The organism is Pseudomonas orientalis (genome assembly GCF_022807995.1).
Taxonomy (GTDB): domain Bacteria; phylum Pseudomonadota; class Gammaproteobacteria; order Pseudomonadales; family Pseudomonadaceae; genus Aquipseudomonas; species Aquipseudomonas orientalis_B.
The window spans coordinates 3071132-3124491 of record NZ_CP094351.1 but is presented as its reverse complement, the minus strand read 5'-3'; the positions used below and the strand labels follow the sequence as shown (position 1 = coordinate 3124491).

Annotated in this window: 68 protein-coding genes (2 of these 68 running past the window's edge); 25 read left to right on the top strand and 43 right to left on the bottom strand. The window is 59.5% G+C overall.

The window, feature by feature from the left end; all coding sequences use genetic code 11:
- Together MRY17_RS13970 and MRY17_RS13965 are read right to left on the bottom strand one after the other, a co-directional pair.
- Positions 1-636, bottom strand: partial view of a GAF domain-containing protein gene (locus MRY17_RS13970; RefSeq protein WP_191956363.1) — the 5' portion only. 1575 nt of this gene lie to the left of the window's left edge; 636 of the gene's 2211 nt are visible here — the first part of the coding sequence; it begins with the start codon at positions 634-636; the stop codon falls past the left edge of the window.
- 161 nt (positions 637-797) lie between these two features.
- Entirely contained in the window at positions 798-1649 is an 852-nt protein-coding gene (locus MRY17_RS13965) for a CAP domain-containing protein (protein WP_181285907.1), read from the bottom strand.
- Positions 1650-1825: 176 nt separating this feature from the next.
- Between MRY17_RS13965 and MRY17_RS13960 the strand changes: the two genes are divergently transcribed.
- Positions 1826-2497, top strand: coding sequence for a GNAT family N-acetyltransferase (locus MRY17_RS13960; RefSeq protein WP_243352327.1), 672 nt, complete (start codon positions 1826-1828; stop codon positions 2495-2497).
- 185 nt (positions 2498-2682) lie between these two features.
- On the opposite strand, the gene MRY17_RS13955 is transcribed toward MRY17_RS13960, so the two are convergent.
- Positions 2683-3324 (bottom strand): TetR/AcrR family transcriptional regulator, encoded by a 642-nt coding sequence (locus MRY17_RS13955; RefSeq protein ID WP_181285905.1) that lies wholly within the window; start codon positions 3322-3324, stop codon positions 2683-2685.
- A 72-nt stretch (positions 3325-3396) separates the two neighbouring features.
- Here MRY17_RS13955 and MRY17_RS13950 point away from each other — a divergent pair, with 72 nt between their 5' ends.
- Complete coding sequence (locus MRY17_RS13950) at positions 3397-3996, top strand: NAD(P)H-dependent oxidoreductase (protein WP_243352326.1); 600 nt, start codon at positions 3397-3399, stop codon at positions 3994-3996.
- Position 3997: 1 nt separating this feature from the next.
- On the opposite strand, the gene MRY17_RS13945 is transcribed toward MRY17_RS13950, so the two are convergent.
- The 3 genes from MRY17_RS13945 to MRY17_RS13935 form a co-directional block, all read right to left on the bottom strand.
- Positions 3998-4387, bottom strand: a complete 390-nt coding sequence (locus MRY17_RS13945; RefSeq protein ID WP_243352325.1) for a hypothetical protein — start codon at positions 4385-4387, stop codon at positions 3998-4000.
- Between the two features lie 32 nt (positions 4388-4419).
- Complete coding sequence (gene aroA, locus MRY17_RS13940; RefSeq protein WP_243352324.1) at positions 4420-5676, bottom strand: 3-phosphoshikimate 1-carboxyvinyltransferase; 1257 nt, start codon at positions 5674-5676, stop codon at positions 4420-4422.
- A gap of 91 nt (positions 5677-5767) precedes the next feature.
- Positions 5768-6322, bottom strand: coding sequence for a UPF0149 family protein (locus MRY17_RS13935; protein ID WP_243352323.1), 555 nt, complete (start codon positions 6320-6322; stop codon positions 5768-5770).
- A gap of 161 nt (positions 6323-6483) precedes the next feature.
- On the opposite strand from MRY17_RS13935, the gene MRY17_RS13930 reads away from it, so the two are divergent.
- Together MRY17_RS13930 and nudC are read left to right on the top strand one after the other, a co-directional pair.
- Positions 6484-7296, top strand: coding sequence for a crotonase/enoyl-CoA hydratase family protein (locus tag MRY17_RS13930; protein ID WP_243352322.1), 813 nt, complete (start codon positions 6484-6486; stop codon positions 7294-7296).
- A gap of 5 nt (positions 7297-7301) precedes the next feature.
- Positions 7302-8135: an NAD(+) diphosphatase gene (nudC, locus tag MRY17_RS13925; RefSeq protein WP_191956360.1), complete on the top strand. Its 834-nt coding sequence runs from the start codon at positions 7302-7304 to the stop codon at positions 8133-8135.
- On the opposite strand, the gene MRY17_RS13920 is transcribed toward nudC, so the two are convergent.
- The 5 genes from MRY17_RS13920 to MRY17_RS13900 form a co-directional block, all read right to left on the bottom strand.
- Positions 8103-8882: a TSUP family transporter gene (locus tag MRY17_RS13920; protein WP_124423488.1), complete on the bottom strand. Its 780-nt coding sequence runs from the start codon at positions 8880-8882 to the stop codon at positions 8103-8105. The two genes, nudC and MRY17_RS13920, sit on opposite strands and share 33 nt — an antisense overlap.
- A gap of 528 nt (positions 8883-9410) precedes the next feature.
- On the bottom strand, positions 9411-10127 hold the full coding sequence (pcsA, locus tag MRY17_RS13915; RefSeq protein WP_065884474.1) for a phosphatidylcholine synthase: 717 nt from the start codon (positions 10125-10127) through the stop codon (positions 9411-9413).
- Positions 10128-10275: 148 nt separating this feature from the next.
- Complete coding sequence (locus MRY17_RS13910; protein ID WP_181285899.1) at positions 10276-11196, bottom strand: class I SAM-dependent methyltransferase; 921 nt, start codon at positions 11194-11196, stop codon at positions 10276-10278.
- A gap of 49 nt (positions 11197-11245) precedes the next feature.
- A complete protein-coding gene (locus MRY17_RS13905; protein ID WP_181285898.1) occupies positions 11246-11734 on the bottom strand; it encodes a DUF1289 domain-containing protein in 489 nt (162 codons plus the stop codon).
- 87 nt (positions 11735-11821) lie between these two features.
- Positions 11822-13072, bottom strand: a complete 1251-nt coding sequence (locus tag MRY17_RS13900) for a ribonucleotide-diphosphate reductase subunit beta (protein ID WP_191956964.1) — start codon at positions 13070-13072, stop codon at positions 11822-11824.
- 302 nt (positions 13073-13374) lie between these two features.
- Between MRY17_RS13900 and MRY17_RS13895 the strand changes: the two genes are divergently transcribed.
- The 3 genes from MRY17_RS13895 (at position 13375) to MRY17_RS13885 (ending at position 15155) form a co-directional block, all read left to right on the top strand.
- On the top strand, positions 13375-13893 hold the full coding sequence (locus tag MRY17_RS13895; RefSeq protein WP_181285006.1) for a sigma-70 family RNA polymerase sigma factor: 519 nt from the start codon (positions 13375-13377) through the stop codon (positions 13891-13893).
- Positions 13890-14798 carry a FecR domain-containing protein gene (locus tag MRY17_RS13890; protein ID WP_243352321.1) on the top strand — a complete coding sequence of 303 codons (909 nt, stop codon included), beginning with the start codon at positions 13890-13892 and terminating at the stop codon, positions 14796-14798. The genes MRY17_RS13895 and MRY17_RS13890 overlap by 4 nt, the downstream gene beginning before the upstream one ends.
- A gap of 141 nt (positions 14799-14939) precedes the next feature.
- Positions 14940-15155, top strand: coding sequence for a TOBE domain-containing protein (locus MRY17_RS13885; protein WP_057725249.1), 216 nt, complete (start codon positions 14940-14942; stop codon positions 15153-15155).
- Positions 15156-15175: 20 nt separating this feature from the next.
- Here MRY17_RS13885 and MRY17_RS13880 read toward each other — a convergent pair whose 3' ends face one another.
- Positions 15176-15649: a hypothetical protein gene (locus MRY17_RS13880; RefSeq protein ID WP_243352320.1), complete on the bottom strand. Its 474-nt coding sequence runs from the start codon at positions 15647-15649 to the stop codon at positions 15176-15178.
- Between the two features lie 298 nt (positions 15650-15947).
- Positions 15948-17093 (bottom strand): MalY/PatB family protein, encoded by a 1146-nt coding sequence (locus MRY17_RS13875; protein ID WP_181285009.1) that lies wholly within the window; start codon positions 17091-17093, stop codon positions 15948-15950.
- Positions 17094-17282: 189 nt separating this feature from the next.
- Here MRY17_RS13875 and ggt point away from each other — a divergent pair, with 189 nt between their 5' ends.
- Positions 17283-19007: a gamma-glutamyltransferase gene (ggt, locus tag MRY17_RS13870; RefSeq protein WP_243352319.1), complete on the top strand. Its 1725-nt coding sequence runs from the start codon at positions 17283-17285 to the stop codon at positions 19005-19007.
- A gap of 77 nt (positions 19008-19084) precedes the next feature.
- A complete protein-coding gene (gene xth / locus MRY17_RS13865) occupies positions 19085-19879 on the top strand; it encodes an exodeoxyribonuclease III (RefSeq protein WP_243352318.1) in 795 nt (264 codons plus the stop codon).
- Here the strand turns inward: xth and MRY17_RS13860 are convergent.
- From MRY17_RS13860 to MRY17_RS13850, 3 genes are all read right to left on the bottom strand, one after another.
- Positions 19876-20412 (bottom strand): AAA family ATPase, encoded by a 537-nt coding sequence (locus tag MRY17_RS13860; RefSeq protein WP_191953729.1) that lies wholly within the window; start codon positions 20410-20412, stop codon positions 19876-19878. The genes xth and MRY17_RS13860 overlap by 4 nt on opposite strands.
- On the bottom strand, positions 20409-20972 hold the full coding sequence (gene pnuC / locus MRY17_RS13855; protein ID WP_181285013.1) for a nicotinamide riboside transporter PnuC: 564 nt from the start codon (positions 20970-20972) through the stop codon (positions 20409-20411). Before pnuC ends, MRY17_RS13860 begins: the two co-directional genes overlap by 4 nt.
- A gap of 785 nt (positions 20973-21757) precedes the next feature.
- Positions 21758-23392, bottom strand: coding sequence for a methyl-accepting chemotaxis protein (locus tag MRY17_RS13850; RefSeq protein ID WP_181283612.1), 1635 nt, complete (start codon positions 23390-23392; stop codon positions 21758-21760).
- A 228-nt stretch (positions 23393-23620) separates the two neighbouring features.
- On the opposite strand from MRY17_RS13850, the gene MRY17_RS13845 reads away from it, so the two are divergent.
- Together MRY17_RS13845 and MRY17_RS13840 are read left to right on the top strand one after the other, a co-directional pair.
- Positions 23621-24451, top strand: a complete 831-nt coding sequence (locus tag MRY17_RS13845) for an undecaprenyl-diphosphate phosphatase (RefSeq protein ID WP_057725257.1) — start codon at positions 23621-23623, stop codon at positions 24449-24451.
- A complete protein-coding gene (locus MRY17_RS13840) occupies positions 24448-24831 on the top strand; it encodes a DUF1294 domain-containing protein (protein WP_181283613.1) in 384 nt (127 codons plus the stop codon). Before MRY17_RS13845 ends, MRY17_RS13840 begins: the two co-directional genes overlap by 4 nt.
- On the opposite strand, the gene MRY17_RS13835 is transcribed toward MRY17_RS13840, so the two are convergent.
- Both MRY17_RS13835 and MRY17_RS13830 read right to left on the bottom strand, forming a co-directional pair.
- On the bottom strand, positions 24814-25176 hold the full coding sequence (locus tag MRY17_RS13835; RefSeq protein ID WP_191952311.1) for an MmcQ/YjbR family DNA-binding protein: 363 nt from the start codon (positions 25174-25176) through the stop codon (positions 24814-24816). The genes MRY17_RS13840 and MRY17_RS13835 overlap by 18 nt on opposite strands.
- The gene (locus MRY17_RS13830) at positions 25173-26081 is read right to left on the bottom strand and encodes a LysR substrate-binding domain-containing protein (RefSeq protein WP_181283615.1); all 909 of its coding nucleotides are present in this window, start codon (positions 26079-26081) and stop codon (positions 25173-25175) included. Before MRY17_RS13830 ends, MRY17_RS13835 begins: the two co-directional genes overlap by 4 nt.
- A gap of 125 nt (positions 26082-26206) precedes the next feature.
- Here MRY17_RS13830 and MRY17_RS13825 point away from each other — a divergent pair, with 125 nt between their 5' ends.
- Positions 26207-26818, top strand: a complete 612-nt coding sequence (locus MRY17_RS13825) for an FMN-dependent NADH-azoreductase (RefSeq protein WP_181283616.1) — start codon at positions 26207-26209, stop codon at positions 26816-26818.
- 192 nt (positions 26819-27010) lie between these two features.
- Positions 27011-28048, top strand: a complete 1038-nt coding sequence (locus tag MRY17_RS13820) for an alpha/beta hydrolase family protein (RefSeq protein WP_181283617.1) — start codon at positions 27011-27013, stop codon at positions 28046-28048.
- Here the strand turns inward: MRY17_RS13820 and MRY17_RS13815 are convergent.
- The 6 genes from MRY17_RS13815 to MRY17_RS13790 form a co-directional block, all read right to left on the bottom strand.
- Complete coding sequence (locus MRY17_RS13815) at positions 28042-29214, bottom strand: MFS transporter (RefSeq protein WP_191956353.1); 1173 nt, start codon at positions 29212-29214, stop codon at positions 28042-28044. The two genes, MRY17_RS13820 and MRY17_RS13815, sit on opposite strands and share 7 nt — an antisense overlap.
- Positions 29215-29395: 181 nt before the next feature.
- Positions 29396-30982 carry an ABC-F family ATPase gene (locus tag MRY17_RS13810; RefSeq protein ID WP_082632055.1) on the bottom strand — a complete coding sequence of 529 codons (1587 nt, stop codon included), beginning with the start codon at positions 30980-30982 and terminating at the stop codon, positions 29396-29398.
- A gap of 20 nt (positions 30983-31002) precedes the next feature.
- Entirely contained in the window at positions 31003-32127 is a 1125-nt protein-coding gene (locus tag MRY17_RS13805) for a tyrosine-type recombinase/integrase (protein WP_243352317.1), read from the bottom strand.
- A complete protein-coding gene (locus MRY17_RS13800) occupies positions 32037-32381 on the bottom strand; it encodes a hypothetical protein (RefSeq protein WP_241150004.1) in 345 nt (114 codons plus the stop codon). The genes MRY17_RS13805 and MRY17_RS13800 overlap by 91 nt, the downstream gene beginning before the upstream one ends.
- A 2-nt stretch (positions 32382-32383) precedes the next feature.
- Positions 32384-32605 carry a hypothetical protein gene (locus MRY17_RS13795; protein ID WP_243352316.1) on the bottom strand — a complete coding sequence of 74 codons (222 nt, stop codon included), beginning with the start codon at positions 32603-32605 and terminating at the stop codon, positions 32384-32386.
- Positions 32606-32650: 45 nt separating this feature from the next.
- Positions 32651-33187, bottom strand: coding sequence for a hypothetical protein (locus MRY17_RS13790; RefSeq protein ID WP_243352315.1), 537 nt, complete (start codon positions 33185-33187; stop codon positions 32651-32653).
- Positions 33188-33294: 107 nt separating this feature from the next.
- Here MRY17_RS13790 and MRY17_RS13785 point away from each other — a divergent pair, with 107 nt between their 5' ends.
- Positions 33295-33570 carry a hypothetical protein gene (locus tag MRY17_RS13785; protein WP_243352314.1) on the top strand — a complete coding sequence of 92 codons (276 nt, stop codon included), beginning with the start codon at positions 33295-33297 and terminating at the stop codon, positions 33568-33570.
- 84 nt (positions 33571-33654) lie between these two features.
- On the opposite strand, the gene MRY17_RS13780 is transcribed toward MRY17_RS13785, so the two are convergent.
- Complete coding sequence (locus MRY17_RS13780) at positions 33655-34314, bottom strand: hypothetical protein (protein WP_243352313.1); 660 nt, start codon at positions 34312-34314, stop codon at positions 33655-33657.
- Positions 34311-34640: a hypothetical protein gene (locus tag MRY17_RS13775; protein ID WP_243352312.1), complete on the bottom strand. Its 330-nt coding sequence runs from the start codon at positions 34638-34640 to the stop codon at positions 34311-34313. The genes MRY17_RS13780 and MRY17_RS13775 overlap by 4 nt, the downstream gene beginning before the upstream one ends.
- 295 nt (positions 34641-34935) lie before the next feature.
- On the opposite strand from MRY17_RS13775, the gene MRY17_RS13770 reads away from it, so the two are divergent.
- Both MRY17_RS13770 and MRY17_RS13765 read left to right on the top strand, forming a co-directional pair.
- On the top strand, positions 34936-35280 hold the full coding sequence (locus tag MRY17_RS13770) for a DUF6864 domain-containing function (RefSeq protein WP_243352311.1): 345 nt from the start codon (positions 34936-34938) through the stop codon (positions 35278-35280).
- Positions 35281-35282: 2 nt separating this feature from the next.
- Complete coding sequence (locus tag MRY17_RS13765) at positions 35283-35648, top strand: hypothetical protein (RefSeq protein WP_243352310.1); 366 nt, start codon at positions 35283-35285, stop codon at positions 35646-35648.
- 320 nt (positions 35649-35968) lie between these two features.
- On the opposite strand, the gene MRY17_RS13760 is transcribed toward MRY17_RS13765, so the two are convergent.
- Positions 35969-38014: a DNA cytosine methyltransferase gene (locus MRY17_RS13760; protein WP_243352309.1), complete on the bottom strand. Its 2046-nt coding sequence runs from the start codon at positions 38012-38014 to the stop codon at positions 35969-35971.
- Between the two features lie 70 nt (positions 38015-38084).
- Here MRY17_RS13760 and MRY17_RS13755 point away from each other — a divergent pair, with 70 nt between their 5' ends.
- Both MRY17_RS13755 and MRY17_RS13750 read left to right on the top strand, forming a co-directional pair.
- Entirely contained in the window at positions 38085-38318 is a 234-nt protein-coding gene (locus tag MRY17_RS13755) for a hypothetical protein (protein WP_243352308.1), read from the top strand.
- 160 nt (positions 38319-38478) lie between these two features.
- A complete protein-coding gene (locus MRY17_RS13750; RefSeq protein WP_243352307.1) occupies positions 38479-39195 on the top strand; it encodes a DUF6602 domain-containing protein in 717 nt (238 codons plus the stop codon).
- A gap of 99 nt (positions 39196-39294) precedes the next feature.
- Here MRY17_RS13750 and MRY17_RS13745 read toward each other — a convergent pair whose 3' ends face one another.
- On the bottom strand, positions 39295-40059 hold the full coding sequence (locus tag MRY17_RS13745; RefSeq protein WP_243352306.1) for a hypothetical protein: 765 nt from the start codon (positions 40057-40059) through the stop codon (positions 39295-39297).
- A 68-nt stretch (positions 40060-40127) separates the two neighbouring features.
- A complete protein-coding gene (locus MRY17_RS13740) occupies positions 40128-40688 on the bottom strand; it encodes a hypothetical protein (protein ID WP_243352305.1) in 561 nt (186 codons plus the stop codon).
- 110 nt (positions 40689-40798) lie between these two features.
- Here MRY17_RS13740 and MRY17_RS13735 point away from each other — a divergent pair, with 110 nt between their 5' ends.
- Positions 40799-41638 (top strand): putative phage abortive infection protein, encoded by an 840-nt coding sequence (locus MRY17_RS13735; protein ID WP_243352304.1) that lies wholly within the window; start codon positions 40799-40801, stop codon positions 41636-41638.
- Between the two features lie 15 nt (positions 41639-41653).
- On the opposite strand, the gene MRY17_RS13730 is transcribed toward MRY17_RS13735, so the two are convergent.
- The 14 genes from MRY17_RS13730 to MRY17_RS13665 form a co-directional block, all read right to left on the bottom strand.
- Positions 41654-41962, bottom strand: coding sequence for a hypothetical protein (locus MRY17_RS13730; protein ID WP_243352303.1), 309 nt, complete (start codon positions 41960-41962; stop codon positions 41654-41656).
- 69 nt (positions 41963-42031) lie between these two features.
- The gene (locus MRY17_RS13725) at positions 42032-42502 is read right to left on the bottom strand and encodes a hypothetical protein (protein WP_243352302.1); all 471 of its coding nucleotides are present in this window, start codon (positions 42500-42502) and stop codon (positions 42032-42034) included.
- On the bottom strand, positions 42499-42741 hold the full coding sequence (locus tag MRY17_RS13720) for a hypothetical protein (RefSeq protein ID WP_243352301.1): 243 nt from the start codon (positions 42739-42741) through the stop codon (positions 42499-42501). Before MRY17_RS13720 ends, MRY17_RS13725 begins: the two co-directional genes overlap by 4 nt.
- Before the next feature lie 2 nt (positions 42742-42743).
- Positions 42744-43406 (bottom strand): lambda exonuclease family protein, encoded by a 663-nt coding sequence (locus MRY17_RS13715; RefSeq protein WP_243352300.1) that lies wholly within the window; start codon positions 43404-43406, stop codon positions 42744-42746.
- Entirely contained in the window at positions 43406-44395 is a 990-nt protein-coding gene (locus MRY17_RS13710; RefSeq protein ID WP_243352299.1) for a RecT family recombinase, read from the bottom strand. Before MRY17_RS13710 ends, MRY17_RS13715 begins: the two co-directional genes overlap by 1 nt.
- Positions 44396-44448: 53 nt before the next feature.
- Positions 44449-45531, bottom strand: coding sequence for a hypothetical protein (locus MRY17_RS13705; protein WP_243352298.1), 1083 nt, complete (start codon positions 45529-45531; stop codon positions 44449-44451).
- 102 nt (positions 45532-45633) lie between these two features.
- A complete protein-coding gene (locus tag MRY17_RS13700) occupies positions 45634-45861 on the bottom strand; it encodes a hypothetical protein (RefSeq protein ID WP_243352297.1) in 228 nt (75 codons plus the stop codon).
- Positions 45858-46088, bottom strand: a complete 231-nt coding sequence (locus MRY17_RS13695) for a hypothetical protein (protein ID WP_243352296.1) — start codon at positions 46086-46088, stop codon at positions 45858-45860. The genes MRY17_RS13700 and MRY17_RS13695 overlap by 4 nt, the downstream gene beginning before the upstream one ends.
- Positions 46066-46377: a hypothetical protein gene (locus tag MRY17_RS13690; RefSeq protein WP_243352295.1), complete on the bottom strand. Its 312-nt coding sequence runs from the start codon at positions 46375-46377 to the stop codon at positions 46066-46068. Before MRY17_RS13690 ends, MRY17_RS13695 begins: the two co-directional genes overlap by 23 nt.
- Before the next feature lie 704 nt (positions 46378-47081).
- Positions 47082-47333: a DUF1654 domain-containing protein gene (locus MRY17_RS13685; protein WP_076954170.1), complete on the bottom strand. Its 252-nt coding sequence runs from the start codon at positions 47331-47333 to the stop codon at positions 47082-47084.
- A gap of 164 nt (positions 47334-47497) precedes the next feature.
- Complete coding sequence (locus tag MRY17_RS13680; RefSeq protein ID WP_243352294.1) at positions 47498-48073, bottom strand: hypothetical protein; 576 nt, start codon at positions 48071-48073, stop codon at positions 47498-47500.
- A 114-nt stretch (positions 48074-48187) separates the two neighbouring features.
- Positions 48188-48832: a hypothetical protein gene (locus MRY17_RS13675; protein WP_243352293.1), complete on the bottom strand. Its 645-nt coding sequence runs from the start codon at positions 48830-48832 to the stop codon at positions 48188-48190.
- Positions 48825-49103, bottom strand: coding sequence for a hypothetical protein (locus tag MRY17_RS13670; protein WP_243352291.1), 279 nt, complete (start codon positions 49101-49103; stop codon positions 48825-48827). Before MRY17_RS13670 ends, MRY17_RS13675 begins: the two co-directional genes overlap by 8 nt.
- A 104-nt stretch (positions 49104-49207) precedes the next feature.
- On the bottom strand, positions 49208-49876 hold the full coding sequence (locus tag MRY17_RS13665) for a LexA family protein (protein ID WP_243353939.1): 669 nt from the start codon (positions 49874-49876) through the stop codon (positions 49208-49210).
- Positions 49877-49958: 82 nt separating this feature from the next.
- Here MRY17_RS13665 and MRY17_RS13660 point away from each other — a divergent pair, with 82 nt between their 5' ends.
- From MRY17_RS13660 to MRY17_RS13635, 6 genes are all read left to right on the top strand, one after another.
- Positions 49959-50171, top strand: coding sequence for a transcriptional regulator (locus MRY17_RS13660; RefSeq protein WP_076954178.1), 213 nt, complete (start codon positions 49959-49961; stop codon positions 50169-50171).
- A gap of 82 nt (positions 50172-50253) precedes the next feature.
- Positions 50254-50676, top strand: a complete 423-nt coding sequence (locus tag MRY17_RS13655; protein ID WP_076954179.1) for a phage regulatory CII family protein — start codon at positions 50254-50256, stop codon at positions 50674-50676.
- A 69-nt stretch (positions 50677-50745) separates the two neighbouring features.
- Positions 50746-51570 carry a Rha family transcriptional regulator gene (locus tag MRY17_RS13650; protein WP_243352290.1) on the top strand — a complete coding sequence of 275 codons (825 nt, stop codon included), beginning with the start codon at positions 50746-50748 and terminating at the stop codon, positions 51568-51570.
- 1 nt (position 51571) lies between these two features.
- Positions 51572-52561 (top strand): phage replication protein, encoded by a 990-nt coding sequence (locus tag MRY17_RS13645; protein WP_243352288.1) that lies wholly within the window; start codon positions 51572-51574, stop codon positions 52559-52561.
- A complete protein-coding gene (locus MRY17_RS13640; RefSeq protein WP_243352286.1) occupies positions 52548-53345 on the top strand; it encodes a hypothetical protein in 798 nt (265 codons plus the stop codon). Before MRY17_RS13645 ends, MRY17_RS13640 begins: the two co-directional genes overlap by 14 nt.
- Positions 53342-53360, top strand: the beginning of a protein-coding gene (locus tag MRY17_RS13635) for a hypothetical protein (RefSeq protein ID WP_243352284.1). It continues 452 nt past the right edge of the window; only the first 19 of its 471 coding nucleotides appear in the window; the start codon lies at positions 53342-53344; its stop codon lies off the right edge, out of view. Before MRY17_RS13640 ends, MRY17_RS13635 begins: the two co-directional genes overlap by 4 nt.

Below are 53360 nucleotides of genomic sequence, written 5' to 3'. Positions count from 1 at the left end.
CCAGTCACCGCGAATGGTAAAGCCGTCCTGATCGTCTTCCATGTCGGCGTAGGCGCAAATCGACACGTGCAGGTGTTCGGCCAGCAAACGCGTGGTCGAGGTCATGATGGCTTCGGCGTCGGTGGCGGTGGCGACACTGTTGCCGATGGCGTCCAGCACTTCCAGGCGCCGCGTAAGAAACACCGTGTCGGTGGTTTCGGTCACGGTATCGAGCAACCCGACCACCGCACCTTGCGCGTCACGGATCGGGCTGTAGCAAAAGGTGAAATAGGCTTGTTCAGGCGCCTCGTTGCGCTGGATCACCAGCGGAAAGTTTTCGATGTAAGTGGCTTGTCCGGCGAACGCGGTGTCGGCGATAGGGCGGATCTCATCCCATGCCTCGTGCCATACCTCGCTGAACGGGCGGCCCAGGGCATCGGGCTTGTTACCCAGGATCGGTACGAAGGCGTCGTTGTAGAGGGTGATCAGCTGAGGCCCCCAGACAATCGCCTGGGGGAAGCTGGAGGCGAAGCACAGCGCCACGGTTGTCTTCAACACGTCCGGCCAGTGTTCAAGGGGCCCCAGGGGCGAATTGGCCCAATCATGCCGACGAACCCGCTCTGCCATTTCGCTGCTGCCTTGCAGCCAATTCATCATTGGGTTCACACCTTGTTCGCTACGCGTGGTTAAGCCTTGAGGAGGTCATACTGCCTAGCTAAAGACCGGTATGACCGCAATCAGTTCAGCACGCCCATCTCCTGGATAGCACTTTGATTTCATTGCCCATTTGGCGGGCGGGTTCTGGGCGCGCAGCGGCTTTATTGTGCGCCGAACAGTCCTGTCCAATAGATGCCCGCATCGCTTTTCGGGTCCATCGCATAGGCTGCACCCAGATCACGGAATTGCGGGTTCATCAGGTTGGCGCAATGGCCGGGGCTGGCGAGCCAGCCGTCGAGGACCTTGCGCGGGGTATCGAGGCCGGCGGCGATGTTTTCGCCGATGTTCTTCGCGGCATAGCCGGCCAGCTCGGCGCGGTCGCCGGGGGTACGGCCGTCGTGGTCGAGGTGATCGAAAAAGTTGCCGTTGGCCATGTTGCGCGTATGGCTGTTGGCGGCGGCGGCCAGGTTGTCGTTCCACGACAGCGGCGTGGTGGCGGCAAACGGCTGGGTGCCGCATTGGCGCGGCTGGGTGCGGGCGGCGTTGATCAGGTCGAGCAGCTTGCGGCCTTCGGTCTGCCAGTCGCCCAGGCCACTGGTGAGCAACGGGCGCGCCAGTACGATGCGCCAGTCCTGGCCGCTGTTGCTCACGCCGATATCGACGAACTGCGGGTCTAGCACCACGCGACAGAAACTTTCGCGTACCGCTTTCATGGCGGCCTCGGCGTCCTTGGGCCCGGACAGGCTGATGGCCTGTACGTTGACCATGGGGTAGGCGGCCCGCGCCAGCGCCTGCTGCAAATCGCCGACATTATTGGCCGGCAGCACCAGCCGTGTGTCACTGGCCAGCGGCGGCAATTCCTGGGAACCCTGGTCGCCGCAGCGCTGCACCTGGCTGCGGTACTGGTTGATCTGTTGCACCAACTGACTTTCTTCATTCGCCATCGCGCTGGCGCAGAACACCGTACTGGCGGCCAGCGTCGTAAGACCCATCATCAATGACAGAACGCGCATGGACGTTACCCTTGAACTTGAAAGTGCCCATGATGCGCGATCCAGGGGCATGCATGCACCCGTTGGTCCGAACTTTTTTCACTCATTTGTTGAACGTCGGGTGCCACAGACCCCGGCCACCTCACACGTAACAGGTACAATCGCGACTGCCTTGACGCGAAACCCCAGGAATTTGCATGTTCAGCCTTACCCGCTACACCACGCCGTGTCCCGAACCGGTCAACAGCCAGATCCTGCAGATGGTGGTCGACAACCTCACCGACATCAGCAGCGTGGCCCTGGCGCCCAGCAATCTGCTCTACAACATCTACCAGTACGCCATCGGTTTTGAGGTGCACCTGTACCTGGAGGCGCTGGACGGCTCGAAGGGCATCGACGTCGAGCTGGTGGTGGCGATGCAGGACGAGACCGTCGTCGGCTTTTGCCTGTACCTGCCGGTGAAGGACGACCCTCAAGCCTGTGGCGTGGCCTTCATGGCCGTGCACGCCGGCTCCAGGCGCCAGGGTGTGGCCCGGGCCATGCTGGACGATGTGCTTGCGCGCTATCCCCATGCCGAACTGGCGTGTTCGGTCGAGAAGGTCCCGACATTCGAAGCCATGGGCTTCATGGTGCGCGGCGCGCGCGGTACGCAAGTGCTGATGAATACGCGGGATTACGGCACCGATGGGTTGATGGGTGTGCTGGACGTGGCCGCTATCTACAGCTCGCTGGAAGTGCGGCAGATTCATACCTATCTTCTGCAGAAGCATGGCAAGCGCGCGATGGCGGATGCAGAAAAGCAGCGTGATCGGCATTTGGATCAACTGACGCGCAAGGTGCAGCGGTTTGTAGACGAACGCTTGGGTTGAGCACCCACAGTGACTGCACCACTGCAATCGGGGGCAAGCCCCCTCCCACATTGGTGTTGTGGTGTTGCAGATGTCGCATGCGACCGCCAGCCAAGTAAAACGTTAAGTTTGACGCAGTCTTGAAGGCTGCCCAGATCAAAATGTGGGAGGGGGCTTGCCCCCGATAGCGGTGTATCAGTTCAATATTAATTGACTGAACCACTGCTATCGGGAGCAAGCCCCCTCCCACATGCGCCGCGCTTGACCATCGCCAGGATGGTCGCCAGCAATTCCTGCTGCGCTTCTTCGCGGCTGATCTCTGCGCTGGCCGCCGCGTGAGACAAGGCTTCGGCAGCACCCAGCATGGCACGCAGGCCGGCTTGGGAGAGCCTGCCACCCGGCGCGAACGGCGCAAGGGCATCGCGGCATTTGTCCAGAAAGATCGCCTCATACTTGCACTTGAGCGCCTCCAACTCCGGTGAGCCACTCAGTGCCGCCGTCACCCCCGGAATCTCGCGACCCTGCAGCAGCACGCAATCCACATAGGACGAGGCGATCACCCATGCGCGGTCTTCAAGCGTCGCGCTGCTGGCCTCGATGGCGTCGACAAACACCTGATTCTGGCGCCCATCGAAGTCTTCATACAGCGCGGCCAACAAGCCCGACCGCGTGGCGAAGTGATCGTAGACCACCGGTTTGGTCACCCCGGCCAGCTCGGCCAGGCGGCCCAGGGTCAGGGCGTCGGTGCCTTCTTCGCGCACCAGTTGCCAGGCGGTTTCCAATAATTGATGCAGACGTTCTTCACGGGAAAGGCGCCGACGGGGGGCAGGGGATTGCTCGCTTGACATGCTTATATACCAAAAGTAACTTACAGACGTTAACTTACTAAAAGTAGCTTAAGCCCAAAAGGACACATTGTCATGCACGCACTCATCGTTGTTGCTCATCACGACCCGCAATCCCTTACCCGCAGCGTGGCCGAGCACGTCGCCGCCGGTTTGAGCGCATCGGGCCACACCTTTGAAATCGCCGACCTCGCGGCCGAGGGTTTCGACCCTCGCTACACAGCCGCCGACCACCTGGTACACCGCAGCCGCGCAACGCCGCCGGCGGATGTGCTTGCCGAGCAGGCACGCATTGAACGCGCCGACGCGTTGGTGGTGGTGTTTCCGATCTACTGGTGGTCCATGCCGGCGTTGCTCAAGGGCTGGATCGATCGTGTCTTCGTCAACGGCTGGGCGATCGATTACGGCCCTGATCTTCCGGTGACCAAGAAGCTGCGGCACCTGAAGGTGCATCTGCTGGCCTTGGGCGCTGCGGATGAGAGCGCCTTCGACCGGCACGGTTATGCCAAGGCCATGCGCACGCAGATCGATAACGGGATTTTTGATTATTGCGGCGCCCAGGTGCTGATCTCGCAGCTGCTGCTGGAATCGGAAAGCGACAGTGCCCGAGCGCATTTGCACAGGGCCAGGACGGTCGGCCAAGGTCTGTTTGAGCGCGAGACAGCCGCCGGGTGATTCAAGCGTCGCGGAACAGGTCGTGGGCGTCCAGCAAACGGTAGGCAATCTCCGGCTGCTTCTCCATGCCCCGACGAATCGCCGCCGGGATCGATTGCCGGGTCTTGCGACACAGGCCGGGCAGTTCGTCGATGACGATCTGGATGCCGCGCATGCTCTTGACCTCGGTGTGGCCCGGCGCGATATGCAGGCGAATGCCCAACTGCTCGTACATGCGCTGCTGCATATGCTCCAGGTCCTGCAGGCTCTTGAGGTTTTCCAGGCGCTCGAGCAGGCGCTTTTCTTCCTGGCGTGTCAGGCTGAGGATGCGCAGGTCCGCGCCGGGCGCTTCCAGCAGGCGTTCGCGCTCGCAGACGCAGGCGCCGGGTGGGCAGGGTTGGCGAATGGTCATGTGCATGCCCTCCCGTAACCTGCGCCGTGGCCTTAGTAGCTGAGCGTGACGCCCAGGCTGCCCAGGGCTTTCCAATACCCGGGGTAGGTCTTGGCCACGCAGTCCGGGTCCTGGATCCGAATGCCTGAGACTTTCAGCCCGGCCAGGGCAAAGCACATGGCGATGCGGTGGTCGGCATGGGTGTCGATCGATGCGTTGCACGCCGTGCCGGCCAGCGCCGGGTCAGCCGCCACCAGCAGGTCGTCGCCCTCGATGGTCGCCAGGCCCGGGCGGATTGCGTTGAGGCCGTCGTGCAGTGCCTGCACGCGGTCACATTCCTTGACGCGCAGGTTGGCCAGTTCAGTGAAACGCACCGGGGTGTTGTTGAAGGCGGCCAGCACCGCCAGGGTCGGGATGGCGTCCTGCATCTGCGAGCCCACCACGGTGGCCTGCATGTGCGGGAACTGGGCGATCACCGCCTGGGCCTTGGCGTCCGGCTGGGTGAAGTCGCCGGCGGCGACGCCGATGTCGATACGGCCGCCGGTCAACACTTCGGCGGCCCACAGGTAGGTGGCGGCGGAAGCGTCGGGTTCGATCAGGTAATCGTGGGCGGTGTACCCGGTCGGGGCCACGCGCCAGGTGGTGTCATTGACCATTTCAACCTGGGCGCCGAAGGCACGCATGCAATCGAGGGTCAGGTCCACATAGCCACGGGCGCCGATGTCCTTGCCGGTCAATGCGACTTCGATCGGCGCTTCGCCGCAGGCTGCGAGCATCAGCAGCGCCGACACATACTGGCTGGACAGCCCGCCATCGATCTCGAAGCGCTTGGCCTGGACCTTGCCCACGCCGTGCACGGTCACCGGTGGGCAGCCGGTCGGGCTGTCGACCCGGATGCCGTTCTGGCCGAGGGTGGCGAGCAGTGGCCCGATCGGGCGCTTTTGCATGTAGTGGTCGCCGTCCAGCACCACAGTGCCGTCCACGGTGGCGACGGCGGCGGTGAGAAAGCGCATGGCGGTGCCGGCGTTGCCGAGGAACAGCGGCTGCGCCGGCCATTGCAGCTTGCCGTGGCCGGTGACCACGAAGGTGGTGTCGTCCGGCTCGTCGATGGTCACGCCCATCTGCCGAAGGGCTACCGACATGTGGCGGGTGTCGTCGCTCTTCAGGGCGCCGCTCAAGCGGCTGGTGCCGTTGGCCAGGGCCGCCAGCAACAGGGCGCGGTTGGTAATGGATTTGGAGCCGGGGGGCGCGACCTTGCCGTTGAGAGGAAAGTTGGGCGGTGTAACGGTCACGGTTTTCTGCGAACTCAAGGGACAAGGCTCCTGATCAAGGCGAGGTGGCATGGAGTGGCCGACGGGGCGGACCCGAATAATCGGCCAAAGGTGCGGTGCTTGTCGAGATTTAGCGCTGGCTCAGCCAGTAATCGTGCAGCGCCCGGGCTGCCGGTTCGATTTGGCTGACCTGTTGCTGGTGGGCCCGCACATCCAGGTCCGCCGGCAACTCGAAATTATCCTGCTCGGCGCACCAGGAGATCTTTTCGAACTGAACGGCCAGTTCGGCGGGCAACGCCGGCCAGTTGCCGATGGCGGCGCCACGGATATAGCCAAAGCACCATTCTTCGGCGAGGGTCACGGTTTGGCCGTGGTGCTCTTTTTCATCGAACAGGGCCTTGAACTCACTGGAATCGCCGGCCAGTTGCGTCGCCAGCGTATTGAAGTGGCGTACACACAGGTCCAGGAACTGCCCGGCCTCTTCGGAGCTTTCCCACTTCGGGTTCTGCCCGCCCCAGATCGCCGGAAACCACTCGGCGATCTCCACCTGCGTCGGGCTGGAGACCAATGCCGTGAGATAGCCGTCGAGTTCAGCCAAGTTCAGCACCGAATGGTCGTCGCCGTACTTGAGCAGGGTTTCTTCGATCAGGTCGAAATCGGCGGGGGTGAGGGGCTGGGCGTGCATGGGGCATATCCTTCAAACGTCGAACGCCGCAGTGGGGCGGCTTAAAGCGCCAAGGATGGCGCCTGGCAAGGTTTTTTGCCAGTCCCGCTTTTGGCCGATGCGCCGTTGCCTGCCCTTGTTATAGTTCAGGCCTTATCACTCGCCAGTCAGGGATCACTGCCATGTCCGAATACCAAGCTTTCGTCGTCGAACTCAACGGCAACGTTGCCCATGTGCAGATCAACCGCCCGGAAAAGATCAACGCGATGAACGCGGCGTTCTGGAGCGAAATCATCGATATCTTCCAATGGATCGAAGACACCGACGCCGTGCGCGCGGTGGTGCTCAGCGGTGCCGGCAAGCACTTTTCCTCCGGCATCGACCTGATGATGCTGGCCTCGGTGGCCAATGAACTGGGCAAGGACGTGGGCCGCAACGCGCGCGTGCTGCGGCGCAAGATCCTCGAACTGCAAGCCTCGTTCAATGCGGTCGACACCTGCCGCAAGCCGGTGCTGGCAGCGATCCACGGCTATTGCATCGGCGGTGCCATTGACCTGATCAGCGCCTGCGACATGCGCTACGCCGCCGAGGACGCGCAGTTCTCGATCAAGGAAGTCGACATGGGCATGGCCGCCGACGTCGGCACCTTGCAGCGCCTGCCGCGCATCGTCGGCGACGGCATGTTGCGCGAGCTGGCCTACACCGGTCGTCAGTTTGGCGCAGAAGAAGCGCGCAGCATCGGCCTGGTCAATCGTGTGTACGCCGACCCGGCCAGCCTGTTGGCGGGCGTCATGGCCATCGCCCGTGAAATCGCCGCCAAGTCGCCGATTGCCGTCACCGGCACCAAGGCGATGATCAGCTATATGCGCGACCACAGCATCAATGATGGCCTGGAATACGTTGCCACCTGGAACGCGGCTATGTTGCAATCCAACGACTTGCGCGTGGCCATCGCGGCCCATATGAGCAAACAGACACCCGAATTCGTGGATTGATTGATATGACCCCAGGCTGGATTACCACAACGCTGCTGGACAACGACGCCGCCGGCGGCTGGGCCGTGGCCCGCAGCCGCGACGGCTTTCTGCAGGATGCCAACGGGCCGCTGTTCCCTCGCGAGTGGCTCAAGCGGCAGGACCTCTCGGTATTTGCCGAACACGGCATCGGGCATCTCGATGGCGAGCCGGTGTACCTGCTGGAAGTCAACGGTGCTGCCCAGGTGCCGGGTTGCAGCTGGCAGGGCCTGCGCAGTTTCATGCTGCAAGGCGATCACACCCTGTACAAACTGCTGGGCTATGCCGCGCAGATCGGTACCTGGGCGCGCGAGCACCGCTTCTGCGGCAGTTGCGGCCAGGCCATGGTCCAGGTGCCACGGGAGCGGGCGATGTACTGCCAACCCTGCGACCTGCGCAGCTATCCAAGGATTTCGCCGAGCATGATCGTGCTGGTGACCCGTGGTGACGAGATTCTGCTGGCACGCTCGCCACGCTTTGTCACCGGGGTCTACAGCACCCTGGCCGGCTTTGCCGAGCCGGGCGAGTCGGCCGAAGACTGCCTGATCCGCGAAGTACGTGAGGAAGTGCAGGTGGAGGTCAAGAATCTGCAGTACATGGGCAGCCAGTGCTGGCCGTTCCCGCATTCGATGATGCTGGGTTTCCATGCCGAGTATGCCGGTGGCGACATCGTGCCCCAGGCCGACGAGATCGAAGACGCGCAGTGGTTCAGCATCCACCACCTGCCGCCGCTGCCGGCGTCACGCTCGATTGCGCGTTACCTGATCGACCTCTATGTGGCCCGTCGCCTAGGCCACGCTGAACCAGTGCTGCCAGGCTAGACGCACGGTCAGGCCGAGCACCACGGTGATGAACACCGGGCGAATGAACTTGGCGCCGCCGCTGATGGCGCTGCGTGCGCCAAAGAATGCGCCCCCCATTACCGAGATGCCCATCGCCAGGCCGACGATCCAGTCCACCGAGCCGTTGATGATGAAAACGCTCAGCGCCGCCGCGTTGCTGACGAAGTTCATGCTGCGCGCCACGCCGCTGGCCTTCACCAGATCGATCGGGTGCAGCAGCATCGTGCTCACGGTCCAGAACGCGCCGGTGCCGGGCCCGGCCACGCCGTCGTAGAAACCCAGGCCGAAGCCCTGGGTGGCCTGCCATTTCTTCTTGATGGGTGCCTCGGCATCCAGCGGCGCCTTGGGCGTGCCGCCGAACAGCAGGTACACCCCACAGGCGAACACGATCACCGGCAGCATCTTGTTCAGGGTTTCGGCGGGCAAATAGTGCGCGACCACGGCGCCGGCCAGCGCGCCAATCAATGTACCGACGATGGCGTGCACCCATTGGCGCGGGTGGAACAGCTTGCGGCGGTAGAAGGTAAAGCTGGCGGTCGCCGAGCCAAAGGTGGAGCTGAGCTTGTTGGTGCCCAGCACCAGGTGCGGTGGCATGCCGGCGGTGAGCAGGGCAGGGGTGGTGAGCAGGCCGCCGCCGCCGGCGATGGCGTCGATGAAACCGGCAACAAAGGCCACGGCGGCGAGAATGGCGAGGGTAGTCAGGTCAACGCTGAGTTCGAAGGGCATGGGCAGGGCTTATTGTTGGCGGGGCTGCTGGGAAGGCCGCCATCTTACCCCCCTGATGTACGCAAAACCAAATGTGGGAGGGGGCTTGCCCCCGATGGCGGCCTCTGGGCCGACCAGGATGTTGGATCAGATCGAGTACATATCCATTATTTAGGTAACGGCCAATTAGGGTTCCGCCCTGACGGCGGCTCACTTTTGAAAAGCGCAAAAGTAAGCAAAACGCTCTTGCCCCACCACTCGGCACCTCGCTTAGGCTCGGTGTGCCCTCTCTCCGGCTTGAATCCGTGGGCCGCCGCAATGGGCCATCCATGGCCCAGTGCGGCTAACCCGGCGTCCTGCCGGGTTACCCACGGATTCAAGCCTGCGTTCGGCCAGCGTGGTTTAACGGGGCGCCTGAGATCAAAAGCAGATCAAGATCAAGAGCGGCTCGCTTCGCATCGTGGTTACGGTTGAGCGCTACAGAGTTGTGTAGATACCTATGGCCATCGGGGGCAAGCCCCCTCCCACATTTTGATCCTGGGTGCTGGGTTATTTATGGGTGCCCAACCATTCCAGCGCCGTGCGCCAGATGCAGATGCCCAGAAAGTAAGCCGACATCAACGACCACAGCCCGAACGTCCACGGGTTGGTGTTCGGATAGTCCACCACCATCAGGAAGCTGCACAGCAACCAGATCGTGGTCACCGCGATATTGATCGGCATGAAGCGCTTGACCCGGAACGGGTGCAGGAACTTCATCGGCGTCACGGTCAGCAGCGCCAGGCCGATCACGGTCAGCAGGGTGACCCAGGCGTCCGGCTGGATGATGTACACGCACAAGGCCACCACGTTCCAGGCCGCCGGGAAACCGACGAAATAGTTGTCCTTGCTCTTCATGTTCACGTTGCAGAAGCAGAACAGCGACGACACCAGGATCACCGACACGGCAAACAGGTGGGTAAATTCCGGCAGGTCGATATAGCGGTAGATAAACAGTGCCGGGATGAACACGTAGGTGAGGTAATCGATCACCAGGTCCAATACCGAGCCGTCAAAGCTGGGCAAGACCGTACTGACGTTGACACGTCGCGCCAGGGAGCCGTCGACGCCATCGACCACCAGTGCCAGGCCCAGCCACAGCAGGCAGGCCTTTGGCGAGTTTTCCAGCAATGCCAGGGTGGCCAGGAATGCCAATACCACACCGGTGGCGGTGAAGCCGTGGGCGCCCCAGGCTTTGATTCTGGCTACATGCAGGGTCGATATCACGGGCGGTTCTCCAAAGGGTCAAACGGGGCAGCCGACAGCGTAACGCCGTCGAGTCTGGCCGGGGAATGCAGGTATCGACCGGGAAGGCGGGGATAAGGTTCACCACCCGGCGTATGGCTTAGCGTAGCAAGCGTAGGAAGTTTCGGCATCAGCCCTGGCCAAACACGAGGGCCTTCAAGCCACTTTGCGGGTCGATATCCGGAAATTCCGGCGGGTTTTCCAAGCGTTCGATAAAGCGCAGGCCCGGTGCCTCGCGGGTGACGCCGTCGATCAGGAAGTCTTCGCCGAAGGCCGGATCGTTCATGCATGCCAGCACCGTGCCCTGGGCTGTGAGCAGATCCGGCAGACGACGCAACACGCGCTGATAGTCCTTGGTCAGCAGGAAGCTGCCTTTCTGGAAGGAGGGCGGGTCGATGATCACCAGGTCATAGGGACCGCCATTAGTGACCTTGGCCCAGGACTTGAACAGGTCGTGGCCCAGAAAGCTCACCTTGCTCAAGTCGTGACCGTTGAGGCGATGGTTGTCGCGGCCACGGCTCAGGGCGCCACGGGCCATGTCCAGGTTCACTACATGCTCGGCGCCGCCTTCGATAGCGGCGACGGAAAACCCGCAGGTGTAGGCAAACAGGTTAAGCACACGCTGGCCCCTGGCCTGCTCGCGCACCCAGTTGCGGCCGTAGCGCATGTCGAGAAACAGGCCGCTGTTCTGCTTTTTACCCAGGTCGATCAGGTAACGCAGGCCGCCTTCGGTGATGGTCAGCTCGTCGACGGCGTCACCGAGCAGCCACTCGGTGGTGCTTTGCGGCAGGTAGCGGTGTTGCAGCGCTACGGTATGGGCGCCGAAGCGGACCCAGTCGATCTGCAATAACTGCTGCTTCAAGGCCTGCAGATGCTCGGTTTCCTTGAACAGCGCTACCAGCACCACGCCTTGCAGCCAGTCCACCGTCAGTTGCTCCAGGCCCGGCCAGCAGCGGCCACGGCCGTGGAACAAACGCCGGGTTTCAGTGGGCGGGCTGGCCAGGGCGGTGAGCAGGTGGGCGTGGAGGGTAGCGAGTGCGTCTGGGGTCATCGTTGAACGTCAGTCGTTGAGCGGGCGGCATTTTAACCACAATTGTGCGTCAGAGCGTGGCGATCAGGGCTGGGCCGAAGGCTTCTCGCAGAAAAACCGGGGCGATGTAGCGCTCGTAATGGGCCTCGGACAGCAGGAAAAACTCGCGGTCAATCGCATCGCGCAGGTCCGTGAGCGGGCGCTCACGGAATTCCGGCAGCAACGCAAGCCCATAGGCGTCCAGTTTCGACATCACTCGAGCGCCCCGCGCAATCAGCTGGTACGCCCAGCAGTACGGTGACTGTTGCGGCATGAAGCGAATCTTGCGGTCTTCCAGTTGCTGGCGCAGGCGTTGCGGGTCGAAGACTTCAAGCTTGCTGCTCATGACCTGCACCAGCAACTGCTCCAGGCGCAGCCATACCGCGTGCTTTTCCTCAGCGCTGTAGCCGTTCCACTGGATCACTTCATGGTGATAACGCTTGCAGCCCCGGCAGACCAGGTCACCGTAGACGGTGGAGCACAGGCCTATGCAGGGCGTTTTGATGGTTTGATTGGGCATAAAAGGCAATTTGCAAAGTTATGGAACACCGCGTTCCCAATGTGGGAGGGAGCAAGCCCCTCCCACATTTTGGAGCTGTGCTGTTAATCAATCCCAGCTCAGCGCACCACCAGTCTGGTACTCGATCACACGGGTTTCGAAGAAATTCTTCTCTTTCTTCAAATCCATAATCTCGCTCATCCACGGGAACGGGTTGGTCGTCCCTGGATACTCTTCCTTCAACCCAATCTGCGACAGACGACGGTTAGCAATAAACTTCAGGTAATCCTCCATCATCGCCGCATTCATCCCTAGCACCCCACGCGGCATGGTGTCGCGAGCATATTCAATCTCCAGTTGCGTCCCCTGCAGAATCATCTGGGTCGCTTCCTCCTTCATCCCGGCATCCCACAAGTGCGGGTTTTCGATCTTGATCTGGTTGATCACATCGATCCCGAAGTTCAGGTGCATCGACTCATCGCGCAGGATGTACTGGAACTGCTCGGCCACGCCGGTCATTTTGTTGCGGCGGCCCATGGACAATATCTGGGTGAAGCCGCAGTAGAAGAAGATGCCTTCCAGCACGCAGTAGTAGGCGACCAGGTTGCGCAGCAGCTCTTTGTCGGTGTCGACGGTGCCGGTTTCGAACTTCGGATCGGAGATCGAGCGGGTGTACTTCAAACCCCAGGCGGCTTTTTTAGCCACCGACGGAATCTCGTGGTACATGTTGAAGATCTCGCCTTCATCCATGGCCAACGATTCGATGCAGTACTGGTAGGCGTGGGTGTGGATCGCTTCTTCGAAGGCCTGGCGCAGGATGTACTGGCGGCATTCGGGGTTGGTGATCAGGCGGTACACGGCCAGCACCAGGTTGTTGGCGACCAGGGAGTCGGCGGTGGAGAAGAAGCCGAGGTTGCGCATGACGATGCGACGTTCGTCGTCGGTCAGGCCTTCGGGGTTTTTCCACAGGGCGATGTCGGCGGTCATGTTGACCTCTTGCGGCATCCAGTGGTTGGCGCAGCCGTCGAGGTATTTCTGCCAGGCCCAGTCGTACTTGAAGGGCACGAGTTGGTTGAGGTCGGCGCGGCAGTTGATCATGCGCTTTTCGTCAACGGCGACGCGGGCGGAGGCGCCTTCGAGTTCGGCGAGGCCTTCGGCGACGTCAAGTTTGTCCAGCTCGGCCTTGGCGCGCGCGATGGCGGCGGAGTCATTGGCGGTAACGGCGCGGGCTTCGATGGCGGCGGCAGCGCCGGCACCGTCGAGGCGGTCCATGTTGGCTTCGGTGGCGTGGCCGGCGTTGGCGCCTTTTACTACCGCTGCAACGCCGTCTTCGTTGTCGACTTCATCCCAACTCAGCATTGAAATACTCCTTCCAGATCTGTTCTGACGGTGTGCGAGACCGTCCAAAAAAATATGCGGGTTGCAGGCTTCAGGCATTGAAATACTGCGCAGAGTGTGGTCGGAAAATCCCGATGCTTCACACTATGTAGTGGTCTGTTCTGTTTGTGGGCACACTATATGGTGTGTAACAGGGTTGGTCAACGCGCAGAAGATCGTTTGAATGTGTAAACGTCATGTTGAAAAGATCATGGTATAGCGGCGCAACATTAAATAGAATGAATCTCATTTGAGACTCAGTCGCGCCGTGCAGGTCGCTTGCCATGAATGATGCTGTTGTACCGACCCACGCCCCCGAGCTGACCGTGTCGAGCCTGTACCGCGACCATCACAGCTGGCTGGAAAGCTGGCTGCGCAGGCGTTTGGGCAACGCCTGGGATGCTGCGGACCTGAGTCAGGATACGTTTCTGCGCGTGCTTGCCAGCGCGCAGCCGATCGGGCAGATGCAGGAGCCGCGGGCGTATCTGGTGACGGTCGGCAAGCGCCTGCTGGTGAATTTCCATCAACGGCGCAGCCTCGAGCAGGCTTACCTGAATGCCTTGGCAAGCCTGCCGCAGGCCTGCGTGCCTTCGCCGGAGCAACGCTGGTTGTTGCTGGAAACCTTGCACGCCCTCGACGACCTGCTTGATGGTTTACCGGCGCACGTGCGCCGCGCCTTTCTGTGGAGCCAGCTGGAAGGCCTGGGCTATCGGGAGATCGCCGCACGCCTCGACGTTTGCGAGCGCACGGTAAAGCGCTACATGGCCCAGGCCTACGAACACTGCCTGCTGGTGAACCTGTGAACCGCGACGTTGCCCGCGCCGCCGCCCAGTGGCTGGCGCTGCTGGAGTCAGGCGCGGCCACCGAACGCGATCACGCGGCGCTGCAGCACTGGCGTGACAGCCATCCGCAGCACGAACAGACCTGGCAAAGCGCGCAGGCCCTGCGCCAGCGTTTCAGCGACTTGCCCCAGGCCCTGGCGATGGCCAGCCTTGATCGTGCGCAACCCGGACGGCGCGCAGTGCTCAAGCGCGCGCTGGGCGTTGCGGCTTTGTTGCCGACGGCCTGGCTGCTCAGCCGGCAATTGCCCATCGAGACCTGGCGCGCCGACCTGCACACGGCCACGGGGGAACGCACGCGCATGGCATTGGCTGACGGCGCCAGCGTGCAACTCAATACCGCGACGGCGGTTGACCTGGACCCGGCGCAGCGGCGGATCACCCTGGTCGAGGGTGAGCTGGCGTTGAATGTACCTGCCGCGACGGCGATGAGCGTACAGACGCGTTACGGCGAGCTGACGGTCAGCCAGGCGCAAGTGTGTGTTCGGCAACTGGACGCCGGTTGTCTGGTGTCGGTGCTCAAGGGTTCAGTCCGGGTACGCGACCTGGACGGGCGAACGGCAACCTTGCAACAAAGGCAGCAAGCGCCGTTGAAAAGCAACGGGCTCGGCGCCTGGATGGCGTTCGATGCGCTGCAACTGGGCTGGCGCGACGGCGTACTGACCGCGCAGAACCAGTTGTTGGGGGATTTCCTGCGTGAGTTGGCGCGTTACCGGCCGGGCGTGCTGCGCTGGGACCCGCGCCTGGAAACGTTGCGGGTCACCGGCAGTTTTCGCCTGGACGACACCGATCGCATCCTCGACCTGCTGGCCTCCAGCCTGAGGTTGCGCGTACAGGCGCGGACACGCTATTGGGTCATGCTTTCTTGAAGAGTGGGGCAGAGTAGTGGTTTTTATACTCATATCGAATAAATAAAGACTTATATATTCCTTTTGTTGTTGTGCTGCAGGGCGCATTTTAAGGGCCTGCGCATTCGTGCGGATTGACCCAACAGCCAAAAGGAAGCCGACATGACCATTAAAGCGATCAACGTGCGCAACCAGTTCAAAGGCACGATCAAGGAAATCCTGCTGGGTGAAGTGGTGTCGGAAATCGACGTGCAAACCGCATCCGGCATTGTCACTTCGGTCATCACCACCCGCTCGGTACGTGACCTGGAGTTGAAAGTGGGCAGTGAAGTGATTGCCTTCGTGAAGTCCACTGAAGTATCCATCGCAAAACTTTAAAAAGCGTCAGACGGGCGCTTTCAATCGACGCGATCAAATACTCTGGCGATGTCTTCGCGGCTCAGTACTCCTCTACCGGTTCCCTCAAGCAACTTGAATGTGCCATCGGCATTGATCGTGATGCCGGCGGAACTGGCCAGGGTCACTGCCGCGCCGGAGCGGCCATTGAGCAGGTCCCGCAGCGGCTGTTCGCCGTGCAGGGTTTGCCCGATGGTCGTTGCCATGCCTTGCAGGGAGCTCGAATTGACCCCGCCTACCAGGATGACATGGCTGTTCTTGTCCAATGATGCCTGCAGTCTGTGCATCAATGTTCGCGTATCGCTATTTCCAGGGTTCAGGCCCAGTTCCAGGTTGCTGCCGGTCAGGTGCATCAGGGTGCGGTTCTGGTAGGTGGATCCGTCCCAGCCGGTGAGCACGGCCAACGCCGAGCAGTCTGACAAACTGCGGGTAGCGAGCGCATCATGACCTTTACTCAGGGAGACTGACCGGCCCATTTCAACCTCCACCGTTTTGATGTCGGCACGCAAGCCGGGTGGGTTCGCCAGTGGATGTTTCAATCCCCCAAGGCGCATGGGCCGCTGCGTGCCACGGGTGTCAGCAGTATCTCGAACCGAGGCGACCGACGCAGGTTCGCGCGGTGCATGGTTCGGTTTGAATGATTCCCTGACCGGCACAGGGCCGATAGTTGCAGGAGGTGTCGACAACATAGGGCGCAAAGCTCCGAGAAGGTTTCAGCCGCACAAGAGGACTTCCTTGAGTGCTGAAAAAGCCTTCTGCGGTTCCATTCCCCATTCAGCGGTTTTTCAAGCTGCGCTCCATCCGTTGCAGACCTTCTTCCAGCATCGCCCGTGGGCAGCCGAAGTTCAGGCGCACGAACTGTTGGCTGTCATCGCCAAACTCGATCCCGGCACTCAACCCAACCTTGGCCTGCTCCAGGAAAAATTGCTGCGGATCCTCCAGGCCCAGGGCGCTGCAATCGAGCCAGGCCAGGAAGGTTCCCTCTGGCGCATGCATCACCACGCCGGGCAGGCGGGTTTGCACGGCATTGAGCAGATAGTCGCGGTTGGCTTGCAGGTAGTGCACCAGCGCTTGGAGCCAGTCGCCGCATTCGCTGTAGGCGGCGCGGGTGGCTTCCAGGCCCAGGGGGCTGACACTGTCGACCATGCCGCAACGGGCCTGATTGAAACGCTCGCGAATCGCGGCATTCTGGATCACCGCGAAACAGGTCTTCAGGCCGGCGACGTTATAGGCCTTGCTGGCCGACATCAGTGTGATGGTGCGCTGCGCAATCTCGGGGCCGAGGCTGGCGGTGGGAATATGGCGACGGCCGTCAAAGCACAGCTCGGCATGAATTTCATCGGAGATGATCAGCGTGCCGTTTTCCATGCACGCCTGCGCGATCGCCAACAGCTCCTCGCGGGGAAAGACCTTGCCGATCGGGTTGTGCGGGTTGCTCAGCAGCAGCGCCCCGGCACCGCTCAAGGCATCGCGCATGGCCGCCAGCGGCGTGCGGTAATGGCCATCAACCCGCTCGAACGGCACTTCGATGCGCGGCAGGTTCCAGTGGCCTGGCGCGAGGCGAATCGGCCGATAGTTAGGCGTTTGCAGCACCACCGGCTGGCCCGGCTGGACGAACGCGTGCAACGCCATATTGAAACCCGGCTCGACGCCAGGCAGGAACAACAGCTCATCCGGTTCCACCCGCCAGGCGTACTTGGCCCACAGGTCGGCGATGATCGCCTCGCGCACATCCGGGCCGGCGACGCTGTAGCCAAGCACCTGCTGGTCGAGCCGCGCATGCAGGGCCTCAAGCACGGCGGGCGGGGCGGCGATGTCCATGTCGGCGATCCACATCGGCAACACGTCTTGCGGGTAGCGGTTCCACTTGGTGCTGCCGGTGCCGAGGCGTGGGTGGATCGTGTCGAAATCAAAGCTCATGGGGCGCTCGTATCAGGGGGGTATAAAGAGTGGCGCTGATTCTAGCGCCATTCATTTTATAGGCCAGCGCTGAATATTGCGGGCCACCGTTCCATCACCGACAAGCTCTGTCATAAAAACGCCATTGCGCTGGGGATCGCATCAGGGAAGGGCTATTTTGGTGCATCTCAATCACTCGAGTAGTCACGGATGAAATACCAAGCCTTCAACCGCACCTTGATTGCCACTGCCCTGGTGTTGACGGTCAGTGGTGTGCAGGCCGCTTCCCAGGCTCCGGTGGCCGGGGAAAATGGCATGGTGGTCACCGCCCAGCATTTGGCAACGCAGGTGGGTGTGGATGTGCTCAAGGCCGGTGGCAATGCGGTGGATGCGGCCGTTGCGGTCGGTTACGCCCTGGCCGTGGTGTACCCGGCGGCGGGCAATCTGGGCGGCGGTGGGTTCATGACCGTGCAACTGGCGGACGGGCGCAAGACGTTCCTCGACTTTCGCGAAAAAGCCCCGCTGGCGGCGACGGCCAATATGTACCTGGATAAAGACGGCAACGTCATCGAGGGCTTGAGCACCAAGGGTCACCTGGCTGTCGCTGTGCCCGGCACCGTTTCCGGCATGGAGCTGGCCCTGAACAAATACGGCACCCTCAAGCGCGCCCAAGTGATTGCGCCGGCGATCAAGCTGGCAGAAAACGGTTTTGCCCTGGAGCAGGGCGACATCGACCTGCTGCACACCGCCACCGGCGAGTTTGAAAAAGATCAGGATCTGCGCGCGATCTTCCTGCACAACGGGCAGCCGCTGCAGGTCGGCCAGACGCTGGTGCAGAAGGACCTGGCCAGGACCCTCAAGGAAGTGTCCGCCAAGGGCAGCGATGGCTTCTATAAAGGTTGGGTCGCCAAGGCCCTGGTGGACTCCAGCCAGGCCGGCAAGGGGCTGATTACCCAGGCGGACCTGGACGCATACAAACCCCGCGAACTGGCGCCCATCGAGTGCGACTACCGTGGCTACCATGTGGTCTCGGCGCCACCGCCAAGCTCCGGTGGCGTGGTGATCTGCCAGATCATGAATATCCTCGAAGGCTACCCGATGGCGGACCTGGGCTATCACTCGGCCCAGGGCCTGCATTACCAGATCGAAGCGATGCGTCACGCGTATGTGGACCGCAACAGCTATCTTGGCGACCCGGATTTCGTGAAGAACCCGATCGCGCATCTGCTGGATAAAAACTACGCGGCGAAACTGCGCGACGCCATCGAGCCGCACAAGGCCGGGGATTCCCAGGCGATCAAGCCTGGGGTATCGCCCCATGAAGGCAATAACACCACCCACTATTCCATCGTCGACACCTGGGGCAACGCGGTTTCCGTCACCTACACCCTCAACGACTGGTTTGGCGCGGGTGTGATGGCGAGCAGGACCGGTGTGATCCTCAATGACGAAATGGACGACTTCACCGCCAAGGTCGGCGTGCCGAACATGTACGGGCTGGTCCAGGGTGAAGCCAATGCCATCGCGGCGGGCAAGACGCCGTTGTCGTCGATGAGCCCGACCATCGTCACGCGGGATGGCAAGGTGGTCATGGTGGCGGGCACGCCGGGCGGCAGCCGCATCATCACGGCGACCTTACTGACCATCCTGAATGTCATCGACTACAAGATGAACATCCAGGAGGCCGTAGACGCGCCGCGTTTCCACCAGCAATGGATGCCGCAGGCCACCAACCTTGAAACCTTTGCGGTCAGCCCGGATACCCGCAAGATCCTCGAAAGCTGGGGCCACACGTTCGCCGGTCCCCAGGATGCCAACCACGTGGCCGCCATCCTGGTGGGTGCTCCGGCCCTGGATGGCAAACCGGTGGGCAACAACCGCTTCTATGGCGCGAACGACCCGCGTCGCAATACTGGGCTATCGCTGGGTTACTGACACGCCACTCGCTGCTGCATGGAACATCCGCGACCTTTTCGGGCTCTACCCCAAGAGCCCCGAGAGGACCCCATCCCATGAAAGCGTTGAAAATCGCCACCTTCAATATCAACGGCATTCGTGCCCGTCTGCCCAACCTCCTGCAGTGGCTGGCGCGCGAGCAGCCGGACGTCGTTTGCCTGCAAGAGCTCAAGGCGCCGGAAAGCCTGTTTCCCTATGCCGATTTCGAAGCGGCTGGCTACGGCGCGATTTGCCTGGGCCAGGCCTCGTGGAACGGGGTGGCGATTCTGGCCAGGGACGCCCAGCCGCTGGAGAGCCGGCGCGGCCTGCCTGGTGACGACAGCGACGATCAAAGCCGCTACATCGAAGCGGCCGTGCATGGCGTGTTGGTCGGCTGCTTGTACCTGCCCAATGGCAACCCGCAACCGGGGCCGAAATTCGATTACAAACTGGCCTGGTTCGAACGCCTGATCGACTACGCCCGGGCGTTGCAGGCCAGTGATCATCCGGTGCTGCTGGCCGGGGATTTCAACGTGGTACCCACCGACCTGGACATCTACAACCCGCGCTCCTGGCTCAAGGATGCGCTGTTGCAACCCGAGAGCCGAGCCTGCTATCAGCGCCTGCTGGAACAGGGCTGGACAGATTCATTACGGCATTTGTACCCCGAAGAACGGGTGTATACGTTCTGGGATTATTTCCGCCAGCACTGGCAGAAGAATTCAGGCCTGCGCATCGACCATCTGTTGCTCAACCCCGCGCTCAAGCCCTATCTGAAGAATGCCGGCGTCGACGCCTGGGTGCGCAACGAGGCGCATGCCAGTGACCATGCGCCCACTTGGATTGAGATCGGCACGCGCAAAAAACGTTAATCGGTCGTAACAGACGCGAGCAGGCGCTCGACGGCAGCAAACGCTGCTTCCCGGCGCGCTTGCCAATCACCCCTGATCACCATCACTGGCTGGTGATGCGCATGCATCCAGTCCAGGCCGGCCTGGAAGAACGCCCGGCGGTCCGCCAGTTGCGGTTGGCAGCGCTGGCCGTCGGCGCTCCATTCCACGTCCTCCGGGGACAGCAGCAGATGCAAGTCGTAATGACGGGCCAGCAGTTCGCTGTCGAGCCAGCCTGGGTAGTCGCCAAACAGCGTCTGGCTCCAGAGCCTGTTGGTCAGCAGGTGAGTATCGAGGATCAGCAGCGCCGGGCGCCTGGCGCGCGCCGCATCCTCCCAGGCCAACTGGCCCCGGGCAATCGCCGGGATATCCGCCAGGCAGGTATCGCGTTGATGTTCGTCGATGAAAGAGCGCACATATTCACCCACCATCAGCCCGCCGAAGTGCGCATGCAGCTCTGCGGCCAGCCAGCTTTTACCACTCGATTCCGGACCTGCCAGTACCACCACCTTCATGGGTGCAACGCCGGGTCGGCGCGCCATTCACGCCAGCCTTGCACGGCAATCACGGTAAACAGCGCATACAGCACGGCGGTGAGGTAGAGGCCTTTGTAGAGGAACAGTCCGACGAAAATCACATCCAGCGCGATCCACAACGGCCAGCACTGCACGCGTTTTTGCGCCATCCACAGCTGCGCCACCAGGCTGAAGCCGGTGAGGGCCGCGTCAAGCCAGGGCTGGGCGGCGTCGGTCCAGTGAGCCATGGCGGCGCCGAGCAACAGGCTACCGACAGCGCCGACGGCCAGGCCGGCCATGACCGCCGGCATGCCCAGACGGGAGACCTGGCGTCCCTGCTTGACCGCGCCGGCGCGGGTCCATTGCCACCAGCCATAGAGTTGCAAGGCGGCGTACACCACTTGCAGCAACATGTCGGAGTAAAGCTTTACGTCGTAGAACACCCAGGTATAGAGCAGCACCATCACCAGGCCGATGGGCCAGCACCAAGGGTTCTGCTTGACCGTCAGCCAGACGGCGATCACCCCCAGTACGGCGGCGAACAATTCAAGCCCGGACATGGCGGTTCCTTGGGGAGTGGGAGAGGGCGGTAATTGTACCCAGAGGTGGACGATCCTCAAAACACAGCAGGTAAATCTGGGAGGGGGCTTGCCCTAATGCCGGTCAGTCAGCGCAGATCCTCTGTGGGAGGGGGCTTGCCCCCGATAGCGGTCGTTCAACCAACATCAGTGTTTGCTGGGCCGACGTCATCGGGGGCAAGCCCCCTCCCACAGGGGATCTTCGCTGCTTTAAGCATTTCGTTCGCTTAACTGACTGGCATTAGGGTAAGCCCCCGATGGTCATAGATGACTACACACCCTATAGCGCCCAAACGTAACCACGATGCGAAGCGGGCCGCTCTTGCTCTTGCTCTTGATCTGGCTTTTGATCGTGATCTTAGGCGCCCCGTTAAACCACGCTGGCCGAACGCAGGCTTGAATCCGTGGGCAACCCGGCAGGACGCCGGGGTAGCCGCACTGGGCCATGGATGGCCCATTGCGGCGGCCCACGGATTCAAGCCGGAGAGAGGGCACACCGAGCCTGAGCGAGGTGCCGAGTGGTGGGGCAAGAGCGTTTTGCTTACTTTTGCGCTTTTCAAAAGTGAGCCGCTGTAAAAGCGGAACCCATAGCAGCCGTGACCGCAGAAACGGATATGTACTCGGTCCAATCCAGCATCCTGGTCGTCCCGGAGGCCGCCATCGGGGGCAAGCCCCCTCCCACATTTTGACCTCGGAGCGTCAGGTAGAAACGCGTCGGCTGTCCAGCCGTCACGGGGGCTTGCCCCGTCCCACAATTTAACCCAGGGCTAGATTCGGAACTGACGCAACAACCCGTCAAGCTGCTCGCTCAAGCCACGCAACTGCGCACTGGCCACGCTCGACTGTTCAGCCGCCAGCGCAGTGCTGTGGGACAGTCCGGCCGCCTGGGTGACGTTCTGGTTGATATCTTCCACCACATGGGCCTGTTGCAGGGTGGCACTGGCAATCGAGGCATTCAGGCCGTTGAGGTTCTGCAGCGCCTGGCCGATGGCACTGAGGCTTGCGCCGGCCAGCCCGGCTTGCTCGATGGTCAGTTGCGAGGCGCTGTGGCTGTCGCTGATCACTTTGACCGCCGCTTCCGAATGCCCTTGCAGGCGCTCGATCATTGCCTGGATCTCAGCCGTGGATTTCTGCGTGCGCTGGGCCAGCAAGCGGACCTCGTCGGCCACTACGGCAAACCCGCGGCCCTGTTCGCCGGCCCGTGCGGCTTCGATGGCGGCGTTAAGGGCGAGCAGGTTGGTCTGGTCGGCAATCGAGCGAATCACCTCCAGCACACCGCCGATCTGGGTGCTCTCGCTGGACAGCGTGCGGATCACCTCAACGGCCTGGCTGATGGTGCCCGAGAGCTGGTCGATCTGCTGCAGACTGCTGTCGATGTTGACCTGGCCTTGCTGCGCCTGGGCCTGGGCATCGCGCATTTCGCTGGCGGCGTGCTCGGCATTCTTGGCCACGTCCTGCACGCCGTAGGTGACTTCATTGATAGCGGTGGCCACCAATTCCATCTGTTGCGACTGTTGCTGGCTGCGGTCGTGGGCCTGGCTGGCGTTATGGCCCAACTCGCTCGACGACTCGCCCAGGGCGTTGGCACACACCTGCAATTGTCCGACCACCTGGCGCAATTTGGCGGTGAAAGTATTGAAATGCTGCGAGAGCTGGGTGACCTCGTCACGCCCGTGGGTGTCGAGGCTGCGGGTCAGGTCGCTTTCGCCGCTGGCGATGTTGGCCATGGCATTCACCGCCGCCTGCAAGGGCTGCACGATACTGCGCGCGATCAGGAGCACCAGCAGGGTCATGACCAATGCAATGGCCAGGCCGATAGCGGAGGCTTTCCACACCTGGCCGGTGAACTCGGCCTGCACGTCATCCACATAGACGCCCGAGCCGATGATCCAGCCCCAGGGTTCGAACAGCTGGATGTACGAGGTTTTCTGCACGGGCGCATCGGCCCCGGGCTTCGGCCAGCGGTAATTGACGATGCCGGCGCCCTTGGCCTTGGCCAGGCTCACGAATTCATTGAACACCGCAAACCCGTCCGGATCGCGGATCGCCGAGAGGTTCTGGCCGTCCAACTTGGGGTTGGCCGCGTGCATGATCATCACGGGGGTGAGGTCGTTGATCCAGAAGTAGTCATCGTGGTCGTAGCGCAGGCCGCGCACCGCGCTCAGGGCTTGTTGCTGCGCCGCTGCGCGGGTGAGTGTCCCGGTCTTTTCCAGGTTCTGGTAGTAGCCGAGCACGCCGCTGGCGGTTTGCACCACGTGCTGGGTCTGCTGGCGCTTGGCCTGGTAAAGGTCGTCATGGATCTGTTTGAGCATCAAGGCGCCCAAGGTCAGCAGCATCAGCACGGCGACTATCAGGATCAGCCAGAGACGCCGGCTGATCGACATATTGCGCAAACTGTTCATCGTCCTGTCACTCCGTGCCTTTTATAATTGTGGGTGTTGCATCGACTTTTACGGCTTGTCTGATAGGCTTTCGGCCCGTAATCGAAAAACCTGAGTACTGCCTGATTTTTCACGGAATTTTTGCAGTCCGGCATTGAGAATCAACGCCGGGCGCGGCAGTGCGCTCGTTGTCAGTGAACTTTAAAAAACACTAAGAGGCATGCCAGGCGCGTGACCTTTGGAGAAAGCATGGATTTTTGGACCGCCATACAGGCATTGATTCTTGGCGTAGTCGAGGGGCTGACGGAGTTTCTGCCGATCTCCAGCACCGGCCACCAGATTATCGTCGCCGACCTGATCAATTTCGGCGGCGAGCGTTTCGAGGCTTTCAACATCATTATCCAGCTGGGCGCGATCCTTGCCGTGGTCTGGGAGTTTCGCCGCAAGATCCTCGACGTGGTCATCGGCTTGCCGACTCAGCGCAATGCCCAGCGGTTCACCGTGAACCTGATCATCGCGGTGTTGCCGGCGGTGGTGCTGGGGGTGATTTTCGCTGACCTGATCAAGCATTACCTGTTCAACCCGATCACCGTGGCCACGGCCCTGGTGGTGGGCGGTGTGATCATGTTGTGGGCGGAACGTCGCCAACATGCCGTTCATGCCGAAAGCGTCGACGAGATCACCTGGAAGGACGCGCTCAAGGTCGGCATGGCCCAGTGCCTGGCCATGATCCCGGGCACTTCACGCTCCGGCGCGACGATCATCGGCGGCCTGTTGTTCGGCCTGTCACGCAAGACCGCCACCGAGTTTTCGTTCTTCCTGGCCATGCCGACCATGGTCGGTGCCGCGCTGTACTCGGGCTACAAATACCGCGACCTGTTCCAGCCGGCGGACCTGCCGGTGTTCGCCATTGGCTTTGTCACCTCGTTCATCTTTGCGATGATCGCGGTCAAGGGCCTGCTCAAATTCATCGCCAACCACAGCTACGCGGCCTTTGCCTGGTACCGCATCGCGTTCGGCCTGGTGATCCTGGCAACCTGGCAATTCGGCTGGATCGACTGGACGGCCGTCAAGCCGTGAACATTCAACACCCACGCTTGAAGGCGTTGCTCTTCGTGCTGCTGTGCGCCGCGCCGCTGCTGGGTTCGGCGCTGCTGTGGCATCGTGGCGAGACGGTCATGCCGCTGGCAGCCTACGGGGTGGTCAGCGTGATGGCGTTCTTTCTGTACTGGAGCGACAAGCGCAAGGCGCAGACAGAGGGCCGGCGCGTCCCGGAGAACATCCTGCACGCTGTCGAACTGGCGGGCGGTTGGCCGGGGGCACTGATCGCGCAGCAGGTGTTCCGGCACAAGACGCGCAAGGTGTCCTACCAGGTGCTGTTCTGGGTGATCGTACTGCTGCACCAGGTGTTCTGGCTGGACCAACTGTTTCTCGGCGGCACGCTACTCTCGATCCTCTAGCATTAACCCGACCTGCATGCGCTTGGGCAGCTTGCTTACCACCAACTGGTGCGAGCGCTGCAACAAGCCACGCAGTTCCTCGGGCCCGAGCGGGTAGGGCGTGTTCATGATGATCCACTGCGCGCGTGCCAGGTAGGGCGCCGGGTGGATGCCCGGGCGGTCGACGTGGCCGAGGAACAGCGCCTTGTCGACCTTGAATGCCAATGAATCGCCGCGCAGGTTCTGCAACGCGAACATCTTGTTGCCGGCAATCGAGAACACCCGCACACCGCCCCATTTGTAGTCCTCGCGCGCGCCAGGCAGGCTCAGGCAAAACGCTGCGACCTGTGCTTCGCTCATGCTCATAACAGACGATCTCCGCAGCCCTTGAAGCCCTCTTCCATATAGTCGATCCAGGCGCGGATCGCCGGCAGCACGCCGCGCCGGTGCGGATACACGGCCTGCAGCCAGCCACCGGGTAACGACCATTGCGGTAACAGCTGCACCAGCCGGCCGTTGGCCAGTTCCTCTTCGCAATACATCATCGGCAGCACCGTGAAGCCCACGCCCATGAGGGCGCTGGTCTTGCGCACGATAAAGTCTTCGATGCCCAGGCGAGCCTCCATGACCAGCTCATGGGCGTTGCCCTGGGGGTCGATGATGCGCTGGTGCACCATGCGGTCCGCCTCGAGTGCGCCCATGATCGGCAATTGCCTGAGGTCTTCCAGGGTCTCTACCCGGCGGTCGCGCAGGAGCGCCGGGCTGGCCACCAGCACGGTGTGCGCCTCGCGCAGGCGCTTGGTGACCAGCAGCGGGTCTTCGTCACCCAGTTCGCGTACGCGCAACGCCACGTCGATGCCTTCGGCCACCAGGTCGACGCGACGGTTCACCAGGGTCATGTCCAACTGCACCAGCGGGTGCGCGGCGAGAAACCCGGCCACCAGTTCCGGCAGGATCTGCTGGGCCAGCCCGACCGGGCACGTGACCCGCAGGCGCCCACGGGGTTCGGTGGACATGCTCGCCACGGCCTCATCGGCCATCTCCGCTTCCAGCAGCATTGCCTGGCAGTGGCGCAGGTAGCGTTCGCCGACGGAGGTCAGGGTCAGTTGCCGCGTGGTGCGTTGCAGCAGACGTGCGCCCAGGCGCTCTTCCAGCTCGGCAATGCGCCGCGACAGTCGCGACTTGGGAATGCCCAACAGCCGCCCGGCGGCGGCGAAACCGCCGGCTTCGACGACTTTGGCGAAATAGTAGAGGTCGTTAAGGTCTTGCATGCTCAGCCTATTGTCCTGTCAGTGGGACAATCTATCGCATTGCAAGTGGCTTATCGACCATTGGATGGGTGCGTAGCATCACCACCATCTGATCGCTTCTGTCGATCCCACCTCGGAGATCCACCATGAAACTCTTGCATATCGATTCCAGCATTCTCGGCGACAACTCCGCTTCCCGTCAGCTCAGCGCTGGCGTGGTCAAGGCGTGGCAGGCCGCCGAGCCGGGCGTGGAAGTGACTTACCGTGACCTGGCCAGCGAAGGGATCAATCATTTCTCCGGCGCGACCCTGGGTGCATTGGGCACCGCCGCCGAACTGCGCGATGCCGCGCAAAAGCACGAGGCCGAACTGAGTGCATCGTCGCTGGCTGAGTTCCTCGCCGCCGATGCCGTCGTGATAGGTGCGCCGATGTACAACTTCACCATCCCGACCCAGCTCAAGGCCTGGATCGACCGTATCGCCGTCGCCGGCCAGACGTTCCGCTACACCGAAGCCGGCCCTGAAGGCCTGTGCGGCAACAAAAAAGTCATCATCGTCTCCACCGCTGGCGGCCTGCATGCCGGCCAGGCATCCGGTGCCGCCCATGAAGGCTACTTGAAGCTGCTGTTCGGCTTCCTCGGCATCACTGATATCGAAATCGTGCGCGCCGAAGGCCTGGCCTATGGCGACGAAGTTCGCAGCAAAGCGCTGAGCGATGCCAACGTGCTGATCAGCGAGCAATTGTTCGCCGCCGCGTAAGGCTTGTGTAAATGTTCGCCTCGCCCGGTTTCAATCTGAAGCCGGGCGCCTAAACTCTGTATTCTGATCGCCTGAGCGCGAGCGGTGTACGGAGTTTTTTCAGTTATGGCCCAGGTTATGCAAATGTAGGCTCAATACCCGGGAATTTTTAGACGGCCTGCCGGTTCTCATGCAGCAAAGGTGGACATCCCGATGATGCGTCTCTGTGCTGTTTTGGTTCTTTCCCTGTGCGGCGGCCTGCTTTCAGTGCACGCCGCGCCAGCGCCGCACCCGCATTGGAGCGTGGGCTTTCATCGCATGAGCATTCTCGACCCGCTGGATTCGCAGCCGATGAAGGCCATTGCGTTTTACCCTTCCACCGACGCCGAACACACCACGGCGTTGGGTGCCTACCATGTGGCGGCCGGCGAAGACGCCAAGGTGGCCATCGGGCGTTTCCCGATGCTGATGTTGTCCCACGGCAATACCGGTACACCGCTGGCCCTGCATGACCTGGCCACCTCGCTGGCGCGCAAGGGCTTTGTGGTGGTGGCGGTGCTGCACCCCGGTGACAACTACAAGGACCACAGCCGCCTCGGCACCGTGAGCAACTTGTATGGTCGGCCAATCCAGATTTCCCAGGCCATCACCGCGGCCTTGAACGACCCGATGCTGTCGCCCTTCGTCGACATCGACCAGGTGGGCGTGATCGGCTATTCGGCCGGCGGCGAAACCGCGCTGATCCTGGCCGGTGCCAAACCGGATTTCGAGCGCCTGCGCCGCTATTGCCAGCAGCGCCCGGAGGACCGTGACGCCTGCACCACCAAAGGCGAACTGGTGGTCGACCGTGACGACTTGCAGCCCCAGGCCGATCCGCGCATCCATGCGCTGATGCTGATGGCGCCGCTGAGCCTGATGTTCGGTCGCCATACCCTGGCCGACGTGCATGTGCCGGTGCTGCTCTACAGCGGCGATGGCGACCAATTGGTGGCCGTGGACAAGAACGCCGCCGCCCTGGCGCGCAAACTGCCGGAGCCGCCGGACTTTAAACTGTTGGCCGGGGCAGGGCACTTCGTGTTCATGGCGCCGTGCGACAGCGACCAGTTGGCGACGATGCCGGCCATCTGCACCGATGCCGATGGCGTCGACCGTGAGGGTATCCACCGCGACCTGGTCTCCGAGGCGGGGCGCTTTTTCAGTCACACCCTTGGCGAGGCCACTCGCGCCGGGCTACAGACGGCTGATCAGTAAGCGCGACGCTTGAGCAGCACGGTCAGTGCCAGCGCCGTCACCGACAGCAGCGCCGCGCAGAAGAAGATCCAGCCGTAGCCGAGGTTCAGTGCCACGGCGCCCATCAACGGCCCGGCAATCGCCAGGGCCAGGTCGAAAAATACCGCATACGCACTCAGCCCGGCGCCCCGGCTGCTGTCCGGCACACGCTTGATGGCTTCCACACCAAGCGCCGGATAGACCAGTGACAGACCGACGCCGGTCAGCCCGGCGCCCATCAATGCCACGCCGGTCGACGGCGCCAGCCACAGCAACGTGAGGCCCAGGGTTTCGATGAGCATGCAGGCAATGGCGGCGCTAAAACCGCCGACGCGGCTGATGGCGGAAATAAACACCAGACGCGACAGAATAAAACACGCCCCGAATACCGTCAGGCAATACGCCGCGCCGGTCCAGCCGCGATTCAGGTAATACAGGGTGATAAAAGTGGTCAGCGTGCCGTAGCCAATCGAAGCCAGACACAGGCTGGCGCCAAACGGGGCGATACGGCCAAACACCGCCCAGAATGGCAAGCGCTCGCCGCGCACCACCGGTACCGAAGGTTTATTGCGGATCAGCACCAGGCCCAGCGCGGCCAACCCCGCCAGCGCCAGGCCCAGGCTGGCGAAGCCATAATCGGCCACCATCACCACCCCCAGCGGCGCGCCGATGGCGATGGCGCCATAGGAGGCGATGCCATTCCAGGAGATCGAACGGGCCGTGTGCTCGGTGCCGATCGCGCCCATGCACCAGCTGATAGTGCCTACGCCAATCAGGCCCTGGGCCACGCCCAGCAACAGCCGACCGACGATCAGGATAGCCAGGCTCAGCGCCGGGATGTGCTCAAGCAGTACGGCGATAAACGTCAGCACGCCACTGATCAGAATACCGGCCAGGCCCAGCACGATCGCACGCTTGGTGCCGACATTGTCCGACATGCGCCCGGCCATCGGCCGACTGAGCAGGGTCGCCAGGTACTGCGAGCCAATAGTGACGCCGGCAACGACTGCGCTGTAGCCCAGATGTTCGTGCACATAGCCTGGAATCACCGCAATCGGCAGGCCGATGCAGATGAACGCGATAAAGGTGTAGAAGACGATGGAGACGATCTGCAGGGTGATCGACAGGGAAGAGGGGGCGGCGGGCATGTGGGCTCATTCGCTGGCGGGCGGTGCGGCCATGATGGCATAACCCGGTAGCAAATGTGGGAGGGGGCTTGCCCCCGATAGCGGAGTGTCAGCCAATACACCTGTCGACTGAGACAATGCCATCGGGGGCAAGCCCCCTCCCACATTTGAACCTGTTTGGTCCGGCAGCTACGCGCTGTTCTTAGAACACCACACCCTGGCTGCGCAGGTAGTCGTCATAGGTGCCGCTGAAGTCGATCACGCCGCTGGCGCTCAATTCGATGATGCGGGTGGCCAGGGACGATACGAACTCACGGTCGTGGCTGACGAAGATCAGCGTGCCCGGGTAGTTCTCCAACGCCAGGTTCAACGCTTCGATGGACTCCATGTCCAAGTGGTTGGTCGGTTCGTCCATGATCAGCACGTTCGGCTTTTGCAGAATCAGCTTGCCGAACAGCATGCGGCCCTGTTCACCACCAGAGATCACCTTTACCGACTTCTGGATTTCGTCGTTGGAGAACAACATGCGGCCCAGGGTGCCACGGATCATCTGCTCACCCTGGGTCCACTGGCCCATCCAGTCGAACAGGGTGACGTCGTCTTCGAAGTCATGGGCATGGTCCTGGGCGTAGTAGCCCAGTTCCGCGGCGTCGGTCCACTTGATGCTGCCGGCGTCCGGGGTCAGTTCGTTGACCAGGGTGCGCAGCAGGGTGGTCTTGCCGATACCGTTCGGGCCGATGATCGCCACGCGCTCGCCGGCTTCAACCTGGAAGCTGAAGTCCTTGAACAACGGCTTGCCGTCAAAACCCTTGGCCATCTTCTCGACCATGACCGCCTGACGGTGCAGCTTTTTGTTCTGTTCGAAACGGATGAACGGGCTCACACGGCTCGATGGCTTGACCTCGGCCAGTTGGATCTTGTCGATCGCCTTGGCACGGGATGTGGCCTGCTTGGCTTTCGAGGCGTTGGCCGAGAAGCGGCTGACGAAGGATTGCAGTTCGGAGATCTGCGCCTTCTTTTTGGCGTTGTCCGACAGCAGTTGCTCGCGGGACTGGGTCGCCACAGTCATGTATTCGTCGTAGTTGCCCGGGAACAGGCGCAGCTCGCCGTAGTCCAGGTCAGCCATGTGAGTGCACACGCTGTTCAGGAAGTGACGGTCGTGAGAGATGATGATCATCAGGCTGGAGCGCTGGGTCAGGATGTTTTCCAGCCAGCGGATGGTGTTGATGTCCAGGTGGTTGGTCGGTTCGTCGAGCAACAGCACTTCAGGATCGGAGAACAGCGCCTGGGCCAGCAGTACACGCAGTTTCCAGCCGGGCGACACTTCGCTCATCGGGCCGAAATGCTGTTCCAGCGGAATACCCAGGCCCAGCAGCAGCTCACCGGCGCGGGATTCGGCGGTGTAGCCGTCCATCTCGGCGAACTCTGTTTCCAGCTCGGCCACGGCCATGCCGTCTTCTTCGCTCATTTCCGGCAGCGAGTAGATGCGGTCACGCTCGGCCTTGACCCTCCACAGCTCTTCGTGGCCCATGATCACGGTGTCGAGCACGGTGAATTGTTCGTAGGCGAACTGATCCTGGCGCAGCTTGCCCAGGCGCACGTTCGGCTCCAGCATGACCTGGCCGCCGGACGGCTCGAGGTCGCCGCCAAGGATTTTCATGAAGGTCGACTTGCCGCAACCGTTGGCACCGATCAGACCATAGCGGTTGCCGGCGCCGAACTTGACCGAAACGTTCTCGAAGAGCGGCTTGGCGCCGAACTGCATGGTGATGTTAGCTGTGGAGATCAATTACTTTACCTATCAATAGCTTAGGGTGCGCTTATTTGAGCTGGGACCAATTTGGGACCAATCTGGAGCTTTTCCATTTCGCTCCAGTCCGAGCTTGAGTTGATCCAACGCGCATAAGTCGAGAGCAGCATCTGCACACTATGGCCGAGCTGCTGGGAAATGAAGGCGGGGTTCATGCCAGACATAATGCATATTGTCGCATAGGTGTGACGACAGTTGTATGGCGGCCGACGACGGATATTCAGCGCTTTTAGCGTCGGAACCCACTGTTTGTGTAAGTCAGAAGTCTGTTTCACGTACTCCGCGTTCTTCGAGGGCGGAAAAATGAAAGGCGTTTCCAGCACCTTGCCTTTCCCTTTTTTCCGACGTTCTGCGTACTCCCTGGCAAATTGCAGAGCGTGCATGGCGCGGTCATTCAACAAAACGAAGCGATCTCCTCCAGTTTTCGTGCGTTCCACCACTTCCCCCAAGGCGATCCCGCGACACACGTGGGCCGTCCTTTTCTCTTCGTCTACCGCATCCCAGCGCATAGCCAGGGCTTCGGACAGACGCATTCCTGTAAAAAACACAAACTCAAAAAACGCCGCATAGATCGCGCTGGGCCAGTGATCGTGCTGATACATCTTCGCGATGATTTGGTTTGCTTCTTCAAGCGTGAAGGGATCAATTTCCTTTTTGCTGCGCTTGGGCAGCTCAAGGATCGCCGCTGGGTTCTTCGGGATCAGTTCTTCAGATACGGCTGAATTCAGGATGGTAGACAGCTTCGATATGGCATTGCGCTTAACGCCCGGCGACTTCCACTCGCTGGCGGCCATTACCCGGCGTAGCAGGGTGGTAGTTATCAGGTCGATCCGCACCAGAGCCAGCCCCGGCATCCAGTACCTGTTCAGTGCTCCCTTGTAGTTCGCCTTCGTGCCGACCACCACCTCACGGCTGTCCAGCCAGAGCTGCGCGTATTCGCCGAAGTTGATCTTCCCGCCGGCGAGGTTGCTAGAACTTGGGAAAAGCTCGGCATATTTGTCGTCGTCGAGCAGCCCCAGCTTTATCAAGCCTCTTACTTGATCAACAACCTGTGCGGCAGACTTGATTCCTTTCTGTGTCGGGGGATAGGGGAGCGTTTCACTCCGCCGGCTGCCGTTCCACATAAACCGGATGCGGATCGATCCGTGGTGGAGGTCCATTCCTGCGGGCAAACCCATTGGCTTTCGAGCCATTCGTAGTATCTCCTGATGCTGTAGATGATCCTGCCGCAATGAGTGTTCCAGACACCTTCAGGTATCTGCTTTCTGGCACGCTTGGAGCGCAGGGCGGCGAGTGTGGTGCCCAGGATCTCGGCCATCTGCGCCTCGGGCACCTTGTCGCCAGTGATCCCGTCGTTTAGCTGTTCTGCTGCTGCCATACCTACCTCCCGCCGCCCACAGTGGGCCGCGCTGTCTTGATGATGTGAATTGCCAGGCCGAAGGTGATCAGCAGCCAGGCGCAGGTGCCGGCGAATGCGTAGGTCAGTGCCTCGGTGTCGCCGGTGTCCAGCAGGTAAGGCCCTGCCCAGAAGAACCAGCCGAGTGTTCCTACCAGGTACAGCAAAGCGCCCAGCAGAATCAGGGTGAGTTTCATAGCGAACATGGGGTGTCCTTGCCGCGCTGGGCGGCAGAAGGTGGGTTAGGTGGGTTAGGTGGTGGCTTTCTTGATTGCGGCACGCGCGTCGAACATGGCGTAGTACAGGCGGTGGAAGATCGCGCAGCTCGGATCTTCGTGATCGTCGCCGCCGTGCTCAAAGATTCCGTCGATGGTGCCGCTGTAGTTGCTGGCGATCTGCTCGCATTCGCCCGCCACCTGGGTGAGCGCTGTCAGTGCTTTCAGCAGTTGCTCGCTACTGGCGCGTTCCTCCCGGCCGATATCCCAGAAGCGCTGGCCCCAGTGCCCGGTCGGTGGCGGGCTCGAGTTTTGTGCGCCCGTGGCCAGGGCACCGACAACGCAGTCCAGCAGGTCACGCTTGTAGGCGTTGTCGCCGTCGATGCTGGCGCCTTTGCGACGAAGGTCATCCAGAGCCGCGTTGAAGTCGTCCTGCGTGGGCTTGTTCAGGCTCTTGTATGGCTCATAATTCTTGAGTAGTGGCGCGTCAGTCAGCTGGTGATGCCTGACCAGGTGCTTTCGAAGCTGGGCGATTTCAGCCTTCAGTTTGGTGACTTCTTCTGATTCGGGCATGCAGGAATACCTCGCCCGCCGCTTACCGGCAGGCATGTAGGGGGATTGGGATTTGGTCTATGTTGAATTACTATCTTCGGCCAAGAACTGATGGACGGATCCAGCCTATGAACTTGAATGAATCGCTAAGAAGCGCCGCCCACAGTGGTGCTTTGTTAACTCAACGCTCCATAGCTTTTGCGCGCTCTGAAATGAACGCTTTTCTGGGTTGTGCTCTAGGCTGCTATCTTGGCTTCATCGTACTATTTCTCCTGAAAGCTGATCCGGAGACGACGACCTTCGGTGAGTTCCTCAATGTGATTCACTCTTCTTCGAAAATTGCCGCTTCCTTCATAGCAGCGGCGCTCTCGGTTGCTCTAAGATCGATGTTTACAAAAAAATGATGGGTGGCTTGGCGGTGGATGGACTTCGCAGCCATGGCCCAGGCCCCTTGTAGATGAAGTCGTAGGCGAACAAGAGTGTGGCGATCATGGCGTCACTCGCTTGAACTCGACAACCCATACCCACGGGTTGGCGTTCCAGTCGCCGCCAGTGGACTCCCACAACTCCCGCCATGCCGCCGGGTACCAGTCGCGGTAATTCGGTGATACGTCATCGCTTGCGAGTTCCGGCGGACACAGCAGGCCTTCCGCCCTGATATCGGCGCGGCTGATGTCCTGCAACCGCTCGACGCGCACGTCGGTGATCTCCAGCAGCATGCGGCACGCGGCGCGAGGCATGTGAATGCTGGGTTTGTACTTCAGGCCGAAGTCTTTCCTCGCATCGTCACTGTGTGACCCAGGTCGGCAGTCAGCAGCGTAGGCGTATCGCTGTAGTGGGCCGTTCGGGTCTGGGCGATGCTCGACACCGGTGCCGCGCAGATCGATGAATGTCTCCCGCACCCATAGGCGGTCGCCGGGTTTGCCATAAGGGCACGCAATCGGGTATTCCATGCCTTCATGGTCAGAAGAGAAGTCGCCAAACGCGTTGTATGGCCACCAACCTTTGCCGTAATCAATCAGCGTGATGCCGTCGGCATGAGCCTTGGACGCTTTCACCGGGCGCCGTGTTACCGTTTTCCGGCCTTCCAGGATGGCGCGCACCATCGGCGCCGAGAACAGGATTGGGCGTTCTTTGATCTGGCTCACGGCGTAACCTCCCTGCGCGCCCACCAGCAAACCGGGCCGTCGTCGGTGTCGTGAATGGCCAGGCAGAACCAGCCTTCGCCATCAGGCCGATCCGGCTCCCAGTAGCTGCAGTCCGGGTCGCCGGCTTCGAAATAGCGCTCAGATACCGCTTCGTCGCTGTGGTATTCGAGGCTCACCATCTTCAACTGCAAGCGCTGTGTGGCTACCCAGGCCTTGCACTTATCACCGTCTCCCTCGTCGAAGTCGGGCATATCGGGATGAGCAAACATCCCGTACTCATCGCGCACGACCGGGGCTGGCTGGATCAGCTTAATTTTTTCAGGCATGACGATTCCTTGGCCGCCGTAATGCGGCAGCGAATAGAGGGGAGAGGGGTTACATTGGAAAGAGCAAAAAATGTACTTATTCCTGGAGTTGATGTTCGTGGAATGTACGTCTTTGTTGATACTGGGAGAGCTCGAGGGGCTTGGAGTGATGAAGTGGAGCTCGTTGTTAATGAGCTTTTTTTCAGCAATTCAGGCGAGACATAGGTAAGATAGGAATGCTATAAAACATGCCGACACAAAGTAGGTTGGCAAGCAACCTTAAACTTCATATATCGATATAGGGTTTTTCAAGCAGATGGCAGACTTGAAAGTTAAAAGTTTGGTGGATGGGCGATATGTAGTTAAGACGGAAGTCGTACATCTAAAAGAAGCTCTTGGATTTGAAATTGATCTCCAGGGCTATAAGGTACACGTAGCCTTTAAGTTTGATGAGGGTGGTTCTAGATATACCGGGAATGCTGATAATGGGTATTATATTGAATGTTATAATCACACGAGCCCATCTGGGGATTCAATTTTCACGCCATTTTCAGTTGCAAAACTTAATGGAAAAAATATCTGGATGACATATTTGTGTACCACGCTTAATCCTGAAAAAAATATAAGGCGCTTCGAATATAGTATATGGATGGAGCCATAATCATGGTTCAGCGTGAAAGTCCATCAGCGCCTGTTGATTCTTCAGTGGTTAGCGGTGCAGAGGGCGATTCAATTGCAGCGGACTCAGCTGTAAAAATCGCTCCGCCAAGTGAGAAAACCTCAGTCGGAGAGTCGGTCGTTAGTAAAATCTCCAAGGAGATCGGCACCGGAGAAGCTGCCAAAGACTCTTTTGTTTATCTAACCATAAGGTGGAGTTTTCTTGTAGGTACTTTAACCAGCCTTGCTATATTTGCAAGCAGCTTTTGCGATACGTCTGCTGATCTTGTTGATATGGTTAAGGCCGTTTGGAGTGTGTTTATGCCAATCATTACCCTTGCACTTGGATATGCATTTGGCAAGGGGCGATGAGTTGTGCCAGTTTTTCCTTAGTCGGTCCAATCCATCAGGTTGGCTTAACTTCTTGGCGAATATTCAGCGGGAAAGTCTCTTTCTTGGCGATCTAGTTCGCATGCGAATGTTACTTGCTTGGTCAGGATGGCCCCTAGCTTTTCCTGCGCATGGTGTTGTCGATCTTGATGTCCGTCAGCTTCTCGCGCCACTGGCGCGTGAAGCCAACGGACAGTTCGATCACTATGCGCCACGCTGACCATCTCGATGTTGCTGGATCGGTGTTCTGTGAGCATGGGAGCGTCCTTGCCTGGCCATGCCTGGGCGGTGGAGTGGGGAAGTTATGCGGCGTGCGCTTGGCGTTCTTCGGCGCGCCACGGGTCGTTGGCCCATGCCAGCGCAGCCATCGGCGGCGGGCTGACGCTGTTGCCGCACATGTGCACCTGCTGGGTCTTGGTGAATGGCTTGCCGTCGGCGCCGTGGCTGATGATGTAGTCGGATGGGAAGCCCTGGGCCTTGTAGAGTTCGGACGGCTTCAGCATCCGCAGGCAGATGTCGACGATCACGTAAGGCGTGCCTTTAACCATCACGGTGACCATAGCCAGGCGATCCTTGGTAGTGATCGTCGGCGCCGGCGAGTCGCAGGCGCTGATGTTCTCTGTGCCGTAGTAGCTGATCAGGAAGGCGGCAACGCGTAGGGCGCCTGCTTCATGCTCCGGCGACAGGGTGAGCGATACCAGCGAGCTCTTGCCACCGCCGCCGGCCGTGATCGTCGGCGCCGGATCATCCAGGCCCTGGCCCACGCTCCCGCCGAATGCCCGCTCCATGAATGCGCTGGCCAACCCGTGGTGCTGACCACCGGCGCTGATGGTGTGCAGAGGATCATTTACGTCCCGGGCATCGCAGTTGCCGCGCAAGTGCACCAAGTTCGCCGCCACCAGCTGTTGCTGGCTGCCGGTGTTGGCCACCGTGGTCATCGGGTCTTCGATGCTCTTGGCGTCGGTGGTGTTGAAGCCGCCATTCATCTGGGCCATGAACACCGTGGAGATGCCCATGGCGTGAGCGGCCCCGGCCGGGCGCTGATAGTTGCCGCCGCTGGTGATGGTCGGCAGTGGCTCATCCAGCGCCTTGCCCGCGTCGTTGAATCGAAACTTAACCAGGTGTGCCGCTGCGATCGCGCGGTGGTTCTGGGTCATCAGCGTGCCCACCGGCTGGTCAATGCCCACCGGTTTGCCAGAATACTCGGGGCCACCGGCCCCAACCATCAACGGGCTGACCAGTGTCAGCTCGCCGCGGTTCGCGCAGGTCACAGTCGGCACCGGTTCGAGCGGGTCGTTGATGCGGTCGCTGCCTTGGTGTGTAGCCGGTGCGATGATCGGGCTGACAACGCTGAAGGCGCCGCCCTTGGGGTAGGAGGTGACGGTGCGCAGCGGCTCGTCAGCAGACTGCACTGTTTCCCCCGACCAGTTTGCGATCGGCACAATGAATGGCGCCGCGCTATCGATGACGAATTTCTTCATGCCCTTGGCAACGCGGCGCAGGGTGGCCGGCGCCAGGTCCTTCTTGCGACCGAAGATGCTTTTGCCCAGATCACTGAAGTCGATGCAGTCAGCGGCTGTTTTCCACTTCTGCTGGCCCTTGGCGGGGTTCTTGGCGTGGGTTGGCTCAGGCCACACAATCGGCTGGCCGTCGCACCGGGAGATCATGAATAGGCGTTCACGGCTGGTCGGCGCGCCGAAGTCGCAGGCCTTGATCACCTTCCATTCAACGATATAGCCCATGCCTTGCAGCAAGGCGACGAAGCGGCGCCAGGTTCGGCCGCGCTGCTTGGGGTCGGGAATCAGGAATTGCTGGCTCACCGGCACAACCTCACCAGGTGCGGCAACGTCGCCGCCGAGTTTCACCACACGGCCGGTTGCCTTGTCACGCTTGGCGATCAGTCGGCCCCATTGCAGGATCTGCTTCACGTTCTCCAGGCTGATCACCCGGGGCCGCTTCATACCTGCCCACTTGAGGCCGATCCACGATAGGTTGCGGATCTCTCGCTTGCGCGGTTGGCCGCCGGCCGCCTGGCTGTGATGCGTGCAGTCCGGCGACATATGGAACCAGCCCACTGCCTTCCCTCCGCATTCGGTATCCGGATCACCCTCGAACACGTCGGTGGTGAAGTGCTTTGCGCCTGGGTGGTTTACGGTATGCATGCTGATCGCTCGCGGGCTGTGGTTCTTCGCCACGCTCACCGTGCGGCCCAGGCCCATTTCCAAGCCGGTACCTGCACCGCCGCCGCCACAGAAGAAGTCGACAACGATTTCATCATCTTGTGGGTTGAAGCCGAGTCCGTATTGGGTTTTGAAATCGAAGGTGCATTTCTTATGTTGTGCGGACATAGGGGATCCTTGCCGGGCCATGCCCGGGGTGTGGTGCTACGATGGCCACTCCCTCTAGATGGGCTGGACCATGACAAAGCACGATATTTACGATGAGATCGAAGGCTTTCAGGTTTGGAACTACATGGAGCGCGACAAGGACGAGGAGGGCCGGGAGACCTGGCGTATCAACGTCGAGGTAAAGCGTGGTGGTGAGGTGGTGGTGCTGGTTGTTGCGAGTTACCGAACCTATGTTGACCGTGGCCTGGCGCAGGTTGCTGGGCGTGAGCTTGGAGCAAGGCTAATTGCTGAGCGAGTCATCTAGATAACGATTTGAGATTTTGTTGGCGCACGCGTAACGCACCATGAGGCGACAGTCGACATTAGGTAGCAGTGGAGCGAATTTAAGCTTTGCTAGTAACTTACAAAAGTTTGAATTGTGATATTGAGTGACTTGTTAACTTATCTCGGTAGAGGAGCTTCATGTGTTTGAAGAAATATTCAGAGCGAGAGTTGCAGAGCTAAGAGCGATGTTTTCTGCTACGAGAGGGGTGCTTCATAAAGGCGAAAAGGGCGCCTTGAGAGAATCGTTTGTGATTAATTTGTTGCAGCAGTTTTTGCCTTTTCATTTTGGTGTTGGCTCTGGCGTTGTTGTGGATAAAAATGGCTCCGAGAGCGTGCAAGTTGATATTGTTATATATGATAAGCGAACCATGCCTCCAATTTTGGAGACGGCAGGTCGAGGGGTATATCTCATAGACTCTGTATTAAGAGTTATTGAGGTTAAAAGCGTTGTAGATGGTAGGGCTTTGGACCAGTTTTCTAGGATGATCGAATGCTTCGATCCAAAAAATCCGCAAGGCCTGAAAATGGCCGGTAAAGGAAAGCTTGAAGGTGGACAAAGCTACTATCCAGTCTGCGCTCTTTTCGGGTTTGAATCTAAAGTATCGAGTCTGGGGGATTTTTGTTATCGGAATCCTATAATTAAGAACTCATCAGGTTTGGTTTATTTGGACTCTGGTGGCCTGTGGACGCATAAAATGTTTGATACGACAAATATTGAGCTGGACTACGACGGACGATACATTGAATTTGATGACGATATTTACGGTTTGAGGATGTTTGTCGGATTACTGTTTGATCAGTTAGAGGAGTCAGCAAGGTCGAGGAGTGACTATAAACCTCTTGACTGGCTTTTATAGAGGAAATTCTTAGCCTCTTAAGGGGGCATCGACCTTGTTTGCTCGGCGGACATATTTAAATGAATGCCCGGGATGGTTGCTCATCTGATGGTGTCTTGCTCATCCGCCGCAATAGCCAGAGTCGCACTCGGCTTGGAACATTTCCATCTGATCGCGCGGCCTGGGCGCGGCGGCCCACGTCACAACCGCGCGGATGCCAACGGCACCTTTCCTGCGAGCTGTGCGAAACATCACTCGAGGCTTTCCTTTCTTGGTGAGGCCCAGGTCTCTCTCGGTCATGTCTATCAATTTTATCCGGTCCTCGGAAAGCAACCTGATGTCGTCGATATTCGCGTTGATGCACGGGTAGCACTCAAGCGACCGGTGAGGTAGCACCTCGAAACCTGCACGATGGAGTAGGGCGTCACGCATCGCATTGTCGTGCCGCACTAGGGGCTGCCATAGTTCCCGGCCGGCATGTCGCTCTGATTCCATGATGTGTTCCTCTGCGTCCGAACGGTGCCTACTCTCGCAGCGCCTCACGCCGGTCATTGCCGTGGCCTCTTTGTCTGGATCGTTGGAATTGAGCCAACCCAATGCTGGGATCACTTTTAACTCTGCGGTGCAGAATTGGCCTTGTCCGCCGGCGCCTGGCCATCCACGTTTCCGCTTGACTAGTTCAAGCATCCCCTCCGACTTCGTGCGGGCCGTGGCGAACCCGTAGCCATGAGCCAGCGCTTCACCCCTGGCTACACGTTCGTTCCACCAGCTTGCGGACCAGCCAGTGTCGGAGTAGAGGCAGGTCACATCCTTCAGCCCGCGCTCATGCGCCCACTGGATCAGGGCGATGGAGTCATTTCCGTAACTGCAGAACAAGACATGCATAAGGCATCCTCGCCGGCTGGCGTGATTCATTGATATGGGGTATTGAAGTGACCGGTAGGCCGGACGGTTTACGCGGTCGGACGCTGTCCCAGCACTCGCTGGCGTGCGGCTTCAAATTCGCTACCCAGAATTTCGGCGGCGCCCTCGATGTTCTCGTTTCCATCCTCAAGACGTAGGCCGAGGTTCAGGTACACGACCCCGTCCAACTCGAAGAACACGCCGCCGCACATCCACAGCGCGCCGGGGTTCAGGCCGATCGCCTCCCATGCCTCGTCCATGTCGATACTGGCGGGGCAATGCTCCTTCCACAGTGCCGAAAGGCGCTCATGCTCGACGACCTGGACGGCGCGCGCTTCCTTTGGTGTTCCTTTCGCCGGCTTGGCGCTTGAACGCAGGGCGCGGTAGTCGTACTGGTCGGGGCGGCACCAGTGCACGTCTAGTTCGCGGCTATCACTGATCTTCACGCCGCCGACGTAGCTTCGATTACCTGACCGCATCGGCGAGGCCGCCCCCCCGAACACCTGGCCAAGTTTGGCGCGCTGGGCGTCCCACTCTTTGCGCTTGGTTTCCCAGGCGATGACCGCCGCAACCACGGCAGGGTCGGTGGTCTTGTACATGTAGTTGCTCATGGACTATCTCCAGTCAGGCGCCGCCCTCCGGTGGCCGGTGGTGGCAATTTGGTTTGGGTTGGGGTATTACGGGCACTCGACAAAAAGCCTACTAGAGGGATAACGCGATTATGAGCGATAAAAAACCATCACTAAAACCTTTCGTTTTAGCGTTGTTGGCTGTGTTTTTTGTCATTGGCGTGTACGCGGCTTATTACGCTTTTTTATATTATGGCTATGGAGCAGAGGTTGATCCTGCTGGAAATTTAGTGGGGGTTCGGTCTGGCACTTTTGGTGATGCATTCGGTGCGCTTAATGCTCTGTTTTCTGGTTTGGCGTTTTCCGGCTTCATGATTACTTTGTTGCTACAAAGAAAAGATCTTTCTGATAGTCAGGCTGAGATATCTCGTCAACAAGTGGAGGCTCAATTTTATAATATGTTGAAGCTCCAGCAGTCTGTTGTTGCGGGGTTTGATTTGCAAAAAACAAAATTTCAGCCCATTTCAAATACGAGCATTCAAGTGGTTACTCAGGGGCGCGACTGCTTCAAATCTTGGTTCGACGTCATGGTAAACGAGAGCAAGAGGCCCATATATGTAAATGGACAAGAGAGCTTGGAAGGGGCGTATCGCGAGCTTTGGGCGAAGCATAGAGGTGACTTGAGTATCTATTTCAGAAGTTTATATAGCTTATTCAAATTTGTATCTAAGAGCGAGCACGTTGATAAGAAATGGTTGTCCAGCGTTGCTAGGTCGTTTATCTCCGATTACGAGCTAGTTATCTTGTTCTATAACTGCCTTATGCCGTACGGCGAGAAATTCCAGATGTATGCTAATGAGTTTGCAGTGTTTGATAATTTAGATGTCAGCCTTCTTTTTGATGTGACTGATGTCACTAAAATGAAACCGGAAGCATTTGGGGAGAATCCGGAAGCTCTTAAAATTTTCCAGACTTCAGGTTTAGCGGTCTAGCCTTGGACTGATTACTTAGTCTCCTGGATCGCGCCTCAGCTCAGCCAGGCTCTTATTCCGAAACGCTCGCACCACGTTTTCGCTAATAACGATTTCGTGGCGCGGATAACGCAAGAAGTCGATCAGCTCGTTGTCGCCCATCAAGTCCATCTTCATGATGGCGATCTGCAGAACTTCGCTGATGATCGGCGTCTTGCCTCTGGCGCAGAGCCGCTCCATGGCTTGCTCGATACCCGGTCTGACCTTGTGCCGCAATTCCTTCTCGGCGACCGCCAGCCGCTTCTGCGCTGCTTTGGCTGATCGTTCTTGTACTGATTTGGCCATGCCCTACCTCTTCTATTCCGCTGGTCGGCAGTGCGAGCCAGGTTTGACGTTTGCGTTGCTGGGTGCGGGCTATGCGGCGCATGAATCGACCTTCACCTGGTGCCAGGCGCCGACCGCTTCGAAGATCCGCGCGGCGTGCGCCTCGTCCAGCGATATCGCTTCAGGTATGGCGATCCAGCCCGAGGCCACCATCTGGCCCTGATTGGCTTCGTCGCGGAGCTTCTTGTAGCAATGCTCGATGACGTCTTCCAAGTGGTCGGAGAGGTAGTTGCCATCCGGCGCGACTTCCACCGACTTGCTGTAGCGATCGCCTCGGGCATCGATACACAAGGCGCTGAGGTAGATCGTCCACCTGTGGGGGATACTGCATACGGCCTGGCCAATCTTCCCCGGCGCGATGTTCTTCAGCGACTTGTAATTGATCATGCCCTGGCGGCCGCTGGGGTCGATGTTGACCACTGCTACGTGGTTGGATGCCACCAGCGAGCGGCACGACCGGGCGATTCGTGCCTGCAGGTTATGTGGCTTGCGCTTGCTCATAACGCCTCCGCAAGTTTGCGGAGTGCGTTACGCTCAGCCCTTGAGATCGGCGGCTTGCGGCGCTTGAGGATGGTTTCGGGATCGATCTTGGTGGAGCGCTTCGGCGGTTGCGGGTTGATCTCCGGGCTTTCGCCTTGGTAGATCGTCCCGCCGGCGGCCAGGAACTGCGCGGTGCGCTCCGATATAGAGTCGGCGTACTGACGTTGCTGTTCGACCAGATTGAGGTTGTTGCTGATCATGATCAGGCTCCTAAACGATGGGCTTGTGCCCTAGCTTTGTCTGCTACTTCGTCAACCATGCGATTCAGTTCCAAGTTGAACTGGACCAGCTCTTTGTGAAGGTTTGCGATGTAGTCTTCGTCGCGGTAAATCGTCTCGATGTAGAGCTGGCACTCTTCATCCTGGCGAGAATCGAATGACAGGAAGTCCCACCACTTACGGCCCGTCACGAACATGCAGCCTTGGACTTGCGGCATGTGTTCCTCGGGCATGCCTTCAAGCCAAGTCCTGACGTGTATCGCTTCGTTGAAAGGGCACTTCGATTCGGTGCCACCGTCGTCGTTGATTAGGCCGTCAGGTGAGCAGCCCAACCAGTCGTACTTGGGGTGAACGATGAACTCCGAGGGTAGGACGATGTTGCCGGTTAGCATCTCGTAGGCGTCCTGGGCTTTTTGCTCCTCGGTGTGCCCCCACTTCATGGACGCGCTACTGACGTTGTGCTTTGACTTCTTTGCCAGCCGCTCAAAGCACAGCTCACGCATATACGAGGTGCGGGCACCCATGGGTTCGCGCTTGCCACCTTTGTCAGGTTTACCCCAGGCCATCACATCTTTGAAGCGGCTGGCTGTCACACGGCCAGATCGGTCCGCGTGCCACTTCTCTGTGCCCTGAAGCTCAGTTCTCACTACGCCGCCTCCTCTGTGTGGGACTGGTCGCCGTTGGTGCTGGTCATGTCCATGAAGTCAGCATCGACGGTCGCCGCCATGCTCTTGAGTGCTTCATGGCATTCCAGGCCGATTGCTGCGCGCTGCTTCGGCTTGAGGCCTGCCCAGGCTGCTGCGTAGGCGTCGATGTCCTGGCGCTTCGCAACGGACAGCAGATCCGCGAATACTCCGTCGATTTCTGGCGAGGGGGATTTCGGGCCAAATGACACACCGGCAGCTGCTGTGGCGTTCGCGGTCTGTTTGGCAGGAGTGATGTCGATCTCGCCGCCATACGAATCTTCAAATTCGTCGGGAGTGTAAACGCCAAGAATCACGTCAGGGCAGAAGAGGCGCGCCCATTTCTTGGTAACCAGATACGCGATTTGCTGTTTTGGGTCTTCCGCCCAAAGCGTCGAGTTGCGGGTGCGGACTTGAGTCAGTAGAAGTTCCAAGGTGCGCGGCTCGTCTTCTCCACGGAACGTAGCCCAAACCTTGATGCCCAGCCCTTTTTCGTCGTCAAAGCTCCAGGCTGGAACGCGGTATTTTTTAAATTCACCAGTGTCCTCGTCTTTCTTGGATTTACTGGTGACCTCACGCATTTTCCCGATGACGTTTTCCCAGGCACCGAACCATTCAAAGTTCAGCCTTCCTTTGACTGGCGCCTTGGCGGTAATCACAGCGTTTACCAGCTGCGCCTCGTAGCTCAATGCGCCGCCATTGACGATGAATGTCTTCTGCGCCACGGCGAAGGGGTTCATCTGCCACTGCATCGCTTGAAGCACCACCGCCATGCAGTCGGCCTGGTTACCCTTTAGATGTTTTGGAACGGTGGTTACGCCCTTCGACATCATCAGCGCGAGGTCGCTCATTGAACGCATTGTGCCTGGGTCAAGAATGAGCGCAGCGGCGTTGTGCGAAGGATCGTGATAGGCCGCGAGGCCTGTTTGTGCTTGAGTGTCTGTATCGGTCATAGCGCTCTCCGTGACCAGCACGAGGTGTGTTGGCCCTTAGATGGAAAGGGTGGTTAGAAGCTGGTGGCGCGAAGCCAGGCGCGAGCAGTGTCGAGATCCACGTCGAAGCCCAGGGCTACAACTTCAACAATGTCGACAGCAGGCGGCGTAGTCGTGTCAGCGTTAATGGCTTCGGTTGCTGGAGCCTGTACGACAAGAGGTGCGCTCTCGGCCTTCTCTTCGATCACTACGGCTGAGGTGGCTTCAACTGGTGCAGGAGCAGCGGCTTGTGCACGCAGGCGGGCGAGCTCTTCTTGGTCACGCTGATACTGCGCGTCACGTTCTCGCTGCTCTCGTTGTTGTGCTTCCATAGCGCGGCGTTGCTGGTCCAACTCGTCCTGCTGCCTTTTCAAGCGCAGACGATCTTCCTCGGCGCGCTGCTTACGCAGTACTTCAGCCTCCGCATCAGCGATGCGTTGCTTCTCGCGCAGCTCGTCCAACTCTTTCTGCTGAGCCAGCAACTTGGCAGTAGCTTCTTCTCGATCAATGGCAGCCTTGTGTAGCGCTTCCAGTTGCTCAATTGCGTTATCGCGAGCGATTGTGCCTTCAGCTTCAAATTCGCCATATTCTTCGGGCAGGATCACCGACTCCTTAACGCCTTGCAGAATTCCGGCGACGTCGGCAGCGCTGCGGCTTGCGTATGCGGCAGCGACAGAGCTGAAGCGGGTAATCTTGGCCCGGATTGCTTCGACACGCTCAGCCTCGACACGCTCGCGCTCTGCCTTGGCGTCAGCAATGCGCTTTTCTTCGGCCTTGATCGCTTCATCGATAGGCTCCTCAATTGCCAGCACGCGACTCTTGAGCGTTTCACCGAACTCCTTGACCTGATTGACGCGAGCCTGAGCTTCTTTGACCTTTTGCTGATATGGCACCAATGCGGTTTTGGTGGTCTTATCCAGGGCGTAGCGCACATCGCGGATATCGACGCGAACTTCCTTCGCACTTGCCAATCCTTCGCTCGTCGAGCAGTCAACGACCAGCTTCGCGTAGGTTGTTTCCAGGCGAACGATTTGTTCTTCGTGCGGCCGATATTCAGCGATGTCGGTAACCGCCGCCGAAGGGGATAAAGCCTTTTGCGCATCTTCGGCTTCGCTCATTTCGAGCGATTCTTGTGCGGATGTTTTTTTAGGATTTGTGGACATGACGATCCCTCGCCGCGCCTGGCGCAGCATATAAAGTATTTGTGGTGGTGGGCGCCGTTAAGCGGCGGAAACGATAGAAGCGTTGTAGTTGGCGTAAATCTTGTCGATGCGTGCCCGGAAGTAACGATGTTCGGCCTCGTCAATGGCCCGCAGCATGAAGGCCAAGGTGACGCAGGATGTCGCTGCCGAACTGGCGTTGGGTTGGCCAAGGTTGCGGATCATGTTTTCGATCTCTGCCTCGATCCAGCTGACGGCGTTTTGGTGGTCTCGTTGGGCGGTGTTCATTCAACACCTCTTACTGGCGGGCAGATCAACTCCATCTGCGCCATGGCTGCGCCAATGCGCATCTTTAGGTTTGCGCGCTCTTTCAGTTGTCGAGCTTTGCGTTCCGCCAGGTCGACCGCCGTGTATTCATGGAACAGGTCGACGTGCTGTTTTTTCCCGAAGCTCGGTAAATCCCAGCGCCTGTCGGATTCCCTGGCCTGGGCGCTATCCGCGTAGCTGGTTGGCATGGCGAGTCTCCAGGCTCCGGGCGAGGGCGCAGGCTTCGTTGTGATCGCGACGGAACCCCATCACTTTGTCGGTCCGGGTATCAACCACATGGAAGAAGTCGCGTCCCGCCGGCTTCACCGTCATCCTGAAGTGGACCACGGGCTCAGGCCGCCCAATCAGCCGGTAGAAGTCGGCAGTGGCGATACGGGAGCGCTGACGCAAGCCATCGACGATGTCGAGGCGTGATTGGATGCTGTGGTGCATGGTCACCTCCAAGGTGGCGGGTTGTTCACCTGTATTCGTCAACACTCATGCCTCCCGCTGGTTACCGATGGGCGCGGGGGAGGAGTGCTGACGTAATAAAGGTGCGGAAAGGGGGCCCAGGCCCGCTACTGGCGACGGCCTGGGTTTGTTGCGTCAGCGGTGTTGGCTAGTTGCCCGCTGCTGATTGCAGGGCTGGCCGGTCGTCTTCGGTGTGGGCTTCGAGCTTCCTACTCACAGCGTCAAACAGCATTTGTTCGCCGTGGATCACAGGTCCTTACAACATGCACGCTACAGCTCTGAATGCCCTGGCTGATTGGGGCAGGGTGCATGAGGTCCGGCGTTCCCAGCCGAGGCAATTGGGATCGCTAATTCAAATCTTTTGCAGCTGGCCGTGACCCGCTACTGGCGTCGGTCACTGGCCCATTCCAAATTGTTCTTCCAGCCGCGGGCCTTTCGGCTTGTTCTCCCGCTGGATAACTGTTCTTGGCGCTTTACGCTGCACGCCCGGGTCAGTTGCCAACCCTCTGAACCGTTTAGGCCGGTTCATCGCTGCCTTTGAATCTGGGCCGGTGGTGATCCGGCAAGGGTGAAGCGGTGCGACTAAAGAACGGTTCAGGCCCTGAGGCCCTGGCGAGTCTCTGTTGGGTGACCAGATGGAGTAAATATAAGGCTGCTTATTTTATCCGTCAATAAGCAGGCTTATATATTTTATCGAGGGCGATAAAAAGCCCGCTCAGTGGCGGGCTCACTTATGCGTCGCAGTATTCTCGCCAGCCGATCCTGACTGTTTCTCCTTCCAGGGTCTCGACTCTGACGCCGGCCGTTTCGCTGATCTCATCCAGAAGGCGTTGCCAGTCTTCGGGCGCTTCATGCTCCAGCCTACACACGGTCACCGCCTGGTACTTCTGAACGCCTGGAGAGGCAATCAGGGCTTGTAGGCGACGGCCGGCCGCCTCGTACGAGGATGGCGGTTTCGAGGTGGTAAACGCTGGACTTTGCATGCGACTCTCCTGGTTATCACTGGATAAATGTACAGTATTGATGGCGTGCGATATTGGCAAGCTGCATTTGGATCCATAATGCATTTATGCATAAATGGTCTAAGGGTGACTTTCCCCCACGCAATAAAAAGCCCGCAAAAGCGGGCTCTGGTAGCCTGTTGGTGTCAATCGCTGATCGGTGGGTATTTGCCGCTCACCGAGTCCCTATAAACGATCTCGCTGAATAGCCTGGGTCCGTCGCGCATCGTCACAAGGGCTTGCTTGGCCTCTTCCTTCGTTGCAAATGGGCCGGCACCTACAGCCAGGCCGATCATCGAAACAACCGGAAGCCCGGTTCCGGTAATAGCTTCAATGGTGCTTTGCTGCTCTTCCTCGTCCCGGCAGGTAGTCGAGGCGACCCAGCCGTTTTTCAGCCGTGGTGCTGCGGCAGGCTCAACGTCCGCTCCGCAGTGCTTGCACTTGATCGCAGCAGTCTTAATGCTCTCGGCACACATAGGGCAGGGGCGAGTATCTTTCTCTACCTGGGCGGCAGTAGGGGAGCCTTTGCCGCCCAGCAAAAGCATAAGCAGGCCAGCGAGTGCGATCATGCCGCCGACAATCGTATGGATCTGTCGGTCAGCCATCAGCCCCATGTTGTTCACTCGGCCGCCGGCGCCGGTCGGTACCGACACATCCATGCTCAGCGCGAAGACCAGCCAGCACACGCCAACGATTAGCGCAAACGCTCCAAACCCTTTCATTGGATCCCTCCGGTAATTCTTCCCCACTTACCAATAGTGGCATATGGCTGCCATTGGCAGGCAGTGTAGGGAGGATAAAGGAAGCCGGGTGCCAGGCCAGGCTGCAAATGGTTTTTACGGAGATTTTGGAGGCGTCTCTGGTGTCTCAAGCGCCTTTTGAATCATTTTTTGCTGGTCCTGAACTTGCTTCAACAAGTCCTGTACATCTTTGGTTTGCTGGGCCATTGATGCTTGGGCTGTGGCCACATCCTTCCCAACTCCGAACCCGGAAATAGTGCTAGAAACCAAGCTGGAGTTGCTACTCTGCACACCAAAATAGATCGTAAGCGCACTTGCCACGACCGCAAGGATTACGCCAAGGCCCGTGTTTTTCACAGTTGATCGCATATCCTTAAGGTGCGAGAGGTCTCTTTCAACGGCTTTCAGATCACCACCGATATTTGAAATCTCCAAGCGGATTTCACCCATCGCATCCTTAACGGTCTGCTCAAAACTTTTCAAGCGCGCATCCACCTTGAGATCTTGGCTCTCAAGATGGGCTTTGAGTTCGTCACGGCTAAATTCAGTCATATCAGTATTATGGTCGCGCCCATTAGGAGCGTCTATGCTTTCATTTCGACCCAAATCAATTGATTTGTTAGCGCGAGCTTCCGTTTCAGCAAGGGCAAGCCGAAGCTCGTCGAGCTGTTCCATCTGGTCGCACGCAAGCCTGACGACTTTGGCGTACGATAACTCCAGGCGAGAGCGCTCATCATGCATCGGGAGCCTCTTCAATCAAGTCGGTTTTAAGCCTCTGTGTGATTTTCTGGATTTGCTCATTGAATGAGGCAGCGTCCGCCAGCATTTTCCTCATGGCCGAAAAATACTCCTTGCGGACAACCTCATCCTTGAACGCGCTCATGGGCACAAGTGTTTCAGTAATAGAAAGAAACAGTGCGTTCTGAGACGAAACCACTGATCCCATCGTGATGAGCGCCTGAACAATCTCGATGCGCGAGTCCGCATCATTTAGGTCGATATCGTTTTTCATTCTTGCGTCCCTTTGGTCAAGCTGTTGCTTCTGATACGTAGGTTAAAAACCTACCGCCAGCTCATTTTTCTACAATCACCAGCTTGTCTATGCAATGGAGCCGATCAATAAAACTTCTGTAAGGCCTGCACAACCACGCCCACGATCCTGCAGCTCTCGTCCACCGCCTCGATTGGATAGCTCGGGTTCAGCGGTTTCAGGAACAGCCGGCCGCCGTCGCTGACCAGTTTCTTGAATGTGGCTTCGTTACTGTCCGGCAGCTTGGCCACCACCAGCTTACCTGGTGCAACTTCAGCCTCAGTGTCCACCAGGATCAGCGTGCCCTCGGTGATGCTCTGGCCAGCGGGCGCCGTCATCGAGTCACCTTTAACTCTCAGCCAGAACGCAGGGCCTTTGGAGTCGTACTCCGAAAACTCGTAGGTGTCCGAGATTCCAGCCGGGTAGGGCTCCACCGCTTCAGACCAAGCGCCCGCAGACACCCAGCTAATCACCGGATAGCGGAAGCTCTGAGGATTCTGGGCAGCCAGCGATACGTTCGACTCTTCCTTTTTTGAGTCAATGACCATGGGGCCAATATCGTCCGACAGCCAAATAGCACTCACGCCGCATATGTGGGCGAATTTTGGAAGGTGTGCGCTTTGAAGGTTCTTGCCTGTCTCCAGCTGGGAGATCAGGGGCTGCTCAACACCGGAAACCGTCGCCAGTTTTGCCTGGGTCAGCTTCGCGTGTTTCCGCGCTTCTTTTAGACGTTCTGCAAGTGTGCTCATGCACATGAATTTATAAGTTCCCTTATTGGCTTGCAAATAAGCTTGCTTCTACTTAGGATATAAGCAGGCTTATCAGGAGGGCTCTCATATGACCCCTATCGAAAAGCTCGTCGACTTCTTCGGCGGGCAAACCAAAACCGCTTTAGCGCTCGACGTTTCCCAAGCAGCAGTTTCGTACTGGGTTGCCGGGATTCACCCGATGCGCGCCGAAAAGGCTTTCAGGGCTGAAGAGCTGACCGGTGGGAAGATTACTGCTCGCGAGCTGTGCATGCCACAGAAGCGCGCCAGATCCGCTGCCTGACATCCATCTCCACCGCCCCATTGAGCAAATGATCGCCTCTGCACCAGCAGGGCGCCACGGAAACAAATTTGAGGTTTTACGAATGGAAGACTTTTTGGATGCATGTCAGGCAGCAGTGAAGGGCAACGAGCCCAAGTCCCTGGCCGCAAAGATGGGTGTTCCGCACGTAGGCCTGCTTCAGCGCGCGAACCCGGACAACGAGGCTCACCACCTGACCGTGGAGCATCTGTTCGGGATCTTGCTGCACACCGGGGACATGCGCCCGCTGATCACGCTTGCCGGGGAGTTTGGTTTTGACCTGGTAGCGAAGACCGCCCCGAAGCCGCAAGAACTCACCAAATCCATGATCAGTGTCAGCAAAGAGTTTGCCGATCTGACCATCGCGGTGCACGAAGCGTTGAAAGATGGCCACGTGTGCCAGTTCGACAAATCGACCATCCGCCGCGAGATCGGCCACATTCGGGAAACCTTGGACGTGATGGATGAATCGGTAAAAGCCGCCTGAATTCCGGGCACAAAAAAGCCGACGGTCAAGGTCGGCTTTTTCTACAGCAGTAAACAACTGGAGCGAATCATGCGCCAACACACTGAATCGATCAATACCCCCAACAATATCGCGCCACGTTTTTCGCAATCTGAAAACGTGGCGCGCGGTGTTTCCATGTCCAGTCTTGAGCTGGTGGACTTCATCAACTCCAAGCGCAAGAAGGGCGAGCCGACCCTGACTCACAAGAACCTGATCGCCAAAGTGCCGCGTGTTCTCGGCGCCGATCAATCGGCTAAATTTTCAGCCGATTACCTTGACGCCCGTAGCCGCGTACAAAAGTGCTTTGTGTTCCCCAAGCGTGAAGCCTGCCTGATCGCCATGTCGTACAGCTATGAGCTTCAGGCATTGGTCTTCGATCGCATGACGGCGCTTGAGGATCGTGAGCGCGCCCGCGCACTGCCAAGCAATCCAAAGATCATCGGTGAGCTTGCCATTCTGGAGTGCTTCGACCGCCTGCTGAAGCCTGCGAACTCCAGCAAGATGCTGATGCTGGCCAAGATCGCCGCCAACAACGGCTTAGATGCCAAGTTCCTCCCAGGCTATGCCGTAGACGCCGCCCCGGACGCCGCTGGTGGTTCTTCGATGCCGACCAAGGCAATCACCGCCCTTATCAAAGAACACGCCATCGCCAGCACCGCGCGCGCTTTCAACCTTGCACTTGAGGCCCACGGCTTCCTCAAGGTCCTGCAGCGCAAAAACTCCAAGCAGGAGATGGTCGACTACTGGTGTGTGACCGAGAAAGGCATGGCCTACGGCAAGAACCTCACCAGCCCTCAATGCCCCCGCGAGACGCAGCCTCACTGGTACGTGGATCGCTTCCTTGAATTAGCCGCTAAGGTCGGGAAGGCCTGACATGCAATACACCGTCACGATTAACCAGGTGAAGGCGCTGGAGTGGGGGCTGAATTCTCAGCAGGCCCTGCTGTTCGCCTTCGTCTACGGCTGCCCGAGTTGGACCAAGCCAATCAAGACTGATGACGGGATCTTCTTCGCGCTGAGCAAGGCCAAGATCATCGAAGAGCTGCCATTGCTTACCGATAAGCCGGACACCGCTTACCGCATGCTGAAGGCCCTGGAAGAGGCCGGTTTGATTGAGCTTTCCAGCACTTCAAACATCACGCTTTTTCGCCTCACCGAGAAGGCCGTCGAGTGGAACCAGAAGCTTGATGGGTCGGAAAAATATCCGACCCCACCCAAAAACAAAGGTCGGAAAAAAATCCGATCTACCTCGGATAAATTTCCGAGCAAGGTCGGAAAAAAATCCGAGCAAGGGTCGGATAAATCTCCGACAAATCAGGATACCAATCATCAGGGTACCAATCAGGACACCAGTCAGGACACCAGTCAGGGCTTGCAGGACGCCACCGGCAAGCCGGCTCAGTCCCGCGGCTTGGTGCTGGTGGTTGATCGCACCGATACCCCAAGGGTCGAGATCCCCGCTGACATGCCTGGCCCCAAAGACCAGACCTGCAAAACCTTCAAGGTCTGGGCTAACTACGCCATGGCTTACCGCAAACGCTACGGCGCGTGGCCGGTGTGGAATGCCAAGGTAGGCGGCCAGCTCGGGCAACTGGTCGACCGCCTCGGTGCCGACGTCGCTCACCACGTGGCCGCCCACTTCCTGAAAACCAGCGACGCCGCTGTGCTGCGCAAGTGCCATAGCCTCAACGAACTGCTGGCCAACGCCGAGAGCTATCACACCCAGTGGGTGACCGGGCAGCGCATTAACGGGACGACCGCACGCCAGATGGAACGGACCGAGGCGAACCACTCCGCAGCCGAGCAGGCCGCCCAGATGGTCCTGGCCAAACGCCAATCAGGTGAACGCAATGAATACCTCTGAAATGAACGACCAGCAGGTTGCAGGTCTGGCCGCCGCCATCTGCGCAACCGCCGAGGCCATGGGTCAGGAAATGAACCCAGGCACTGCCGCGATGATGGCCGAAGACCTCTGCGCCTACCAGGTACCCGTTGTCAAAGCCGCATTGAAGTCCTGCCGCTTCGAAGTGAAGGGCAAGCTGGCTATGGCCGACATCCTGCAGCGTGTCCAGACCTACGACGGCCGCCCTGGGAAGGACGAGGCTTGGGCGATTGCAATGACCACCAACGACGAATATGAAACCGTGGTGCTGACCGACGAGATCCAACTGGCACTGGCTGCCGCGAAACCCATCCTGGATGGCGGCGACAAAATCGGTGCGCGCATGGCGTTCATCGACGCCTACCAGCGTTTCGTGAGCCAGGCCCGCGAGGATGCGAAGGCCGTCAACTGGCACGTTTCGGTCGGCTTTGACGCCAACCGCCGAATCCAGGCTGTCACCAAGGCCATGGAGCTGAAGCGCATCCCTCGCGAGCACGCCCAGAAGCACCTGGCGGACCTGAGTATCGAGCCCGTCACGGAAGATGGCCGCGCGATTGCGGGTTTGCTTACTGGCACCGTTACGCGGCCAGCGCCGGCTCTTCGCGAAAAGCTTGAGCTCGTGAAGTCATCGATGCTGGAGATGCGTGCAGCCAGCGCTGAGAAAAAAGACGAGATCCGGATTGAGGCGGCCAATGAGTTGGCAGACCGCCGGGCGCTCCTCATCAAGCAGACCCGAGAGCTGGAAGAGAAGAGGGCGGTGCAATGACCGACAAGATCAGCG

Bases quoted from the DNA above. Each gene is read 5' to 3' on its own strand.
- MRY17_RS13965 (WP_181285907.1), bottom strand. From the start codon at position 1,649: ATGCGCGTTCTGTCATTGATGATGGGTCTTACGACGCTGGCCGCCAGT.
- MRY17_RS13960 (WP_243352327.1), top strand. From the start codon at position 1,826: ATGTTCAGCCTTACCCGCTACACCACGCCGTGTCCCGAACCGGTCAAC.
- MRY17_RS13955 (WP_181285905.1), bottom strand. From the start codon at position 3,324: ATGTCAAGCGAGCAATCCCCTGCCCCCCGTCGGCGCCTTTCCCGTGAA.
- MRY17_RS13950 (WP_243352326.1), top strand. From the start codon at position 3,397: ATGCACGCACTCATCGTTGTTGCTCATCACGACCCGCAATCCCTTACC.
- MRY17_RS13945 (WP_243352325.1), bottom strand. From the start codon at position 4,387: ATGACCATTCGCCAACCCTGCCCACCCGGCGCCTGCGTCTGCGAGCGC.
- MRY17_RS13935 (WP_243352323.1), bottom strand. From the start codon at position 6,322: ATGCACGCCCAGCCCCTCACCCCCGCCGATTTCGACCTGATCGAAGAA.
- MRY17_RS13930 (WP_243352322.1), top strand. From the start codon at position 6,484: ATGTCCGAATACCAAGCTTTCGTCGTCGAACTCAACGGCAACGTTGCC.
- nudC (WP_191956360.1), top strand. From the start codon at position 7,302: ATGACCCCAGGCTGGATTACCACAACGCTGCTGGACAACGACGCCGCC.
- MRY17_RS13920 (WP_124423488.1), bottom strand. From the start codon at position 8,882: ATGCCCTTCGAACTCAGCGTTGACCTGACTACCCTCGCCATTCTCGCC.
- MRY17_RS13910 (WP_181285899.1), bottom strand. From the start codon at position 11,196: ATGACCCCAGACGCACTCGCTACCCTCCACGCCCACCTGCTCACCGCC.
- MRY17_RS13905 (WP_181285898.1), bottom strand. From the start codon at position 11,734: ATGCCCAATCAAACCATCAAAACGCCCTGCATAGGCCTGTGCTCCACC.
- MRY17_RS13900 (WP_191956964.1), bottom strand. From the start codon at position 13,072: ATGCTGAGTTGGGATGAAGTCGACAACGAAGACGGCGTTGCAGCGGTA.
- MRY17_RS13895 (WP_181285006.1), top strand. From the start codon at position 13,375: ATGAATGATGCTGTTGTACCGACCCACGCCCCCGAGCTGACCGTGTCG.
- MRY17_RS13885 (WP_057725249.1), top strand. From the start codon at position 14,940: ATGACCATTAAAGCGATCAACGTGCGCAACCAGTTCAAAGGCACGATC.
- MRY17_RS13880 (WP_243352320.1), bottom strand. From the start codon at position 15,649: ATGGGCCGGTCAGTCTCCCTGAGTAAAGGTCATGATGCGCTCGCTACC.
- MRY17_RS13875 (WP_181285009.1), bottom strand. From the start codon at position 17,093: ATGAGCTTTGATTTCGACACGATCCACCCACGCCTCGGCACCGGCAGC.
- ggt (WP_243352319.1), top strand. From the start codon at position 17,283: ATGAAATACCAAGCCTTCAACCGCACCTTGATTGCCACTGCCCTGGTG.
- xth (WP_243352318.1), top strand. From the start codon at position 19,085: ATGAAAGCGTTGAAAATCGCCACCTTCAATATCAACGGCATTCGTGCC.
- MRY17_RS13860 (WP_191953729.1), bottom strand. From the start codon at position 20,412: ATGAAGGTGGTGGTACTGGCAGGTCCGGAATCGAGTGGTAAAAGCTGG.
- pnuC (WP_181285013.1), bottom strand. From the start codon at position 20,972: ATGTCCGGGCTTGAATTGTTCGCCGCCGTACTGGGGGTGATCGCCGTC.
- MRY17_RS13850 (WP_181283612.1), bottom strand. From the start codon at position 23,392: ATGAACAGTTTGCGCAATATGTCGATCAGCCGGCGTCTCTGGCTGATC.
- MRY17_RS13845 (WP_057725257.1), top strand. From the start codon at position 23,621: ATGGATTTTTGGACCGCCATACAGGCATTGATTCTTGGCGTAGTCGAG.
- MRY17_RS13835 (WP_191952311.1), bottom strand. From the start codon at position 25,176: ATGAGCATGAGCGAAGCACAGGTCGCAGCGTTTTGCCTGAGCCTGCCT.
- MRY17_RS13830 (WP_181283615.1), bottom strand. From the start codon at position 26,081: ATGCAAGACCTTAACGACCTCTACTATTTCGCCAAAGTCGTCGAAGCC.
- MRY17_RS13825 (WP_181283616.1), top strand. From the start codon at position 26,207: ATGAAACTCTTGCATATCGATTCCAGCATTCTCGGCGACAACTCCGCT.
- MRY17_RS13820 (WP_181283617.1), top strand. From the start codon at position 27,011: ATGATGCGTCTCTGTGCTGTTTTGGTTCTTTCCCTGTGCGGCGGCCTG.
- MRY17_RS13815 (WP_191956353.1), bottom strand. From the start codon at position 29,214: ATGCCCGCCGCCCCCTCTTCCCTGTCGATCACCCTGCAGATCGTCTCC.
- MRY17_RS13805 (WP_243352317.1), bottom strand. From the start codon at position 32,127: ATGTGGAACGGCAGCCGGCGGAGTGAAACGCTCCCCTATCCCCCGACA.
- MRY17_RS13800 (WP_241150004.1), bottom strand. From the start codon at position 32,381: ATGGCAGCAGCAGAACAGCTAAACGACGGGATCACTGGCGACAAGGTG.
- MRY17_RS13795 (WP_243352316.1), bottom strand. From the start codon at position 32,605: ATGTTCGCTATGAAACTCACCCTGATTCTGCTGGGCGCTTTGCTGTAC.
- MRY17_RS13790 (WP_243352315.1), bottom strand. From the start codon at position 33,187: ATGCCCGAATCAGAAGAAGTCACCAAACTGAAGGCTGAAATCGCCCAG.
- MRY17_RS13785 (WP_243352314.1), top strand. From the start codon at position 33,295: ATGAACTTGAATGAATCGCTAAGAAGCGCCGCCCACAGTGGTGCTTTG.
- MRY17_RS13775 (WP_243352312.1), bottom strand. From the start codon at position 34,640: ATGCCTGAAAAAATTAAGCTGATCCAGCCAGCCCCGGTCGTGCGCGAT.
- MRY17_RS13770 (WP_243352311.1), top strand. From the start codon at position 34,936: ATGGCAGACTTGAAAGTTAAAAGTTTGGTGGATGGGCGATATGTAGTT.
- MRY17_RS13765 (WP_243352310.1), top strand. From the start codon at position 35,283: ATGGTTCAGCGTGAAAGTCCATCAGCGCCTGTTGATTCTTCAGTGGTT.
- MRY17_RS13760 (WP_243352309.1), bottom strand. From the start codon at position 38,014: ATGTCCGCACAACATAAGAAATGCACCTTCGATTTCAAAACCCAATAC.
- MRY17_RS13755 (WP_243352308.1), top strand. From the start codon at position 38,085: ATGACAAAGCACGATATTTACGATGAGATCGAAGGCTTTCAGGTTTGG.
- MRY17_RS13745 (WP_243352306.1), bottom strand. From the start codon at position 40,059: ATGCATGTCTTGTTCTGCAGTTACGGAAATGACTCCATCGCCCTGATC.
- MRY17_RS13740 (WP_243352305.1), bottom strand. From the start codon at position 40,688: ATGAGCAACTACATGTACAAGACCACCGACCCTGCCGTGGTTGCGGCG.
- MRY17_RS13735 (WP_243352304.1), top strand. From the start codon at position 40,799: ATGAGCGATAAAAAACCATCACTAAAACCTTTCGTTTTAGCGTTGTTG.
- MRY17_RS13730 (WP_243352303.1), bottom strand. From the start codon at position 41,962: ATGGCCAAATCAGTACAAGAACGATCAGCCAAAGCAGCGCAGAAGCGG.
- MRY17_RS13725 (WP_243352302.1), bottom strand. From the start codon at position 42,502: ATGAGCAAGCGCAAGCCACATAACCTGCAGGCACGAATCGCCCGGTCG.
- MRY17_RS13720 (WP_243352301.1), bottom strand. From the start codon at position 42,741: ATGATCAGCAACAACCTCAATCTGGTCGAACAGCAACGTCAGTACGCC.
- MRY17_RS13710 (WP_243352299.1), bottom strand. From the start codon at position 44,395: ATGACCGATACAGACACTCAAGCACAAACAGGCCTCGCGGCCTATCAC.
- MRY17_RS13705 (WP_243352298.1), bottom strand. From the start codon at position 45,531: ATGAGCGAAGCCGAAGATGCGCAAAAGGCTTTATCCCCTTCGGCGGCG.
- MRY17_RS13700 (WP_243352297.1), bottom strand. From the start codon at position 45,861: ATGAACACCGCCCAACGAGACCACCAAAACGCCGTCAGCTGGATCGAG.
- MRY17_RS13695 (WP_243352296.1), bottom strand. From the start codon at position 46,088: ATGCCAACCAGCTACGCGGATAGCGCCCAGGCCAGGGAATCCGACAGG.
- MRY17_RS13685 (WP_076954170.1), bottom strand. From the start codon at position 47,333: ATGCAAAGTCCAGCGTTTACCACCTCGAAACCGCCATCCTCGTACGAG.
- MRY17_RS13680 (WP_243352294.1), bottom strand. From the start codon at position 48,073: ATGAAAGGGTTTGGAGCGTTTGCGCTAATCGTTGGCGTGTGCTGGCTG.
- MRY17_RS13675 (WP_243352293.1), bottom strand. From the start codon at position 48,832: ATGCATGATGAGCGCTCTCGCCTGGAGTTATCGTACGCCAAAGTCGTC.
- MRY17_RS13670 (WP_243352291.1), bottom strand. From the start codon at position 49,103: ATGAAAAACGATATCGACCTAAATGATGCGGACTCGCGCATCGAGATT.
- MRY17_RS13665 (WP_243353939.1), bottom strand. From the start codon at position 49,876: ATGTGCATGAGCACACTTGCAGAACGTCTAAAAGAAGCGCGGAAACAC.
- MRY17_RS13660 (WP_076954178.1), top strand. From the start codon at position 49,959: ATGACCCCTATCGAAAAGCTCGTCGACTTCTTCGGCGGGCAAACCAAA.
- MRY17_RS13655 (WP_076954179.1), top strand. From the start codon at position 50,254: ATGGAAGACTTTTTGGATGCATGTCAGGCAGCAGTGAAGGGCAACGAG.
- MRY17_RS13650 (WP_243352290.1), top strand. From the start codon at position 50,746: ATGCGCCAACACACTGAATCGATCAATACCCCCAACAATATCGCGCCA.
- MRY17_RS13645 (WP_243352288.1), top strand. From the start codon at position 51,572: ATGCAATACACCGTCACGATTAACCAGGTGAAGGCGCTGGAGTGGGGG.
- MRY17_RS13640 (WP_243352286.1), top strand. From the start codon at position 52,548: ATGAATACCTCTGAAATGAACGACCAGCAGGTTGCAGGTCTGGCCGCC.